Source organism: Pseudomonas sp. FG36, from assembly GCF_057809275.1.
In genome coordinates, this window is record NZ_JBMDJQ010000022.1 from 1 (window position 1) to 55828 (window position 55828).

Annotated in this window: 54 protein-coding genes and 2 pseudogenes (1 of these 56 cut by a window edge); 27 read left to right on the forward strand and 29 right to left on the reverse strand. The window is 66.4% G+C overall.

All coding sequences use genetic code 11. From position 1 onward, the window contains the following. Nucleotides 1–130: 130 nt before the first annotated feature. Together ACODS9_RS17270 and aptA are read right to left on the reverse strand one after the other, a co-directional pair. Nucleotides 131–1624: a CoA-acylating methylmalonate-semialdehyde dehydrogenase gene (locus tag ACODS9_RS17270; RefSeq protein ID WP_401112033.1), complete on the reverse strand. Its 1494-nt coding sequence runs from the start codon at nt 1622–1624 to the stop codon at nt 131–133. A 71-nt stretch (nt 1625–1695) separates the two neighbouring features. Continuing rightward, nucleotides 1696–3042 (reverse strand): omega-aminotransferase AptA, encoded by a 1347-nt coding sequence (gene aptA, locus ACODS9_RS17275; protein ID WP_046854153.1) that lies wholly within the window; start codon nt 3040–3042, stop codon nt 1696–1698. A 119-nt stretch (nt 3043–3161) separates the two neighbouring features. Here aptA and ACODS9_RS17280 point away from each other — a divergent pair, with 119 nt between their 5' ends. The 5 genes from ACODS9_RS17280 (at nt 3162) to ACODS9_RS17300 (ending at nt 7593) form a co-directional block, all read left to right on the forward strand. Further along, nucleotides 3162–4079: a LysR family transcriptional regulator gene (locus ACODS9_RS17280; protein WP_046854152.1), complete on the forward strand. Its 918-nt coding sequence runs from the start codon at nt 3162–3164 to the stop codon at nt 4077–4079. An 85-nt stretch (nt 4080–4164) separates the two neighbouring features. Then, complete coding sequence (locus tag ACODS9_RS17285) at nt 4165–4827, forward strand: TetR/AcrR family transcriptional regulator (protein WP_046854151.1); 663 nt, start codon at nt 4165–4167, stop codon at nt 4825–4827. 9 nt (nt 4828–4836) lie between these two features. Continuing rightward, nucleotides 4837–5421 carry an IMPACT family protein gene (locus tag ACODS9_RS17290; RefSeq protein WP_046854150.1) on the forward strand — a complete coding sequence of 195 codons (585 nt, stop codon included), beginning with the start codon at nt 4837–4839 and terminating at the stop codon, nt 5419–5421. A 447-nt stretch (nt 5422–5868) separates the two neighbouring features. Next, on the forward strand, nt 5869–6555 hold the full coding sequence (locus tag ACODS9_RS17295; RefSeq protein ID WP_401112027.1) for an SDR family oxidoreductase: 687 nt from the start codon (nt 5869–5871) through the stop codon (nt 6553–6555). 87 nt (nt 6556–6642) lie between these two features. Further along, on the forward strand, nt 6643–7593 hold the full coding sequence (locus tag ACODS9_RS17300) for an adenosine deaminase (RefSeq protein WP_401112025.1): 951 nt from the start codon (nt 6643–6645) through the stop codon (nt 7591–7593). On the opposite strand, the gene ACODS9_RS17305 is transcribed toward ACODS9_RS17300, so the two are convergent. After that, nucleotides 7590–8300 (reverse strand): transcriptional regulator, encoded by a 711-nt coding sequence (locus tag ACODS9_RS17305; protein WP_401112023.1) that lies wholly within the window; start codon nt 8298–8300, stop codon nt 7590–7592. The genes ACODS9_RS17300 and ACODS9_RS17305 overlap by 4 nt on opposite strands. 316 nt (nt 8301–8616) lie before the next feature. On the opposite strand from ACODS9_RS17305, the gene ACODS9_RS17310 reads away from it, so the two are divergent. Further along, a complete protein-coding gene (locus tag ACODS9_RS17310) occupies nt 8617–8991 on the forward strand; it encodes a hypothetical protein (RefSeq protein ID WP_401112020.1) in 375 nt (124 codons plus the stop codon). On the opposite strand, the gene ACODS9_RS17315 is transcribed toward ACODS9_RS17310, so the two are convergent. Both ACODS9_RS17315 and ACODS9_RS17320 read right to left on the reverse strand, forming a co-directional pair. Then, complete coding sequence (locus ACODS9_RS17315) at nt 8942–10123, reverse strand: multidrug effflux MFS transporter (RefSeq protein ID WP_046854146.1); 1182 nt, start codon at nt 10121–10123, stop codon at nt 8942–8944. The two genes, ACODS9_RS17310 and ACODS9_RS17315, sit on opposite strands and share 50 nt — an antisense overlap. A 158-nt stretch (nt 10124–10281) precedes the next feature. Then, nucleotides 10282–10479: a heavy-metal-associated domain-containing protein gene (locus ACODS9_RS17320; protein WP_023632213.1), complete on the reverse strand. Its 198-nt coding sequence runs from the start codon at nt 10477–10479 to the stop codon at nt 10282–10284. Nucleotides 10480–10625: 146 nt separating this feature from the next. Here ACODS9_RS17320 and ACODS9_RS17325 point away from each other — a divergent pair, with 146 nt between their 5' ends. The 5 genes and pseudogenes from ACODS9_RS17325 to ACODS9_RS17345 all read left to right on the forward strand — a co-directional run bounded on the left by ACODS9_RS17325 (nt 10626) and on the right by ACODS9_RS17345 (nt 16011). Continuing rightward, nucleotides 10626–11012, forward strand: coding sequence for a hypothetical protein (locus ACODS9_RS17325; protein ID WP_104444888.1), 387 nt, complete (start codon nt 10626–10628; stop codon nt 11010–11012). A 54-nt stretch (nt 11013–11066) separates the two neighbouring features. After that, complete coding sequence (locus ACODS9_RS17330; RefSeq protein ID WP_489094359.1) at nt 11067–13466, forward strand: heavy metal translocating P-type ATPase; 2400 nt, start codon at nt 11067–11069, stop codon at nt 13464–13466. Then, nucleotides 13463–13867 (forward strand): Cu(I)-responsive transcriptional regulator, encoded by a 405-nt coding sequence (gene cueR, locus ACODS9_RS17335; RefSeq protein WP_023631307.1) that lies wholly within the window; start codon nt 13463–13465, stop codon nt 13865–13867. The genes ACODS9_RS17330 and cueR overlap by 4 nt, the downstream gene beginning before the upstream one ends. Nucleotides 13868–14220: 353 nt before the next feature. After that, a pseudogene (locus ACODS9_RS17340) lies at nt 14221–15153 on the forward strand (HAMP domain-containing protein); the annotation flags it as partial. Between the two features lie 129 nt (nt 15154–15282). Beyond that, on the forward strand, nt 15283–16011 hold the full coding sequence (locus ACODS9_RS17345; RefSeq protein ID WP_371918152.1) for a methyl-accepting chemotaxis protein: 729 nt from the start codon (nt 15283–15285) through the stop codon (nt 16009–16011). 66 nt (nt 16012–16077) lie between these two features. Here ACODS9_RS17345 and ACODS9_RS17350 read toward each other — a convergent pair whose 3' ends face one another. Then, complete coding sequence (locus tag ACODS9_RS17350; RefSeq protein WP_489094360.1) at nt 16078–16854, reverse strand: AraC family transcriptional regulator; 777 nt, start codon at nt 16852–16854, stop codon at nt 16078–16080. Between the two features lie 59 nt (nt 16855–16913). After that, a complete protein-coding gene (locus ACODS9_RS17355) occupies nt 16914–18191 on the reverse strand; it encodes an acetyl-CoA C-acetyltransferase (protein ID WP_046854143.1) in 1278 nt (425 codons plus the stop codon). 272 nt (nt 18192–18463) lie between these two features. Between ACODS9_RS17355 and ACODS9_RS17360 the strand changes: the two genes are divergently transcribed. The 7 genes from ACODS9_RS17360 to ACODS9_RS17390 all read left to right on the forward strand — a co-directional run bounded on the left by ACODS9_RS17360 (nt 18464) and on the right by ACODS9_RS17390 (nt 25116). After that, nucleotides 18464–19816 carry a 3-oxoacyl-ACP reductase gene (locus ACODS9_RS17360; RefSeq protein ID WP_401112011.1) on the forward strand — a complete coding sequence of 451 codons (1353 nt, stop codon included), beginning with the start codon at nt 18464–18466 and terminating at the stop codon, nt 19814–19816. Between the two features lie 2 nt (nt 19817–19818). After that, entirely contained in the window at nt 19819–20670 is an 852-nt protein-coding gene (locus ACODS9_RS17365; RefSeq protein WP_489094361.1) for a MaoC family dehydratase, read from the forward strand. A gap of 56 nt (nt 20671–20726) precedes the next feature. Continuing rightward, a complete protein-coding gene (locus ACODS9_RS17370; protein ID WP_046857688.1) occupies nt 20727–21032 on the forward strand; it encodes a MazG-like family protein in 306 nt (101 codons plus the stop codon). Beyond that, nucleotides 21029–21778: a methyltransferase gene (locus ACODS9_RS17375; protein ID WP_046854140.1), complete on the forward strand. Its 750-nt coding sequence runs from the start codon at nt 21029–21031 to the stop codon at nt 21776–21778. The genes ACODS9_RS17370 and ACODS9_RS17375 overlap by 4 nt, the downstream gene beginning before the upstream one ends. A gap of 20 nt (nt 21779–21798) precedes the next feature. Then, complete coding sequence (locus tag ACODS9_RS17380; protein ID WP_038706830.1) at nt 21799–22431, forward strand: DUF4136 domain-containing protein; 633 nt, start codon at nt 21799–21801, stop codon at nt 22429–22431. Nucleotides 22432–22450: 19 nt separating this feature from the next. Continuing rightward, a complete protein-coding gene (locus ACODS9_RS17385; protein ID WP_489094362.1) occupies nt 22451–23011 on the forward strand; it encodes a DUF4136 domain-containing protein in 561 nt (186 codons plus the stop codon). A 149-nt stretch (nt 23012–23160) separates the two neighbouring features. Continuing rightward, the gene (locus ACODS9_RS17390) at nt 23161–25116 is read left to right on the forward strand and encodes a pilus assembly protein TadG-related protein (protein ID WP_489094363.1); all 1956 of its coding nucleotides are present in this window, start codon (nt 23161–23163) and stop codon (nt 25114–25116) included. Here ACODS9_RS17390 and ACODS9_RS17395 read toward each other — a convergent pair. Together ACODS9_RS17395 and ACODS9_RS17400 are read right to left on the reverse strand one after the other, a co-directional pair. After that, nucleotides 25101–27737, reverse strand: a complete 2637-nt coding sequence (locus tag ACODS9_RS17395) for a PAS domain-containing sensor histidine kinase (RefSeq protein WP_489094364.1) — start codon at nt 27735–27737, stop codon at nt 25101–25103. The two genes, ACODS9_RS17390 and ACODS9_RS17395, sit on opposite strands and share 16 nt — an antisense overlap. Then, a complete protein-coding gene (locus ACODS9_RS17400; protein WP_023632045.1) occupies nt 27734–28177 on the reverse strand; it encodes a TadE family protein in 444 nt (147 codons plus the stop codon). The genes ACODS9_RS17395 and ACODS9_RS17400 overlap by 4 nt, the downstream gene beginning before the upstream one ends. A 75-nt stretch (nt 28178–28252) precedes the next feature. On the opposite strand from ACODS9_RS17400, the gene ACODS9_RS17405 reads away from it, so the two are divergent. Further along, nucleotides 28253–28723, forward strand: coding sequence for an A24 family peptidase (locus ACODS9_RS17405; protein ID WP_038706832.1), 471 nt, complete (start codon nt 28253–28255; stop codon nt 28721–28723). Nucleotides 28724–28836: 113 nt separating this feature from the next. After that, nucleotides 28837–29619 carry a response regulator gene (locus ACODS9_RS17410; protein ID WP_489094365.1) on the forward strand — a complete coding sequence of 261 codons (783 nt, stop codon included), beginning with the start codon at nt 28837–28839 and terminating at the stop codon, nt 29617–29619. A gap of 42 nt (nt 29620–29661) precedes the next feature. Here the strand turns inward: ACODS9_RS17410 and ACODS9_RS17415 are convergent, their stop codons facing one another. From ACODS9_RS17415 to cpaB, 8 genes are read right to left on the reverse strand one after another with little or no spacing between them, the layout of a single operon-like run. Next, nucleotides 29662–29922 (reverse strand): DUF3613 domain-containing protein, encoded by a 261-nt coding sequence (locus ACODS9_RS17415; RefSeq protein WP_038706834.1) that lies wholly within the window; start codon nt 29920–29922, stop codon nt 29662–29664. 12 nt (nt 29923–29934) lie between these two features. Beyond that, complete coding sequence (locus tag ACODS9_RS17420; protein WP_038706835.1) at nt 29935–30636, reverse strand: tetratricopeptide repeat protein; 702 nt, start codon at nt 30634–30636, stop codon at nt 29935–29937. Nucleotides 30637–30674: 38 nt separating this feature from the next. Then, nucleotides 30675–31562, reverse strand: a complete 888-nt coding sequence (locus ACODS9_RS17425; protein ID WP_046854137.1) for a type II secretion system F family protein — start codon at nt 31560–31562, stop codon at nt 30675–30677. Between the two features lie 2 nt (nt 31563–31564). Then, nucleotides 31565–32446, reverse strand: a complete 882-nt coding sequence (locus tag ACODS9_RS17430; protein ID WP_489094366.1) for a type II secretion system F family protein — start codon at nt 32444–32446, stop codon at nt 31565–31567. After that, entirely contained in the window at nt 32443–33699 is a 1257-nt protein-coding gene (locus ACODS9_RS17435) for a TadA family conjugal transfer-associated ATPase (protein WP_038706838.1), read from the reverse strand. The genes ACODS9_RS17430 and ACODS9_RS17435 overlap by 4 nt, the downstream gene beginning before the upstream one ends. After that, complete coding sequence (locus tag ACODS9_RS17440) at nt 33696–34886, reverse strand: CpaE/TadZ family protein (protein WP_489094367.1); 1191 nt, start codon at nt 34884–34886, stop codon at nt 33696–33698. Before ACODS9_RS17440 ends, ACODS9_RS17435 begins: the two co-directional genes overlap by 4 nt. Then, entirely contained in the window at nt 34883–36175 is a 1293-nt protein-coding gene (locus ACODS9_RS17445; protein WP_401111982.1) for a type II and III secretion system protein family protein, read from the reverse strand. The genes ACODS9_RS17440 and ACODS9_RS17445 overlap by 4 nt, the downstream gene beginning before the upstream one ends. Nucleotides 36176–36194: 19 nt before the next feature. Continuing rightward, complete coding sequence (cpaB, locus tag ACODS9_RS17450) at nt 36195–37142, reverse strand: Flp pilus assembly protein CpaB (RefSeq protein ID WP_489094368.1); 948 nt, start codon at nt 37140–37142, stop codon at nt 36195–36197. Between the two features lie 289 nt (nt 37143–37431). On the opposite strand from cpaB, the gene ACODS9_RS17455 reads away from it, so the two are divergent. After that, entirely contained in the window at nt 37432–37614 is a 183-nt protein-coding gene (locus tag ACODS9_RS17455; protein WP_367857904.1) for a Flp family type IVb pilin, read from the forward strand. Between the two features lie 47 nt (nt 37615–37661). Then, complete coding sequence (locus ACODS9_RS17460) at nt 37662–38069, forward strand: response regulator (protein WP_046854132.1); 408 nt, start codon at nt 37662–37664, stop codon at nt 38067–38069. Between the two features lie 39 nt (nt 38070–38108). Here ACODS9_RS17460 and ACODS9_RS17465 read toward each other — a convergent pair whose 3' ends face one another. The 4 genes from ACODS9_RS17465 to pcaH form a co-directional block, all read right to left on the reverse strand. Then, nucleotides 38109–39779: a ShlB/FhaC/HecB family hemolysin secretion/activation protein gene (locus ACODS9_RS17465; protein WP_489094369.1), complete on the reverse strand. Its 1671-nt coding sequence runs from the start codon at nt 39777–39779 to the stop codon at nt 38109–38111. Nucleotides 39780–39870: 91 nt separating this feature from the next. Beyond that, nucleotides 39871–41421, reverse strand: coding sequence for a collagen-like triple helix repeat-containing protein (locus ACODS9_RS17470; protein ID WP_489094370.1), 1551 nt, complete (start codon nt 41419–41421; stop codon nt 39871–39873). A 242-nt stretch (nt 41422–41663) separates the two neighbouring features. Further along, a complete protein-coding gene (pcaG, locus tag ACODS9_RS17475) occupies nt 41664–42269 on the reverse strand; it encodes a protocatechuate 3,4-dioxygenase subunit alpha (RefSeq protein ID WP_401111971.1) in 606 nt (201 codons plus the stop codon). A gap of 11 nt (nt 42270–42280) precedes the next feature. Further along, nucleotides 42281–43000, reverse strand: coding sequence for a protocatechuate 3,4-dioxygenase subunit beta (gene pcaH / locus ACODS9_RS17480; protein ID WP_094012489.1), 720 nt, complete (start codon nt 42998–43000; stop codon nt 42281–42283). A gap of 199 nt (nt 43001–43199) precedes the next feature. On the opposite strand from pcaH, the gene ypfJ reads away from it, so the two are divergent. The 3 genes and pseudogenes from ypfJ to ACODS9_RS17495 all read left to right on the forward strand — a co-directional run bounded on the left by ypfJ (nt 43200) and on the right by ACODS9_RS17495 (nt 46230). Continuing rightward, a complete protein-coding gene (ypfJ, locus tag ACODS9_RS17485) occupies nt 43200–44084 on the forward strand; it encodes a KPN_02809 family neutral zinc metallopeptidase (protein WP_046854128.1) in 885 nt (294 codons plus the stop codon). Nucleotides 44085–44445: 361 nt separating this feature from the next. Beyond that, a pseudogene (locus ACODS9_RS17490) lies at nt 44446–45327 on the forward strand (methyl-accepting chemotaxis protein); the annotation flags it as partial. Between the two features lie 198 nt (nt 45328–45525). Continuing rightward, entirely contained in the window at nt 45526–46230 is a 705-nt protein-coding gene (locus ACODS9_RS17495; protein WP_371918342.1) for a methyl-accepting chemotaxis protein, read from the forward strand. Nucleotides 46231–46310: 80 nt separating this feature from the next. Here ACODS9_RS17495 and ggt read toward each other — a convergent pair whose 3' ends face one another. From ggt to mdaB, 3 genes are all read right to left on the reverse strand, one after another. Beyond that, nucleotides 46311–47978: a gamma-glutamyltransferase gene (ggt, locus tag ACODS9_RS17500; RefSeq protein WP_489094371.1), complete on the reverse strand. Its 1668-nt coding sequence runs from the start codon at nt 47976–47978 to the stop codon at nt 46311–46313. A 118-nt stretch (nt 47979–48096) separates the two neighbouring features. Then, entirely contained in the window at nt 48097–48993 is an 897-nt protein-coding gene (locus tag ACODS9_RS17505; protein WP_046854125.1) for a LysR family transcriptional regulator, read from the reverse strand. Between the two features lie 114 nt (nt 48994–49107). Further along, on the reverse strand, nt 49108–49698 hold the full coding sequence (gene mdaB, locus ACODS9_RS17510; protein ID WP_489094372.1) for an NADPH:quinone oxidoreductase MdaB: 591 nt from the start codon (nt 49696–49698) through the stop codon (nt 49108–49110). Between the two features lie 157 nt (nt 49699–49855). On the opposite strand from mdaB, the gene ACODS9_RS17515 reads away from it, so the two are divergent. Beyond that, nucleotides 49856–50170, forward strand: a complete 315-nt coding sequence (locus ACODS9_RS17515; protein WP_046854123.1) for a putative quinol monooxygenase — start codon at nt 49856–49858, stop codon at nt 50168–50170. Here the strand turns inward: ACODS9_RS17515 and ACODS9_RS17520 are convergent. Next, the gene (locus ACODS9_RS17520; protein WP_401111962.1) at nt 50160–50924 is read right to left on the reverse strand and encodes a sulfite exporter TauE/SafE family protein; all 765 of its coding nucleotides are present in this window, start codon (nt 50922–50924) and stop codon (nt 50160–50162) included. The two genes, ACODS9_RS17515 and ACODS9_RS17520, sit on opposite strands and share 11 nt — an antisense overlap. A gap of 78 nt (nt 50925–51002) precedes the next feature. On the opposite strand from ACODS9_RS17520, the gene ACODS9_RS17525 reads away from it, so the two are divergent. Beyond that, nucleotides 51003–51890: a LysR substrate-binding domain-containing protein gene (locus ACODS9_RS17525; protein ID WP_401111959.1), complete on the forward strand. Its 888-nt coding sequence runs from the start codon at nt 51003–51005 to the stop codon at nt 51888–51890. A gap of 98 nt (nt 51891–51988) precedes the next feature. On the opposite strand, the gene speA is transcribed toward ACODS9_RS17525, so the two are convergent. The 4 genes from speA to ACODS9_RS17545 form a co-directional block, all read right to left on the reverse strand. Beyond that, nucleotides 51989–53902, reverse strand: a complete 1914-nt coding sequence (gene speA, locus ACODS9_RS17530) for an arginine decarboxylase (protein ID WP_023631655.1) — start codon at nt 53900–53902, stop codon at nt 51989–51991. Nucleotides 53903–54054: 152 nt separating this feature from the next. Continuing rightward, complete coding sequence (locus ACODS9_RS17535) at nt 54055–54426, reverse strand: translation initiation factor Sui1 (protein WP_023631654.1); 372 nt, start codon at nt 54424–54426, stop codon at nt 54055–54057. A 184-nt stretch (nt 54427–54610) separates the two neighbouring features. Continuing rightward, the gene (locus tag ACODS9_RS17540; protein WP_489094373.1) at nt 54611–55147 is read right to left on the reverse strand and encodes an NUDIX hydrolase; all 537 of its coding nucleotides are present in this window, start codon (nt 55145–55147) and stop codon (nt 54611–54613) included. A 1-nt stretch (nt 55148) separates the two neighbouring features. Then, nucleotides 55149–55828: the 3' portion of a DUF2333 family protein gene (locus ACODS9_RS17545; protein WP_102684474.1), read on the reverse strand. The gene runs 388 nt beyond the window's last position; only the last 680 of its 1068 coding nucleotides appear in the window; its start codon lies off the right edge, out of view — the gene reads right to left on this strand; its stop codon occupies nt 55149–55151.

A 55828-nucleotide genomic window follows, 5' to 3' on the forward strand; every position in this document is an offset into this window, starting at 1 on the left:
GATGTCGCTGGAAGTGGGGCGCATTATAAGGGGATCTGAAACCCCGTCAACCTTTATTTCAGTTATATAAAGCAAAACCTCAAAACAAAGCGGGGCGGCCTCTCGGCCGCCCCGCTTTCATCCCTGCGCCTTACAAGCTAGGGAAGGCAAACTGCGACGCCTCATGGCTGGCACGCTGCGGCCAACGCTGGGTGATTGCCTTGCGACGGGTATAGAACCGCACACCGTCCGGCCCATAGGCATGCAGGTCACCAAACAGCGAACGCTTCCAGCCACCGAAGCTGTGATACGCCACTGGCACCGGCAGCGGCACGTTGACGCCGACCATGCCCACTTCGATCTCATCGCAGAACAGCCGCGCCGCCTCACCGTCACGGGTGAAGATGCAGGTACCGTTGCCGTACTCATGCTCGTTGATCAAGTGCATGGCCTGCTCCAGGCTGTTCACCCGCACCACGCAAAGCACCGGCCCGAAGATCTCTTCCTTATAGATGCGCATTTCGGGGGTGACCTTGTCGAACAAGGTGCCACCGACGAAGTAGCCATCTTCGTTACCGGCCACGCGCAAGCCACGACCATCGACCACCAGCCTGGCGCCAGCGGCAACGCCGTCATCAATGTAACCCACTACCTTGTCACGAGCGGCCGCAGTCACCAGCGGGCCCATGTCCAGGCCGCAAGACGTACCGGCCCCGATCTTCAGCGCCTTGATCTGCGGTTCCAGCTTGGCGATCAGCGCATCGGCCACCTGATCGCCGACGCACACCGCCACCGAAATGGCCATGCAGCGCTCGCCGCAAGAACCATAGGCAGCGCCCATCAGCGCGCTGACCGCGTTGTCCAGATCGGCGTCGGGCATCAGCACCGCGTGGTTCTTCGCGCCACCCAGGGCCTGGACGCGCTTGCCGCGCTTGGTGCCTTCGGCATAGATGTATTCGGCGATCGGCGTCGAGCCGACAAAGCTCAGGGCCTTGACCTCTGGCGCCTCGATCAGCGCGTCGACCGCTTCCTTGTCGCCGTGCACGACGTTGAGGATGCCCTTCGGCAGGCCGGCTTCCAGCAGCAGCTGGGCGATGTACAGCGTCGAGCTCGGGTCACGCTCGGACGGCTTGAGAATGAATGCGTTGCCGCAGGCGATGGCCAGCGGGTACATCCACAGCGGCACCATGGCCGGGAAGTTGAACGGGGTGATACCGGCGACGATGCCCAGCGGCTGGAAATCGGACCAGGCGTCGATGTTCGGGCCGACGTTGCGGCTGTACTCGCCCTTGAGCAGCTCCGGGGCGGCGCAGGCGAACTCGACGTTCTCGATGCCACGCTTGAGCTCGCCCGCAGCGTCCTCCACGGTCTTGCCGTGTTCCTCGCTGATCATCTGCGAGATTTTCGCTTCGTTCTGCTCAAGCAGTTGCTTGAAGCGGAACATCACCTGGGCGCGCTTGGCCGGCGGGGTATTGCGCCAGGCCGGGAAGGCGGCCTTGGCCGAATCGATGGCCTGCTGGATGGTGGCGCGGCTGGCCAGCTCGACCTTGCGCACGGCCTGGCCGGTCGACGGGTTGAAGACATCGGCGGTGCGCTCGCCCTTGCTGACCAGTTCGCCGTGGATCAGGTGCTGAACAATGCTCATGCATAACTCCAGATAAAGAAGGTAGAGACAGGCGCGTGGTACTCACGCGCCCGACGTCAGAATCGGAAAAATCAGTCGACCTTGTTCAGGGCTTCGCCCACGGCGTCGAACAGACGGTCCAGCTCTTGTGGCTGGGTGTTGAAGGTTGGCCCGAACTGCAGGGTGTCGCCACCGAAGCGTACATAGAAGCCGGCTTGCCACAGCTTCATGGCCGCCTCGTACGGACGAACGATGGCATCGCCATCGCGCGCGGCGATCTGGATCGCGCCGGCCAGGCCATAGTTGCGGATGTCGACGACGTTCTTGGTGCCCTTGACGCCGTGCAGCAGCTTCTCGAAGTGCGGCGCCAGCTCGGCGGCGGACTGCACCAGGTTTTCCTTCTGCAACAGGTCCAGCGCGGCGATGCCGGCGGCGCAGGCGACCGGGTGCGCCGAGTAGGTGTAGCCGTGGGGGAATTCCACCGCGTACTCAGGGGTCGGCTGGTTCATGAAGGTCTGGTAGATCTCGCCGGTGGCGATCACCGCGCCCATCGGAATGGCGCCGTTGGTGACCTGCTTGGCGATGCACATCAGGTCCGGGGTCACGCCGAAGGCTTCGGCACCGGTCATGGCGCCCATGCGACCGAAGCCGGTGATCACTTCATCGAAGATCAGCAGGATGTTGTGCTGGCTGCAGATCTCGCGCAGGCGCTTGAGGTAGCCCTTAGGCGGCGGCAGCACACCGGCGGAACCGGCCAGCGGCTCGACAATGACCGCGGCGATGTTCGAGGCGTCATGCAGCTCGATCAGCTTGAGCATCTCGTCGGCCAGGGCGATACCGCCCTCTTCCGGCATGCCCTTGCTGAACACGTTGGCCGGCAGCACGGTGTGGGGCAGATGGTCGACGTCCAGCAACTGACCGAACAGCTTGCGGTTGCCGTTGACGCCACCCAGGCTGGTGCCGGCGATGTTCACCCCGTGATAGCCACGGGCACGGCCGATGATCTTGGTCTTGGTGGCCTGGCCTTTCAGGCGCCAGTAGGCACGCACCATTTTCAGCGCGGTGTCGGCGCACTCGGAGCCGGAGTTGGTGAAGAACACGTGGTTCAGGTCGCCCGGCACCAGGTTGGCGATCTTTTCGGCCAGCTGGAACGACAGCGGATGGCCGAACTGGAAGGCCGGCGAGTAGTCGAGGGTGGCGACCTGGCGAGCCACTGCCTCGCTGATCTCCTTGCGGGTATGCCCGGCGCCGCAGGTCCACAGGCCCGACAGGGCGTCGAACACCTTGCGGCCCTTGTCGTCGACCAGGTAGTTGCCTTCGGCCGCCACGATCAGCCGCGGGTCGCGCTGGAAGTTGCGGTTGGCGGTGTAGGGCATCCAGTGGGCATCCAGCTTGAGCTGGCTGGCCAGACCGGCTTGAGCGGATTCGGGCATGTTCATCGGGCGGTTCCTCGAAAGACGATTAGGCAACGATGGGTGTTGTTGCAGCTAAGTTGTCACGGCGATAAAGTTCGAAAAACCCAGCATTTCTAACCTTCAGTCAGCGGATAACTAAACTAATGAGCCGACGCCCCGATCCCCTCGCCCAAGTCAGCGATTTCGACATTCGCCTATTGAAGATCTACCGCAGCGTGGTCGAGTGCGGCGGCTTTTCGGCGGCGGAAAACGTCCTGGGCATCGGCCGCTCGGCCATCAGCCAGCAGATGAACGACCTCGAGCAACGCCTGGGCCTGCGCCTGTGCCAGCGCGGCCGGGCGGGGTTTTCGCTGACCGAGGAGGGGCGCGAGGTCTACCACTCGGCGCTGCAACTGCTCAGCGCCCTGGAGTCGTTCCGCACCGAGGTCAATGGCCTGCACCAGCACCTGCGCGGCGAGCTGAACATCGGCCTCACCGACAACCTGGTCACCCTGCCGCACATGCGCATCACCCACGCCCTGGCCGAACTCAAGGACCGCGGCCCCGATGTGCGTATCCAGATCCGCATGATCGCCCCCAGCCAGGTCGAGCAAGGTGTGCTCGACGGCAGCCTGCACGTGGGTGTGGTTCCGCAGACCAGCCCGCTGTCGGGGCTTGAATACCAGCCACTGTACAGCGAGCGCTCGCTGCTCTACTGCGCGGTCGGCCACCCGCTGTTCTACGCCGACGACCAGCAGATCGATGACGATCGCCTCAACGCCCAGGACGCGATCGCCCCGACCTTCCGCCTGCCCGCCGACATCCAGGCGCACTACCAGGCCCTGCACTGCACCGCCAGCGCCTCGGACCGCGAAGGCATGGCCTTCCTGATCCTGACGGGCCGCTACATCGGCTACCTGCCCGACCACTACGCCAGCTTCTGGGTGCAGCAAGGGCGCCTGCGCGCGCTGAAGCCTGCCCAGCGCTTCTATGACCTGGGCCTGAGCTGGGTGACGCGCAAGGGGCGGCGGCCGAACCTGGTGCTGGAAAGCTTCCTCGAGAGCCTGGCTGCGACACGCTGATGCCTGTCCCTGACGCTAATGCTTGTCACTTCGCCACAGGCAGGTAATCTGTCGGACATCCGTAACGACCCGCCCGGAATCGTCCATGACCCTAGAAGTCCCTGCGCATCGCTCCCCCACCTCGGGCAAGCCCGCCGGCCGCATCCGCCAGAAGAACGAACAGGCCATCATCCAGGCCGCCGAGGACGAGTTCGCCCGCCACGGCTACAAGGGCACGAGCATGAACACCATCGCGCTCAAGGCCGGGTTGCCCAAGGCCAACCTGCATTATTACTTCACCAACAAGCTGGGCCTGTACATCGCGGTGCTGAGCAACATCATCGAACTGTGGGACAGCACCTTCAACGCCCTGAGCGTGGAGGACGACCCGGCCGAGGCGCTCAGCCAGTACATCCGCACCAAGATGGAGTTCTCCCGGCGCAACCCGCAGGCCTCGCGGATCTTCGCCATGGAAGTGATCAGCGGTGGCGAGTGCCTGAGCGAGTACTTCAGCGCCGACTACCGGGAATGGTTCCGTGGCCGCGCCGCGGTGTTCCAGGCCTGGATGGACGCCGGCAAGATGGACCGGGTAGATCCGGTGCACCTGATCTTCCTGCTTTGGGGCAGCACCCAGCACTACGCCGACTTCGCCACCCAGATCTGCCAGGTCACCGGCCGCAGCCGCCTGACCAAACAGGATATGGAAGACGCCAGCAACAATCTTATCCACATCATTCTCAAAGGCTGCGGCATCAGCACGCCCGCCTGACCCGGACTTATGCCTTCTACCCTGCTCGAGCTCTGCGAATTGCGCGAAGAAATCCGCAAGAGCCGCTTCATCACCCTCGCCGGCCCGATCGGCAGCCCCGCCGAGGCCATGGCCTTCATCGAACGCCACAGCGACCTGGCGGCCACCCACAACTGCTGGGCCTGGAAGCTCGGCGCCCAGTACCGCAGCAGCGATGACGGCGAACCGGGCGGCACGGCCGGGCGACCGATCCTCGCCGCCATCGAAGCCCAGGACTGCGACCAGGTGGTGGTGTTGGTGATCCGCTGGTACGGCGGCATCCAGCTGGGCACCGGTGGCCTGGCCCGGGCCTACGGTGGCGGCGCCAACAAATGCCTGCAGCAGGCACCCAAGCGTGTGTTGGTGCAGCGCAGCGCGTTCAGTTGCAGTTGCACCTTCAGCGAATTGGCGCTGCTCAAGCTGCGCCTGGCTGAGGTGGACGGCGTGGTGCTGGACGAGCAGTTCACCGCCAACGGCGTCGACCTGCGCATCGCCCTGGGTGAAAGCCACCTCGACGTACTGCAGCAGCAACTCGCCGATCTGAGCCGCGGTCGCATCCTGTTGGAACGAGAGTGAGCGTTGCCCACAACTACTGTGGGCCTGCCTGTGGATAAGCTTGGGGCAAGCTGATACAGGCCTTGTGCGACAAGGCCTGCGAAGCATTGAGCATATTTTGATCACATTTGTATGACACCGACACAAGTGACTGAAAGACTGTGAGTTATCCCCAGCTTTCAATGTAATCCCACCCCCAAACCGCCATTTTCAGGCCCGCTGCGCTTGCACACAATTACTGTGGAGCGGCTTGTGGATAACCCGTGAACTACAGCGCCAGACCCAACTCCCACAGGCTTTCCAGGCAATCGATCGTTTTTTGATCAGTCTCCACAAGGCGAGCGCCAGGTACCTGGTTTATGCTCGTCACCCAGGCCTTTCCCGGTGGAGGGCAATCACCCCGTTGTCGCGCGACGAGCGAAACCATGCACAACAGCGCTCGCCCCGCCTTTGATATGGAGTATCGCAATGACCACAAACAAGAACGCCCTGATCATCGGCGCCTCCCGAGGCCTTGGCCTCGGGCTGGTGCAACGCCTGCAGGAAGACGGCTGGAATGTCGTCGCCACCGTGCGCGACCCGCAACAGCCAGGCGCTCTGCGCAAGGTTTCCGGTGTGCGTATCGAGCGCCTGGAGATGAACGACACCGCCCAGCTCGACGGGCTCAAGCAGCGCCTGCAAGGTGAAGTGTTCGACCTGGTGTTCGTCAACGCCGGCGTCATGGGCCCCCTGCCACAGGACCTGGAAAGCGTGCAGGTGCAGCAGATCGGCGAGCTGTTCATGACCAACGCCGTGGCGCCGATCCGCGTGGCCCGACGTCTGGCCAGCCAAGTGCGTGAAGGCAGCGGCGTGCTGGCCTTCATGAGCTCGATCCTGGGTAGCGTGACGATCCCCGACGGCGGCGAGATCTGCCTGTACAAGGCCAGCAAGGCCGCCCTCAACTCGATGATCAACAGCTTCGTGGTCGAGCTGCAGCGCCCCGACCTTGCCGTGCTGGCCATGCACCCGGGCTGGGTGAAGACCGACATGGGCGGCGAGAATGCCGAGATCGACGTGCTCACCAGCACCCGTGGCATGCTCGAGCAGATCAAGGCGCAGAGCGGCAACGGCGGCCTGCGCTTCATCAACTACAAAGGCGAGCCGCTCACCTGGTGATTCACGGCGTGACAGGCCTGGATGGGCGCATTGCCCGGCCAGGCCCTGTAGAATGGCGGCCAACCGTACCTGATCGAGATTGCACACATGTATGACTGGCTGAACGCCTTGCCCAAGGCGGAACTGCACATGCACCTGGAGGGCTCGCTGGAGCCCGAACTGCTGTTCGCCCTGGCCGAGCGCAACAAGGTCGCGCTGCCCTGGGCCGATGTCGAAACCCTGCGCGGCGCCTATGCCTTCAACAACCTGCAGGAATTCCTCGACCTCTATTACCAGGGCGCCGGCGTCCTGCGTACCGAGCAGGATTTCTACGACCTGACCTGGGCCTACCTGCAACGCTGCAAGGCGCAGAACGTTATCCACACAGAGCCGTTCTTCGACCCCCAGACCCACACCGACCGGGGCATCCCGTTCGAGGTGGTGCTCAGTGGCATCACCGGCGCACTCAAGGATGGCCGTGAACAGCTTGGCATCTCCAGTGGCTTGATCCTCAGCTTCCTGCGCCACCTGAGCGAGGACGAGGCGCAGCAGACCCTCGACCAGGCCCTGCCCTTCCGCGACGCATTCGTCGCCGTAGGCCTGGACAGTTCGGAAAAAGGCCATCCGCCCAGCAAGTTCCAGCGCGTCTTCGACCGCGCCCGCAGCGAAGGCTTCCTGACCGTCGCCCATGCCGGCGAGGAAGGCCCGCCCGAATACATCTGGGAGGCGCTCGACCTGCTGAAGATCCAGCGTATCGACCACGGCGTGCGCGCCATCGAAGACGAACGCCTGATGCAGCGCATCATTGACGAGCAGATCCCGTTGACCGTCTGCCCGTTGTCCAACACCAAGCTGTGCGTGTTCGACCACATGAGCCAGCACAACATCCTCGACATGCTCGAGCGTGGTGTGAAGGTCACGGTCAACTCCGATGACCCGGCCTACTTCGGCGGCTACGTCACCGAAAACTTCCATGCCCTGCACGAGCATCTGGGCATGACCCAGGACCAGGCACGCCGCCTGGCGCAGAACAGCCTGGACGCACGCTTGGTGCGCTAACCGGCCTGGCGCGAGGGCAGGCAGGCGATCGCGTTGATCTGCTGCTGGCCGAGCGGTGTAAGGTGTACCGCCCGGCTGCCCTCCTGCTCACGCACCCAGCCCGACTGGGTGAACAACCTTAGCAACGCCTTGCCCAGGTAACCGCCCAGGTGCGGGCCCTGATCGTCCCACTTGCTGCAGTGGCAGATCACGCAGCCACGCCGGTCGGCGGCGGCCAGTGCGTCGATGAATACCCCCAGCGCCTCCAGTTGCCCCTTGCCCTCCTGGCTCACGGCCAGTTGCTGTTCGCTGCCCTCCAACCAACCGGCTGCATGCAGCCGATGCAGAAGCGCGGCAGCCACCTCGCCGCCCAGATGGTCGCCGCACAGGCGCGCCTTGCGCATCGACAGGGGGATTTGCAGCGAGGTGCCCGGCCCCCCGGCTGAGCGGCTGGCCAACCGGACGCTGGCCAGGGCCTCCACTGCGGTGCCGACCTCCGGCGTTGCCAGGCGGAAGAAGCGTTTGCGCCCACGCGCCTCGTGCCTGAGCAAGCCGGCACTGGACAGCAGCGACAGGTGCGCGCAGGCCGAGGAAGTGCTCAGGCCGGTGATCACGGCAAGCTCGTCCGCCGCACGCGGGGTGCCATCGATCAACGCCCACAACATGGCGCTGCGCTTGGGTTCGGCCATCAGGCTGGCAACCTGACTGATGCTGCGGACTACGGTCATGAAACTGAAGCTCCCTGATGTGAACCGTCTGGCGGCGATAAGCGCAGACGCCCTGCCGCCTGTGCGGGCAAGCACGGGATTGTTCGTGTGCCGGATGGTCAGCGCCAGGCCAGGAAGGATCTCACGCTGGCATTGGGCGCCTGCGGCAGTATAAGCCGCTGGAGGGGGCTCGCCTTGAGGGCGGCAGGCCCGGAATGGGTCGTCGCTGGTCCCCCCGAGCACCGTTCTGGAAGATGCGTCTGTCAGTGCACTACGCCGCAGACAGGGCTCATGCCCCCGTTCTACTGTGGCTGCGCCAGCAACGTGGCTGGTGGCAATGATCAAGACGCTGGAAAAATCCGATAGGCGCGGTGAAAACTTCTGGCCTGCAAAACAGAAGGTCTCCCTACTTCAGGCCGCCATGACCGTCAGTCAGGGGACTGATCCTGGTCATGGCGAGCACCGGGGGCGGCGCTACACTAGATCCGCTCCCGCTCACTGGAGGTGGATCGCGATGAAGATTGTCGTCAGTGCGTCGAACCGAAATCCCGCTTGCCCCTGGCAAGTCCAGCTCGATCAGCATGTGGTGAGTTTCCGCAACGAGGCCGAGGCGCGGTCATTCGTCGCCCTGCTCGAGGCGCGCCTGAACGCGCCCCACCCGCTCACGCAGGCCGGTTGGCCTGCAGCCGGCGGGTCAGCATTGCGACACTGACCACCAGCGCGCCGCACAGGCTGATCACCAGCGCCATGGGCACCGCGCTGCCATCGTGCAGCACCCCGACCAGCGCTGCCGCGCCCGCGGCGACGCTGAACTGCAGGCAGCCCATCAGCGCCGAGGCGCTGCCGGCCCGCGCGCCCTGCCCGCTCATGGCGCAGGCCGAGGCGTTGGGGATGATGCAGCCGAGGCTGGCGATGCATACGAACAACGGCACCAGCAATGGCCACAACTGCGCTGGGCGCAGCGCCGCGACCAGCAGCAGCGCCAGCGCCGCCACCAGGTACAGCCACACTGCCCGCGCCAGCAGGAACGCCGGGCCGCGCTTGGCCAGCAGGCGCGCATTGACCTGGGCCATCAGGATGAAGCCTGCTGCGTTGGTGCCGAACAACCAGCCATAGTGCTCGGCGGGCACCCCGTACAACTTGATGAACACGAACGGTGAACCGGCGATGTAGGCAAACATCCCGGCAATGGCGATGCCGCCGGTCAACGCATGGCCGACAAACACCCGGTCACCGAACAGCCGCAGGTACTGGCGCAGCGCGCCCGACAAGGGCTGGCGCGGCACATGGGCCGGCAGGCTCTCCGGCAGCCCCAGGCCGACGGCCACCAGGCAGGCCGCGCTGAACAGGCTCAGGGCGAGGAAGATCGACTGCCAACCGGACACATTGACCAGCACGCCACCGAGCATCGGCGCGAGGATCGGTGCCAGGCCCATCACCAGCATCAATTGCGAGAACACCTTGGCCGAGGCCACCGCGTCACACTTGTCACTGACGATTGCCCGCGACAGCACCATGCCGGCGCAACCGCCCAGGGCCTGGACGAAGCGCGCCACGATCAGGCTGTCGAGGTTTGGGGCATAGGCGCAGGCCAGGGAGGCCACGGTAAAAAGGCCGACCCCGAACAACAGCGGGATGCGCCGGCCGAATCGGTCGGCCACTGGCCCATAGGCAAGCTGGCCCAGGGACAGGCCGAGGAAGTAGGCGGCCAGGGTCGCCTGCACATGCTTTTCGTCGGTGGCGAAGGCATGGGCCATGGCCGGGAAGGCGGGCAGATAGAAGTCGATCGCCAAAGGCCCGAACGCACTGAGGGCGCCGAGAATCAGCAAGGTTCGCAGGTTCATGGAGAATCCATAGCAGGCTAAGCAAGTCGGTTAGTCTACCTGCACTGGATCATTGGGCGTTGAAAACCTTTGTAATAATTGGCCTGTAGTTCTGTAGACGCGGGCTTGCCCGGGCAGCCCGCTTCTACAGAAATGCTTTAGCTGGACAATCCAGCCGTTCAGGCCACCTCGGCCTGATACCCCTCTTCACGAATCGCCGCCAGGATCTGATCCGCCGCCAGCGCACTGTCCACACGCACCTGCTTCGCCGCCAGGTCCACTTCCACCCGCGCCGCGGCGTCCTGCTCCTGCACCGCACGGGTCACGCCTTTCACGCAATGGCCACAGGTCATGCCTTGTACATTGAACACTTGCATAGGGGTTGCCTCCTTGTGGGTTTTGTCTACTTTCAGCCTTGCCATCGGGGCAAGGTCAAGTTCCGCGTCAAACGGCCGGGCTGGAAATCCTTGCGCGGCTCGGCCAAGCTGCGCCTTTGACGATTTTGGCAAGCAGGAGATTCTTCATGATCAGGGCAGCAATGAGCCTAGTCGGACTGCTGGGCGCGCTGGCCGTGGTGCCACCGGCCAGCGCCGAAGGCAACTCGGACTACAGCGTGCTGATGATTTCCCGGGAACGCCTGGAAGTGGCCAGCAGTTGCGAGATCGGTATCTACCTCAACGATCAGTTGGCCGGCCGGCTGTTCCAGGAGCAATCGACCTCGTTCAACCTGCCACCGGGCCCTGTCGATGTACGCTTGCGCCTGCTCCCCGGGCAGATGCCCGGTTGCGCCCCGGGTATCGAGGACCAGCGCAGCACGCGCCTGACGTTGCAGGCAGGGCAGATCAGGAAGTACCGCATCGCCACAGGGCACAAGGGCCTGGAATTGAGGCAAGCCAACCTGGGCTATTGACCTTGCCCGCATGGCAAGGTTGATGCTGAAGGCCTATCCACGGAGGAGAGAGCCATGCCCGCATCCACCACCTTCGACCTGCCGATCAGCGGCATGACCTGCGCCAGTTGCGCAGGTCGGGTCGAACGCGCCCTGCGCAAGGTCACCGGCACCGAACATGTCAGCGTCAACCTAGCTACCGAGCAGGCCCGGGTCCAGGCGCCGGCCGACAGCCTGCCGGCATTGGTCGGCGCGGTGCGCGACGCCGGTTACAGCGTCCCCACCCGCACCCTCGAACTGCAGATCGGCGGCATGACCTGCGCCAGCTGCGCCGGCCGTGTCGAACGCGCCCTCGGCAAGCTGCCGGGGGTCGAGCAGGTCAGCGTCAACCTGGCCAGCGAACGCGCCCACCTCGAAGTTTTGCAGGCCGTCGATGACGGCGTGTTGATCGCCGCGGTGGAAAAGGCCGGCTACAGCGCCAGCCTGCCGCGCACCGCCGACGATGACCAGGCCCAAGCCCAACGCCGCCTGCGCAACGAACGCCTGGCGGTCGGCGCCGCCCTGCTGCTGGCCCTGCCATTGGTATTGCCGATGCTGGCGCAACCCTTCGGTGTGCACTGGATGCTGCCGGCCTGGGCGCAGTTCCTGCTCGCCACGCCGGTGCAGTTCATCCTCGGCGCACGCTTCTACGTCGCCGCCTGGAAGGCCGTGCGCGCCGGTGCCGGCAACATGGACCTGCTGGTTGCCCTGGGCACCAGCGCCGGCTACGGCCTGAGCCTGTACCAATGGGCCAACGCCCACGACGGCATGGAGCCGCACCTGTATTTCGAAGCTTCGGCGGTGGTCATCGCCCTGGTGCTGCTGGGCAAGTACCTGGAAAGCCGCGCCAAGCGCCAGACCGCCAGCGCCATCCGGGCGCTGGAGGCGCTGCGCCCGGAACGGGCGGTGCGAGTCATCGAAGGGCGCGAGGATGAGGTGGCGATCAGTCAGCTGCGCCTGGGCGACCTGGTATTGGTCAAACCCGGCGAGCGCTTCCCGGTCGATGGTGAAGTACTCGAAGGCAGCAGCCATGCCGATGAGGCGTTGATCAGCGGTGAAAGCCTGCCTGTGCCCAAGGCGCCTGGCGACTCGGTAACCGGTGGGGCCATCAACGGCGAAGGCCGGCTGCTGGTAAAAACCCTGGCCCTGGGCACCGAGACCGTGCTCGCGCGCATCATCCGCCTGGTCGAGGACGCCCAGGCGGCCAAGGCGCCCATCCAGAAGCTGGTCGACCGGGTCAGCCAGGTGTTCGTGCCAGCAGTACTGGTGCTGGCGCTGATCACCCTGGTCGGCTGGTGGCTGGCCGGCGCGCCACTGGAAACCGCCCTGATCAATGCCGTCGCCGTGCTGGTGATCGCCTGCCCATGCGCCCTCGGCCTGGCCACGCCCGCCGCGATCATGGCCGGCACCGGCGTCGCCGCCCGTCACGGCATCCTGATCAAGGACGCCGAAGCACTGGAGCGTGCCCATGCGGTGAACAGCGTGGTGTTCGACAAGACCGGCACCCTCACCTCGGGCAGCCCGCGCATCGTCCACAGCCGGGCCAGCAGCGGCGACAACGGCGAGTTGCTACGCCTGGCCGGCGCCCTGCAACGCGGCAGCGAGCACCCATTGGCCAAGGCGGTACTCGACGCCTGCGCCGAACAAGGCCTGCACGTGCCACAGGTTGCTGACAGCCAGTCCCTCACCGGTCGCGGCATCGCCGGCCAGGTGGATGGCCGTGAACTGGCCCTGGGCAACCGTCGCCTGCTCGACGAAAACGATCTGCCGCCGGGCGACCTGGCCGACAGTGCGCAGGCCTGGGAAGCCGAGGGCCGCACGCTGTCCTGGTTGATCGAATGCGGCCAGCACCCTCGCGTGCTCGGCCTGTTCGCCTTCGGCGACAGCCTCAAGCCCGGCGCCGGCGCGGCCATCGACGCGCTGCATGCGCGTGGCATCAGCAGCCACCTGCTGACGGGCGACAACCGTGGCAGCGCCAAGGTGGTGGCCGACGCCCTGGGCATCGATGACGTGCATGCCGAAGTGCTGCCGGCGGACAAGGCGGCTACAGTCGCCGCGCTCAAGCAGCAAGGCGTGGTGGCCATGGTGGGCGACGGCATCAACGACGCCCCGGCACTGGCCGCAGCCGATATCGGCATCGCCATGGGCGGCGGCACCGACGTGGCCATGCAGGCCGCCGGCATCACCCTGATGCGCGGAGATCCGCGCCTGGTGCCTGCGGCATTGGACATCAGCCGCAAGACCTATGCGAAGATCCGCCAGAACCTGTTCTGGGCCTTCATCTACAACCTGGTCGGCATCCCCCTGGCCGCCCTCGGCTACCTCAACCCGGTACTGGCCGGCGCCGCCATGGCCCTGTCCAGTGTCAGCGTGGTCAGCAACGCCCTGTGGCTGAAAACCTGGAAACCCACCGCCATCGACAAGGAGGCGCCATGAACATCGGCCAGGCCGCCCGCCGCAGCGGGCTCAGCGCCAAGATGATCCGCTACTACGAGTCCATCGGCCTGTTGCGCCCCGCCACGCGCAGCGAAAGCGGCTATCGCCTGTACCAGCAGGAAGACCTGCACAGCCTTGCGTTCATCAAGCGCTCGCGGGACCTGGGCTTCTCCCTGGACGAAGTCGCCAAGCTGCTGACCCTGTGGCAGGACCGCCAGCGCGCCAGCGCCGACGTGAAGGCCCTGGCCATGCAGCATATCGACGCGCTGAACCAGCGCATCGAAGAGTTGGTGAGCCTGCGCGACACCCTCGGCGAGCTGGTGGCCCACTGCCAGGGCGATGACCGCCCGGACTGCCCGATCCTCAAGGACCTGGCCAATGGCAGCGGCTGCTGTCACTGAGGGCATCGTCTGCGGGAGCGGCAGTATGCCGTTCCTGCGGACAGCTTTTGGTATGCCATATTAGCCAGCCTCGACCGATATCCCCTTGAATAGCCTTTTCACCCAATAAATACGGGAGTTCGCCTACATAAAACCCAGGCTTTGCCGATGCACTGTTACAGCCTCGTGCAACGACAAGAACAACTCTGGGAGCGTGGATGAACATCAAGCAGAAACTCACCTGGGCCTTCGCCATCATCGCCGGCCTGCCCATCGTCCTGGTCGCCACCCTGGTGGTGCTCAACCTGCGCGGCGAAGCCCGCGACGATTTCCTCGACAACAGCAGCCGGGAGATTCGCCAGGTCGGCAACGCCATGGACATCTTCTTCCAGGGCATCACCCAGAACGTCGACTACCTGGCCGCGCAACCCCTGGTGTCGGCCACGGCTGACAACGTCAAGAAGCACATCAGCGCCGATGCCGCCAGCATCGCTCCCGGCGAGCAGGACAAGGCGCTGTTCGACCTGTTCAGCCGCCTGGCCCAGAGCCACCCGGACTACGCCTATGTGTCTTACGGCCTGAAGGACGGCGGCTACGCGTTCTGGCCGGGCGATCCAAAAATGGCCAACTACGACCCACGCACCCGCCCCTGGTACCAGGCGGCCATGGCCAACCCCGGCAAGACCCTGCGCACCGCGCCCTACTACTGGGCCGGCGACGACGCCGTGCTGGTCAGCACCGTGCGCGCCGTGGCCAACACGCTGGGCAACCCGGGCGGCGTGGTCAACATCGATGTGTCGCTCAAGGGCCTGACCGAGATCGTCAAGCAGATCAAGCTGGGCGAGAGCGGCTACCTGATCCTCATGGAAAACAACGGCAACGTGATGGTCGACCCGCGCGACGCCAGCCACAACTTCAAGCAGCTCGCCAGCCTGGGTGACGGCTACGCCGAGCTGGCCAAGGCCGGCAAGGGCCTGGCCGAAGTGCAGTTGAACGGCGAGCGCTACATGGCCAACGTCTACCCCGACGAGAAACTCGGCTGGACCTTCATCGGCCTGATCCAGCAAGACGAAGTGATGCAGACCACCACCCGCCTTACCTGGCTGATCGGCGTCGTCGCGTTGATCCTGGCCGCCGTGTTCGCCGTGGTGGGCGCGACGTTCGCCAAGCTCATCGTGCGCCCGATCAACAGCGTCACCAGCGGCCTGGAGGACATCGCCCAGGGCGAAGGCGACCTGACCCGCAACCTGGAGATCCGCGGCCGCGACGAAACCGCCCAGCTGGCCAGCTGGTTCAACCAGTTCCTCGGCGCCATCCGCAGCCTGATCCAGCACATCGGCGGTGCGGCGAGCAAGATCCTCAGCACCTCCAACAGCTCGACCCGCGTCTCCGGCGACATGGCCGAAGCCGCCGGGCGCCAGCGCGAGGCGGTGGACATGGTTTCCACCGCCTTCCATGAGATGGTCGCCACCGCCAACGAAGTGGCCCGCTCCTGCAGCCAGGCCGCGCAATCGGCCGACAGCGGCCAGCAGCAGGCCCGCGAAGGGCAGCAGCAGATCGACGCGGCGGTACAGAGCGTTGATCGCCTGAGCCAGGAAATCGAGCAGTCGGCGCAGTCGATCCAGCAACTGGAACGCGACAGCAATGCCATCCAGTCGATCCTCGGCACCATCCGCTCGATTGCCGAGCAGACCAACCTGCTGGCGCTCAACGCCGCCATCGAGGCCGCCCGCGCCGGCGAGCAGGGCCGCGGTTTTGCCGTGGTCGCCGACGAAGTCCGCGCCCTGGCCAAGCGCACCGCCGACTCCACCGCCGAGATCGACGGCCTGCTGGGCAACCTGGCCAGCCGCACGGCCCAGGTGGCCGAACAGATGCACGCCAGCATCGAGGTGTCACAGCAGTCGGTCAGCCGTATCGGCCTGGCCCGCGACAGCTTCGGCCAGATCCGCGAATCGGTGGACGTCATCCGCGACATGAATACCCAGATCGCCACCGCCGCCGAGGAGCAGCACCAGGTGGCCGAAGACATCAACCGCCACATCAGCCAGATCCATGGCGATGCCCAACTGGTGGCGGAACTGGCCCAGGCGGCGCGCCAGGACTCCGAGAGCCTGGCCGGGCTGTCCAACGAGCTGGATGCGCTGGTGCGCAGGTTCAGGACCTGAGTCGCCGTCGGTGGGCACGTGCGCTCTTGAAGATGCGCGGTTGCCCACCGACCGGCCTTTTACTTGCTACAGGCGAAGCTCTCCCGGCGTCGCCCCGAACAACTGCTTGAACGCGGCGATGTAGGCCGAAGTCGAGTCATAACCGCAGCCCAGCGCCGCCTGGGTGACGCTCTCCCCCGCCTCCAGCAGCGCCAGCGACGTCAACAGGCGCATGCGCTGGCGCCAGTTGCGAAAGCTCAGCCCCGTCTCGCGCTGGAACAGGCGCATCAGGGTCTTTTCCGACACCCCCAGTTGCACGGCCCACTGCTGCAAGGTCTGCACCTGGTCGGGCGCGGCGATCAGCCCGTTGCACAACCCCAGCAAACCCGGATGGCGCGGCAACGGCAGCGAGAAGCCCACCTGCGGCAGGGTGCGCAGTTGGTCCAGCAACACCGCCACCAGCCGCGCCTCGGCACTGTCGCCTTCCGGATAGGCCACCGCGAAGGTGCAGAACTGCTTGATCAGTTCGCGCGCCAGCGGCGTGACCTCCAGCACCCGGCATTCGCTGGGCGACCATGGGCAGACATCGCTGCGCACATACAGGCTGCGCATCTCGGCCTGCATCGAGGTCACCACATCGTGCTCGGTGCCGGCCGGGATCCACACGCCCCATTGCGGCGGGGCGAAGTAGCTACCGTCGCTGGTGTACACGCCAAGCACCCCGCTGATGGCGTAGGAGAACTGCACCCAGTCGTGGCGGTGGCGGGTGGTCCAGGAGCCGGCGCCGAGGCTCTCGGCACGGGCGTAGAGCGGCCTGGGCAAGTGGTCCAGCGTGGGGATGGGGCGCGGGCCGATAGTCGACATGTTAGGGCCTGGTGTCTCGGGGCGGACAAGGGTATCAGCCATCGCAGTCAACGCCGAACCTATCGCTCGATGATCGCCGTCACCCCCTGCCCGCCCGCCGCGCAGATGGAGATCAGGCCGCGCCCCTTGCCCCGCTCGCTGAGCAGCTTGGCCATGTTCGCCAGAATCCGCCCGCCCGTCGCGGCGAACGGGTGCCCTGCGGCCAGCGAACTGCCCTTCACGTTCAGCCTGGTACGGTCAATCGCACCGAGCGGCGCATCGAGCCCCAGCCGCGTGCGGCAGTAGTCGGCATCTTCCCAGGCCTTGAGAGTGCACAGCACCTGGGCGGCAAAGGCTTCGTGGATTTCGTAGAAATCGAAGTCCTGCAAGGTCAGGCCGTTGCGTGCCAGCAGCCGCGGCACCGCGTACACCGGCGCCATCAGCAGGCCCTCCTGGCCATGGACGAAATCCACCGCCGCCGCCTCGCCGTCGACCAAGTAGGCCTGCACCTTGAGGCCATGCTCCTCGGCCCAGGCCTCGCTGCCGAGCAGCACCAGCGAGGCGCCATCGGTCAGCGGCGTGGAGTTGCCCGGGGTGAGCGTGCCGAGGCCGCTGCGCTCGAACACCGGCTTGAGCTTGGCCAGCTGTTCCAGGGTGAGGTCGGCGCGCAGGTTGTTGTCGCGGGTCAGGCCCAGGTAAGGCGTGAGCAGGTCGTCGTGCCATCCCTCGCGATAGGACGCCGCCAGGTGCTGATGGCTGAGCAGCGCCAGCGCATCCTGGTCGCCGCGCTCGATCTGCCAGGTCTGCGCCATGCGCTCGCAATGCTCGCCCATCGACAGCCCCGTGCGCGGCTCGCCGTTGCGCGGCAGCTCGGGCTTGAGCAGGCCAGGACGCAACTTGAGGAAAGGCTTGAGGCGCTCGCCAAGGCTCTTGCCACGGTTGGCCTGCAGCAGGATCTGGCGCAACCCTTCGCTCACCGCGATGGGGGCATCCGAGGTGGTGTCGACGCCGCCGGCGATGCCACTGTCGATCTGCCCCAGGGCGATCTTGTTGGCCACCAGCAACGCCGCCTCCAGCCCAGTGCCGCAGGCCTGCTGGATATCGTAGGCCGGCGTCTGCGGCGACAAGCGCGAGCCGAGCACGCACTCGCGGGTCAGGTTCATGTCACGCGAATGCTTGAGCACCGCCCCCGCCGCGACCTCGCCCAGGCGCAGCCCATGCAGGCGGTAGCGCTCCACCAGGCCTTCGAGGGCGGCGGTGAGCATCGCCTGGTTGCTGGCCTTGGCGTAGGCGCCATTGGAGCGGGCGAAGGGAATCCGGTTGCCCCCCAGGATCGCGACCCGGCGAATTGACTGCATGCCTGTTCCTCCTGAAACAATTTGAGCCTTAAGACTAGGGTTTGTACGAAAAGTCGCCGAGCGGCGATCAGGCAAGGCGAAAACAGGCGAGGAACGGCCGGGGTCGCGCCCGACTTGACGAGTGTCAATGAGCATTCCGAGCCTGTTTTCAACGCAGCATGATCGTCGCGCAGGCACTTTTCGTACAAAGCCTAGGTTCTTTTCGGCTATTCGAACGATCCTGCCACAAAGTTGGTCCACACTTGCATGCTTGCCTTCAGGGAGAACCGTACATGAGCGACCGCTATCTGGGCTTTGCCAACTCCACCCTTGGCCGCAAACTGGTCGATGCCCTCGGCCTGCCGCGCCCGGTGCCGCTGGAGCGCTGGCAGGCCGGGCGCCTGCGCCCCATCGAGGGCGCGCTGGTGCTCGGTGGCGGCCCACTGGCCAGCCAGGTCGCGGCAATCGCCCCACGCCTGACCGCCGATTGCTACGGCTTCGACGCCGAAGCGCTCGACGCCCCCGCCTGGGTCGCGGGCCTGGGGCCGAAAATCAAGGCCGTGGTGTTCGATGCCAGTCACTTGTCCGACAGCGATGCGCTCAAGCAGTTGCGCGAATTCTTCCAGCCCTTGCTGCGCAGCCTGGCCCCCAGCGCCCATGTGGTGATCCTGGGGCGCGCCCCGGAAAGCCTGGACGATGCGCAAGCCAGTGTCGCCCAACGCGCCCTGGAGGGTTTCAGCCGTTCGCTGGCCAAGGAGTTGCGCAACGGCGCCACGGCCAACCTCTTGTATGTCGGTGACGGCGCCGAAGACCAGCTCGAAGGCGCGCTGCGCTTCTTCCTCTCGCCCAAGAGCGCCTTCGTTTCCGGGCAGGTCCTGCGCCTGTCGGCATGCGCCGCCCAGGTCGAAGACTGGACCCGCCCGCTGGCCGGCCGTCACGCCCTGGTCACCGGTGCCGCGCGGGGTATCGGCGCGGCCATCGCCGAAACGCTGGCCCGCGATGGCGCCGAGGTGACCTTGCTCGACGTGCCCCAGGCGCAGCGCGACCTCGACGCCCTCGCCGCGCGCCTGGGCGGCCGTGCCCTGGCCCTGGACATCTGCGCTGCCGATGCCGCCGCGCAGTTACTCGAAGCCTTGCCGCAAGGCCTGGACATCGTGGTGCACAACGCCGGCATCACCCGCGACAAGACCCTTGCCAACATGACCCCGGAATACTGGGACGCGGTGCTGGCCGTCAACCTCAAGGCCCCGCAGGTGCTGACCCAGGCGCTGTTCGAAGGTGGCAAGCTGCAGCGCGACGCCCGTATCACCCTGCTCGCCTCGGTCAGCGGCATCGCCGGCAACCGCGGCCAGTCCAACTACGCGGCCAGCAAGGCCGGGCTGATCGGTTTCGCCCAGGCCTGGGCGCCGCGCCTGGCCGAACAGGGCGCCAGCATCAACGCGGTGGCGCCGGGCTTTATCGAGACGCACATGACCGCGGCCATGCCCATGGGCCTGCGCGAGGCCGGCCGGCGCCTGAGCTCACTCGGCCAGGGCGGCTTGCCGCAGGATGTCGCCGAGGCCATCGCCTGGCTCAGCCAGCCAGGTTCCGGCGCGGTCAACGGCCAGGCCCTGCGGGTCTGCGGCCAGGCCTTGATGGGAGCCTGACCATGACCCGACCCTGGCACGACCTGCACAGCCCCGACTCACGCCTGAACCTCTACCTGCGCGCCCTCGGCAGACGCAAGATCCGTGGCAGCCAGTTGCCGGAGCCGGGCCTGCGCTGCTACCTGCGGGTCGATGGCGCCAACCTGGCGGCCTATCGCCGGCTCTGCCACTTCGCCGATGACGGCCGCCTGCCGGGCACCTATCCGCACGTCATGGCCTTCAGCCTGCAATTGCAGTTGCTCACCGGCGACGACTTCCCCTTCCCCCTGCTCGGGCTGGTGCACCTGCACAACAGCCTGCAGGTGCTGCGCCCGCTGGGCGGCATCGATGGGCTGCGCTTCGCGGTGTACGCCGACAACCTGCAGCCCCACGAAAAGGGCGGCACCTTCGACCTGGTGACCGAGGCCGAAGACGGGCTCGGGCTGCTCTGGCGCGAGACCAGCCGCATGCTGGTGCGCGGCCTCAAGCTCGAGCAACAGGCCGCCAGCGCCACCGCGCAGGCACCCGCCGCATTGCCCGAGGCCACCCGCTGGTACGCCGACAGCGACATCGGCAGGCGCTATGCCAGGGTCTGCGGCGACTACAACCCGATCCACTTGAGCCGCCTCAGCGCACGGCTGTTCGGTTTCCCCAGGGCCATCGCCCACGGCATGTGGAGCAAGGCCATGGCGCTGGCGGCGCTGCAGGGGCACCTGCCGAAAGCCGGTTATGAATTCGCGGTGGATTTCCACAAGCCGGTGCGCTTGCCATCGGAGGTGGTGCTGAGCGCCAGCGAGGCGGGGCCGGCCGGCGAGCTGCGCCTGGATGGCCACGGCGGGCTGGTGCACATGCTCGGCAGCTGGCGCGCGCTCTGATCGGGCTTGCTTTGCAAGGAACCTCGCCGGAAGCTATGCGCCACGAGGAGATCCCGATGAACCTGCAAGAACTGACCGAACGCCTGCACCGCATCCGCGACACCAACGACTGGCGGGGTTTCCACAGCCCGAAGAACCTGGCCATGGCCGCCAGCGTCGAAATGGCCGAGCTGGTGGAGATCTTCCAGTGGCTGAGCGAAGACCAGTCGCGCCAGCTGCCCGCCGACCAGCTTGCCCACGCCGGCCAGGAAGTGGGCGATATCGTTCTATACCTGCTGCTGTTGTGCAGCGAGCTTGGCCTGGACATGAACGAGGTGGTGCGGGCCAAGCTCGCCGACAGCGAGAGGCGCTTCGCCAAATGAACGACCGTCATTTCGATGAGCTGGCCAGCCGCTTCGCCGAGAAGATCTATGGCGGCGCCAAGGGGGCGATCCGCCTGGCGGTGCTCCAGGCCGACCTGGCCGAAACCTTGCCCGACCGGCCCTTGCGGGTACTCGATATCGGCGCCGGCTTGGGCCACATGGCCCTGTGGCTGGCCCAGCGTGGCCACCAACTGACCCTCGCCGAGCCCGCCGCGCCGATGCTCGACGGTGCCCGTGCGCGCTTCGCCGAGGCAGGCCAGCAGGCCACGTTCATCCAGGCGCCCTGGCAGGACCTGCTTGGCCAGCTCACCGAGCCCTACGACCTGGTGCTGTGCCACGCGGTGCTCGAATGGCTGGCCGAACCCGAAAGCATCCTGCCGGTGCTGCATCAGCTGACCGCGCCGGGCGGCTGGCTGTCGCTGGCCTTCTACAACCGCGACGCGCTGGTCTACCGCAACCTGCTCAAGGGGCATTTCCGCAAGCTGCGGCACAACCGCCTGGCCGGCGAGAAGCAGAGCCTGACGCCACAGAAACCACTTGATCCACGCGAGCTCAAGGCGCAACTTGATCCCATGTGGCAGGTCGAAAGCGAAAGCGGCGTGCGGGTGTTCCACGACTACATGCCCAAGGAGTTCCAGGCCAAGGCCGAGCTGCTCGACCTGCTGGAGATGGAGCTGGCGCACCGGCGCCACCCCAGCTTCGCCGGCCTGGGTCGTTACCTGCACTGGATCTGCCGGCCCCACTGACCCGCCCGCCAGGAGGATACATGCCGTACCGTCTGCTCTGCCTGGCCCTGCTCCCCCTCGCCCTGGCCGCCTGCCAGGGCAGCAACCCCTATGTCGCCAGCGGCAAGCCGCTGCCACCGGCACCGCCGCAAGCCGCCGGTACCTTCGACGCCAGCGCCTACCCCACGCCACCGCGCGACTATGGCCGTTACCGCAGCTGGAGCTGGCGCAACAGCCAGCCCCCCGGCGGCCTGGCGAACGCCACGCCGGGCCAGCTGGCCGACGCGGTAAGCAGCGCTCTCGACCAGCACGGCCTGCGCCCGGCCCACAATGCTCCTGCCGACCTGCTGGTCAGCGCCGACGTGCGCCTGGAGCGGCGCCTGCGCCAGGTGCGCGACTACGACTACGATCCCTATTACGGCCCCTACCCCTATGGCAGCGTCGGCTACGGCGGCTACCGCAACGGCTATGGCGCCTATGGCAGCGTGCCCATCGTGCGCACCTACCAGGTCGAAGTGATGGTTGTGCGCATTGACCTGTTCGACGCCCGCAACGGCCAGCCAGTGTGGAGCGCCAGCGCCGAAAGCGGCAGCGACAAGGACTCGCCGCGTGAACGCGAAAGCGCCCTGCGCGAGTCGGTGAGCAAGGCGATGAGCGGCTATCCTCCCAGCTGACCCTTTACGGAGAACCATCATGTTGCGCCGTCTCGTACTTCTGTCCTTCGCCCTGCTGCTGGCGGCCTGTTCGAGTAACAACGTGCAGCAGGACTTCGATGCCAGCCGCGACTTCGCTGCCTACCGCAGTTGGGCCTGGCAGGAGCCGGCCCTGCAGTACCGCCCGGACGATCCACGGATCAAGAGCGACCTGACCGAGCAGCGCATCCGCCAGGCGGTCGCCGGCCAGCTCGACCAGCGTGGTCTGCGCCCGGTCCAGGGCAGTGCCCGGGCCGATGTGAAGGTGCGCGCCTACCTGATCGTCGAAGACCGCCAGCAGCAGATCACCACCAACTATGGCGGCGCCTGGGGCGGTTATTGGGGCGGCTACTGGGGCGGGCCGATGTACAACGAGACCCGCAGCGTCGACTACAAGGTGGCGACCATTCAGGTCGACCTGTTCGATGGGCGTGACGGCAAGCTGGTGTGGCGTGGCAGCGCCGAACAGATCATGAACAACTACCCACCCAGCCCGCAGGAGCGCAACGCGGCGATCCTGAAGACCGTGACCCAGGTGCTGAGCAACTATCCGCCACATTGAGCCCCTGATCTCGGGGCAAACCCGCTGCCCCGCCCCCGCGATGCGCCGCTGGGGCGGGGCACTTCGATCAAGGCAACTTGCCATCACCTTGACTACACTCCTTGCACCGCCGCCGCGCTGCCGGGCCCCAGGCCGGCAAAGGAGTGCCCGTGGTTCCCCGTTCCGTTGTGCGCCAACGCGGCGCGATCGGCCTAATGGCCGCGCTGACCATGGGCCTGGCCCTGGTGTTCATGCTCCTGACCGTCGACAGCGGCCGCCTCTACCTCGAACAACGCAAGCTGCAACGCATCGCCGACATGGCTGCGCTGGAAGCCGCCGAGCATGACGGCGCCTGCACCGGCAGCGGCCCGCAGGCATCCACCCTGGCCCGCACCGCCGCCACCCGCAACGGCCATTCGCCGCTCAACCCGCTGATCGCCAGCTGCGGCTATCTGCGCACCGGCAATGACAACCTGCGCACCTTCACTGCCGACAACCAGCGCAACGAGGCGATCAAGGTCGAGGTCAGCAATGTGGTGGTCACCAGCTTCGCCGGTGGCATCTACGCGCTGGTGCAGGGCGGTGCCATCGCCCGCACCACCACCCTGCGCGCCAGCGCGGTGGCCGCCAACCCCGGGCCGCCCCAGGCAATGCTGAGCATTCGCAGCACACTGCTGCAGGTCAGTTCGATGCAGTCGGCCATTCTCAACGCCCTGTTGAAGGCCATCGGCGCCAGCACGCAACTCACCGTCCTGGGCTGGCAAGGCATCGCCGATACCCAGCTCAACCTGCTCGATTACCTCGACGCACTGTCCACCGACCTGCACCTGAACCTGGGCGACTACCAGCAACTGCTGAACCTCCAGACCACCGCCGACAAGCTGCTGGACGTTGCCGTCAAGGTTCTGCAGCAAAGCGGCGCCGCCGTGGAGGTGACCGGCAATCTGCTCAAACTCGCCGCGGACCTCAAAGGGCCAATCACCGTTGGACAATTACTCAACCTGCAGACCGGCACCGTCCAGGCCGGCCTGGACGCGAACGTGCAAGTGCTGCAACTGGTCCAGGCCATGATCCAACTGGCGGCTAATCAACAAGCGGTGAATGCCGAGATCCCCATCACCGTGCTGGGCCTGATCAACGGCCGCGTGTACCTGAAGGTGATCCAGCCCCCGCAGAACTCCGCCGTGGGCGACCCGCGCAGCGATGAATTGCGCGTCCATACCGCGCAGATCCGCGCGCTGGTATCACTGGACCTGCCCCTGCTGAGCGGCATCGCTGGGTTGCTCAATGCCGTGCTGGACCTGGCGGCGCCGTTGACCAACGTGCTCAACAACCTGCTCAGCCTGAACCTGTTGGGCACCGTGCAGTCGCTGACCTGCGCCCTGGGCATCCCGTGCAAGGTCAGCGACATCAAGCTGCTGGACAGCCAGGTGCACATCGATATCGGCATCGAAGTGGCCGAAGGCACCAGCCGCCTGCGCCCAGCCCCGCCCGACAACTACAGCTGCGCACCCAAGAGCCTGACCACCCTCACCCAGCGCTCGGCGGCGAGGATCGCGATCGGCAAGTTCGACTCACCGGCCGAATTCCTCAGCAAGGGGCCTGACTTCGTCAAGGTACAGGCCCTGCCGGTCATCGATATCGGCACCAATGTCTGCAGCCGCCTGCTGATCCTGCCGCCGTCCTGCGGTACACGCGTGCCCTATGCCGGCGGCGGTATCGGCCTGCGGGTGGATACCAAGCTGCTCGGCAGCGGCCCGACGGAAAAACCACTGGTCTTCGCCGGCGACCATGCTCCGCGCAATATCGGCCAGGATCCGATGTTCCAGCCCATGGATAGCGACCAGGCCCAGGTGGTGGGCAGCCTGTCCGGCACGCTTGCCGGTGTACATCTGGAAGCCTACAGGCCCACTGCCAACAGTGGCCTCGGCCAGGTGCTGGTGCTCACCGCCGGCCTGCTGGATGGGGTGAAGAACATCCTTGAGCCGATCATCAGGAACCTGCTCAGCCCCCTGCTCGATCCACTGGTCAACGGCTTGCTCAAGGTGCTGGGCATCGACCTGGCCAGCGCCGAGGTCGGCGCCAACCTCAGTTGCTCCAGCGGCCACGCTCAGCTGGTGCAGTGAACCGGCAGCTCGATGCAGAAGCACGCGCCCCCGGGCGTGTTGCTCACCCTCAGCTCGCCGCCCATCTGGCTGACGATGCCATGGCTGACCGATAGCCCCAGGCCGGTGCCGACACCAGCCGGCTTGGTGGTGAAGAAGGGTTCGAAGATCCGCTCGTGCAGCCGCGCATCGATGCCGCCAGCATTGTCCTCCACCAGCAGCCACAGGCGCTCGCCATGCAGCGCCTGGCGCACGCGGATCCAGGGCTGCGCCACCTGCTGCTCCAGCAAGGCATCGCGGGCGTTGACCATCAGGTTGATCAGCACCTGCTCCAGCTGGTCCTGATGCCCGAGCACCTGTGGCATCGCCTCGGGCGATTCCAGCTGCAGCGCCACGCCCTTGCCGCGCAGGCCCTCCTCCAGCAATGCATGGGCGCCCTGTACCGCGCCCCAGGCGGCGAAGCGCTCGCGCTCGACCGTCGAACGCCGGCCATACACGCGCATGTGCTCGACCAGCCGGGCAGCTCGCTCTACCTGCGCCTCGATGCGACGCAACTTGTCCTCCAGGTAGGCCGGATCGGCGGCGCCGTTCTCCAGGCGTTTAAGTGCATTGACCACCGCCATGCGCATCACGTTGAGCGGCTGGTTGATCTCGTGCAGCAGACCGGTGGCCAACTCGCCGAGGGTAGCCATCTTGGCCCCCTGCAACAGCTGCTGCTGACTGCGCCGCACCTCGGTGTTGTCACGGCCCACGGCCTGGACCTCGAGCAGGCGGCCTTCGCCATCGAACAGACCGCGGTCGGCCCAGACCCACCAGGCATGCTCACGGCCAGGCAACTGCAGGCAGATCTCCGCGCTGCTCACCGGTTGCTCGGGCGTCAGTGCCCGCAGGCGCTGGATGAACCCCTCGCGCTGGTCGGCGGACAACCATTGCCCCAGGTCCGCGCCCTGCAACTGCTCGGGCGTGCAGCCCAGGTAATCGGCCAGCGGACGATTGCCAAACAGCACGGTGAGGTCCGGGCGATAGCGGCAGATCATTGCCGGCGAGTCCTCCACCAGCACCCGGTAGCGTTCCTCGCTCTGGCGCATGCGCTCGGCGGCCTCGGTGGCCTCGGTGACGTCCAGCCACAGGCCGACCACTTCCAGCGGCTGGCCGAGGTCGTCACGCAGCAGACGGGCCTCGTCGAGCATCCAGTGGTAACCACCGAGGTGGTCGCGCAGGCGATAGCGGCAACGCACCAGGCCATCGCGCAGCAGGCTGCGGGTGCGCTCCAGCCACAGCGGACGGTCGTCGGGGTGCACCGCCAGGCCCGGCTGGCGGGCGAGTTCGCCGTCGGCCTCCCAACCCAGCAACGGCGCCAGGCTGGCACTGTAGAAATCGCTGTGCAGCGCGCCCTCGGCATAACGTTGTACATAGATCACCGCGGGTGAGCGGGCAATCAGGTTCTCCAGCCGCGCACGGGCCGCACCGGCCTGTTGCTCCTGGGCCTTGAGGGCACTGATATCGAGCAGGAAACCGCGCAACTGGCCGCCCCGGCCCTGGCCGGCCCAATGGAACCAGCGCGGCGCCGCGAGCGGGTCACGGTCCAGCAGACGCACGCCCAGGCTCAACGCCTGCCCGGCACGGGCCTGGTCCAGGGCCAGCTGCGCTGGTTCGCGGTCGGCCGGGTGCAGGCGGGCAAGCCATTGCGCCAGGCTGGTACGGCTGGCCAACCCAAGGGTCGCGGCCAGGGCCGGGTCCAACTGCAGGTCGCCGTGCGCTGGCCACTCCCACCACCCTGCGCCCAACTGCTGCTGCAGGTCGTCGAGGTGATGGGCCTGGTGCTGCAGTTGCTGGCGGCGATGCCGTACCAGCAGCGGCTCGGTCAGGCTGCGCACCAGGGCCATGGCCATGTCGACCGCAGGCACCTGGTGCGCCCCGGCGCACAACATCCAGGCCTCGGCCTCCAGCCCTTGCCGATAGGGCACCAGGAACAGCGAGGCGCCGCCGCACAGGGCGAGCAGATCAGGGTCGTCGCGCACCTCGATCAGGGTCTGGGCCGGCCACTGGTCCAGCCTGTCCCGCAACCGACGGTCATCGGGCCAGGGCCAGGCATCATCGCTGCTGGCGAAGTGGCGCCAGCCGCCCGGTTCGCGCAGCACCAGGCGCAGCGCGGCGGCCTGCCAATGTTCAGCCAGGCTGCGCAACTGCTCGCGCACGGTCTGCGCCAGGCGCTCGGCGCCGCATTCGCGCAGGGCATGGCCGATCTCCCCGAGCAGTGGCCGCTGGCGATCCCAGCGCTGCTCGCGGAGCAGGTCACCGATATCGAACAGTTGCAGCATCCAGCCCTGCTCGTGGCGTTGCAGCCAACCGCGGGTGTGCAGGGCGTGGCCCATGACCGTATGGAAATCCAAATCCAGTGGCTGCCCCTGCCAGTCGGCGGGGCGGCCTTCGAGCACCAGCCAACTGTGTCGCTCCAGGTAGTCGTGCACCCGTGCGCCAGCCTGGCCGGGCAATGCCAGCAAGCTGCGCAGCGGGCCGGCCAGGCGCAGCACCCGCGCCTGGTCGTCGAGCCACAGTTGCAGGCCGACGGCGGGTGTCGCCTCGGGCGCCTGGGCGGGGGCCGGCGCGGCGAACCAGCGGTCGAACAGACCGCCACTCACAGTTGCAGGCTCGCCTGGGCCTGCAGCCGCGCGGGCAGCTTGGGCACATCACCGATCACGGGCAGCAGCAGGGTCGGCAAGACCCGATTGAGGCGTTCGCGGGGGTAGTCGATCACCACCGTCAGCACCTTGTCCGTGCCCACGGTGACCCGGGTATCGGTGTTCACATTGAAGCCCAGCGCATTGGGCATCCACGCCAATTGCTGGCCGATCACCTGGCGGGCCAGCCCCTGCACGTCCAGCTCGTAGGTCTGGCTGCTCGGGTCCACGGCCACGCAACGGCGCACCGCTTCGCTGCTGGCCTGGTTGAACGACTGCAGCATGAGCATTGGCAAGGCGTAGCTGACCAGGCCATAGAACACTGCGAAAAACACCATGAATACCGCGACAAACTCGATGGCAGCCGCGCCTTTTTGTTGTCCCGCCGGGCCTGCTTTCATGTTCGCGTCTACCCTGACTGTGAGACCTGTCTGAAAGCATAGAACCGTTCAACGAATAGGGATGGCATTTTGCCAATGCAAAGCATTGTTCTCCTGCTGTGGCTTGCCTTGTGCACCGAACAAGATGTCCGTGAACGACAAATCTCCAACGCCCTGACCCTGGGCGTCGCAGCGTGCGCCCTGGCCTGGCTGTTCGCCACCGGACGCAGCTGGATCGGCGCCGACGCCAGCGAGGCCGGCTGGGGCCTGGCCATCGTCATGCTGCTCACCCTGCCCGGCTACATGCTCGGCCGCTTCGGCGCCGGCGACGTGAAACTGATGGGCGCCCTGGCCCTGGCCACCAGCCCGCAGTACGTGCTCGGCACCTTCATCGGCGCCGGGGTCACCGTCCTGGCCTGGATGTTCGGCCGCCGGCGCCTGTGGACCCTGCTCAACCCCAAGGTGAAGAAGCGCCTGCAGGCGCTGGCCGAACAGGTCGGCGACAAGCAGCCCTTTGCCCCCTACGTGCTCGCTGGCTTCCTGCTGACAGCGGTATGGATCCAATAAACGACCGAAGGGTCGGATTCTGGAGTAGGACCAATGTACATAACGGCAAAGTGCGACTACTTTTCTAACTGCCAGAGCGTCTGGCCCGGGAGCAGGGCCGATACAACAGGGAGTTGATCGTGAACAAACCCGTCAGTGAGGTGAAAGTGCTGGTGGTCGACGACCAGCCAGTGATCGTCGAAGAGTTGTGCGAATTCCTCGAAAGCGAGGGCTACCGTTGTGTCCCCGCCCACTCCACCGGCCAGGGCATCGACTGCTTCAAGGCGGACGAGACCATCGGCCTGATCCTGTGTGACCTGCACATGCCCGAACGCGATGGCATCGAACTGGTGCGCACGTTGAAGCAGATCGCCGGGCCGCAGCGCATGTTCGAGGCGATCATGCTGACCGGCCGCGCCGACAAGCAGGACGTTATCCGCGCCCTGCGCGAGGGCTTTGCGGACTACTACCAGAAACCCATGGACCTGGAAGAGTTGCTCGAAGGCGTGCGCCGGCAGGAAGCCGCGCTGCTGGAGCGGCGGCGCAACTTCCGCGAACTGGGCAGCCTCAACCAACGCCTGCAGGAGCTGGCCGAGTCCATCGACGACCTCTACCAGGACCTGGAGAAAGCCCGGGGCCAAGGCGCCCATCGGCGCGCCGGCGATAGCGAGGAAGGCGAGCCGGAGCTGCCGGCGGCGTTCGAGAAGCTGTCACCGCGGCAACTGGAAGTCGCCCGGCTGGTGAGCAAGGGCAAGACCAACTACCAGATCGCCTGCGAACTGGGCATCACCGAAAACACGGTAAAGCTGTACGTGTCCCAGGTGCTGCGCCTGACCCACATGCACAACCGCACGCAGTTGGCGCTGGCGCTGACTCCACGCTCGTCGCCGGTGCATCAGCGCTTTACCACCCATTGAATGCCTTGATTCTGGTCGCGGGGCCAGGCCGCGATCAGGCACTCAATTGTTCGACGAACTGATCTTGGTCCAGCGGTAGAAATCCGGGATCGGATACTTGTAGCTGTCCAGCCAGCGCTGCATGGCCTGGTCGCGTTCCTTGTCGGTCTGCACCTGGCGCACGCTGGAGGCCTGGCGATTGCTCGCCTGCACCTGCAACAGGGCTTCGGTGGCGGTCTGCGGGCGCGGCTGGCGCGGCGGGTCCTCGGCCAGCGCCGACAGTGGCGCGGCCAGGCAGGCGAGGACGATCCAGGGCTTGAACATGTTCACCTCCGCTCAGTTGATGGCCGCGGCCGGGGATTCGGTGGCGGCCAGCGGGCCACGCCCGTTGGCAAGAATGCGCTGCGCCCGGGCCTGGGCCTCGGCGAACTGCTCAGGCTTCAGGTGCAGCCGATTGACCAGGTCCTCCGCCTGGCGCCAGTTGTCCTGCACCAGCGACAAGGTCACCAGGTTGACGGCCGGCAGCGGGTTGTCGTCCTTGAGCTCGATGGCGGTGAGAAACTCGAAACGCGCCTGTTCGTGATTGCCAAGGTTCATCTGCACCACGCCCAGGTCGTTGCGCACCTTCTCGTCGGTGGGTGCCAACCGCGCCGCCCGTTGCAGGTTGCGCAGGGCCTGGGTGTCGTCGCCACGGGCCGAGGCCAGTTGCCCCAGGCCGTGCTCGCCTTCGGCGGCCAGGCAGCCGCCGAGCAGGCTGCGGTAAAGCGGTTCGGCCTCGGGGCGCCCAAGCAGGCGCAGCACCTTGGCCTTGCGCAGACGCACCTGGTCGAGCTGCTCGGGCAACTGCTCCAGGTGGGCCAGCCCGGCGTGTGGACGGCCTTCGCTGATCATCTGGTCGGCCATGTCCAGGCTCAACTGCTGGTCGGCGTCGGGCTTGCCACAGGTGCCGCCGCCCAGCAGGCGCGCCAGGCCTTCGGGAGGCTGCCCGGCGCAGCCGCCGAGCAGCAGCAGGCTGATGAACGTCAGGATGGCTTTCATTGCGCGTCTCCCCTATCAATGCCCGAATGTTCCGGCGCTCATGAGCCCAAGGCCCGCGCCAGGGCGGAAAACCCCGGCCCGGCCAGGACGATGAGCAGGGCCGGGAACAGAAACACCATCATCACCGCCGACATCTTCGCCGACATTTTCGATACCCGCTCCTGCAGGCCGGTCAGGCGGCGGTCGTCGAGCAGTTCCTTGAGCGCCAGCAACGACTTCATCGAGCCACTGCCCTGCACCAGCAGTTGCTGGAGGATGACGCAGGTGTCGATAAACTCGTCCACCGCCAGCAGGCGCGCGGTCTTTTCCAGCTCCGGGCCCAGGGCCAGGCCGGAATCGACCCGCTGCAACACCAGGCGCAACTCGTCGCTGATGTTCGGCACCAGGCTGCGGCCTTCCTGGGCCAGCACGCGCAGGGCCTGCTCCACCGCCAGCCCGGTTTCGAAAAGGATGCGCAGCAACGGGATGAGCAGGCTCACCTCCTCGGCGATTCGCCGCTGACGGCGGGCCGCCGCCACGACCAGCAGGCGCTTGGGCAACAGATAGCCCGCGCCCAGCGCACAGAGCACCAGCACGCCCCAGTGCCCGCGGTTTTCTCCGGGCAGGCCATGGGCCAACAGCAGCGCCATGCCCACTGCCAGCACCGGCAAGCCCAATTGCACGGCGGCGAACAATGCGCGTTGCCGGCTGCGCCGCCAGCCCAGGCGGTCGAGCAGCGCCTGGGTCTCGCCGTCCAGCCGTTGCAGGCGCCGCCCCCACGGGCTGCTGCCCAGCCACTGCAACCAGTCGCCGAGGCGCTCGTCACGGTCCAACCGCCCCTGCAGGCGCCGCGCCACGCGCTGGCGAGCGCGCCACTGGCCGATGGCCTGCGCGGCCAGCAGGGCGAACGCGGCGAACAGGCACAGAGCGCTGAGCATCAGGGCCATGGTCACAGGCTCCTCATCATGCGCCACAGCACCAGGCAGCCGACCGCCTGCATGACAAAGGCGAACAGCAGCATCATCTGGCCGCTGGCGTCACGCCACATGGCTAGCAGGTAGGTGGGGTTGGCGAACAGGAAGTAGCCGACCATCACCAGCGGCAGCGCGCCGAGGATCCACGCGGTGATGCGGGTCTCGCCGGTCATGGCGCGCAGTTGCCGGTCGCCCTGCTCGTGTTCGCGGATCAGCTTGATCAGGTTCTCCATCAGTTCGCTGGCGTTGCCGCCGTGGCGCTGGTTGATGCGCAGCCCCAGGGCGAACATGCGCAGCTCGGCCTGGCCGTAGAGTTCGGCGAACTCACTGACGGCATCCTCCAGCGGCACACCGAGCTGCACGTTGCGCCGCACTCGCAGCATCGCCGAGCGCAACGGCTCGCGGGTGCTGTCGACGCCGCCAAGCACCGCCTCGTTGAGGGTGCGCCCGGCCTTGAGGCTGCGCACGCTGTAGTCGAGCAGGCCGGGCAATTGCTGGACGATCTGCTGCAGGCGGCGCCGGCAGCGCCAACTCAGGTACAGGTGGCCGAGCAGAGGCAGGCCCGCCAGCACCATCAGCGCCGCCACCCAACCGGCCAGCAGGCCGGCAAGCAGGGTCAGCGCCAGCCAGCCCAGCAGCCAGGGGCGCGGGGAAAAATCGGCATGGGCAAAGCCTGCACGCTGCAGCAACGGGTCGAGCCAGTCACGCCGTGCCGTGCCGCTGCGCACGGCGCGGTAGGCCCGGCCCAGGCGTTCGAGGATGCGCTCTTCGCCGCGCTTGTACAGGCCCAGGCGCCACAGCAGCAAGGCCATGCCCAGGCACAGGGGCGACAGCGCCAGCAGCAGCGGGCCCATCACAGCACCCCTTCGTGGCGCAGCTTTCCGCCGGCGGGGTTCGGCGCCTCGCGCAGAAAGCCTTCGCCACTGCGCCGGTCCAGGCGGAACAAGGTGTTGGTGACATACACATCGTCACGCACCCCGACCACTTCCAGCACCTCGCTGACGCAGCGCCGGCCATCGGCCAGGCGAGTCAGCTGGATCACTACGTCCAGCGCGGCGCAGATCATCTGCCGCAGGGTCTTCTCGGCAATTTGCCGGCCGGTCAAGCCGACCAGGGTCTCCAGGCGCAGCAGGGCGTCCTGGGCGGTGTTGGCGTGCACCGTGCTCATCGAACCGTCGTGGCCGGTGTTCATCGCGGTCATCACGTCGAGCACCTCGGCGCCGCGGATCTCACCGAGGATGATGCGGTCGGGGCGCATGCGCAGGGCATTGCGGATCAGCTCGCTGGCCTTGATCTCGCCGTGGCCCTCGGCATTCGGCGGGCGGGTTTCCAGGCGCACCACGTGCGGGTGGTGCAGCTGCAGTTCGGCCACGTCCTCGATGGTCACCAGGCGCTCCTGGGGCGCGATCATCTGGCTGAGGATATTGAGCAGGGTGGTCTTGCCGGTGCCGGTTCCGCCACTGACCAGGATGTTGCAGCGCCGGCCCACGGCGCGTTCGAGAAAGTCGTAGATGGGCTGGTCGATGGCCCGGGTGGCCAGCAGGTCGGCGCTCTTGAGCATGTCCTGGCGGAACTTGCGGATCGACAGGCACGGCCCGTCCAGGGCCACCGGCGGGATGATCGCGTTGACCCGGCTGCCGTCGGGCATGCGCGCATCGACCATCGGCGACGACTCGTCCAGGCGCCGGCCCAGGGGCGCGAGGATACGCTGCATGACCCGCTCGACATGGTGCGCGTCGATGAAGCGCAGGTCGGTCTGCTGCAGCAGGCCGGAGCGCTCGACGAACACCCGGTACGGGCCGTTGACCAGGATCTCGGTGACGCTCGGGTCGCGCAGCAGCACCTCCAGCGGACCATAACCGGTGAGCTCGTCGACGATCTCTTCGGCCAGGCGCTCCATCTCGTAGCGCGACAGGGCCAGGCGCAGGCGCGCCACATAGTCGCCCACCTGCTCGAGGACGAACTGCGCCAGCACCGGCCGCGCGCCCTCCAGCAGGTTGCGGCCGCTGTCCTCGATGGCATCGATCACGTGCCGGTGCAGGGCGCGCTTGAGCGCCTGAGGGTCACTGGCCGCGTGACGGGGCCCGCCAAAGGGTTCTTCGCTGATCATCGCTTGCCCCACAGCCGGCGCAACCAGGTCTGGCCCGGCGGCGCGAGGTTTTCCGAGCGCCGCGCCAGGCGCTCGCCGAGACCGCGCAGGGCCTGGGTAAGGCTTTCACGCGGGGCCAGTTCGAACAGGCTCAGGCCCTGGTTCTTGGCGTTCAGGCGCACTTCCGGGCTGTACGGCATGACCTTGAGCAAGGGCAGCCCGTAGCGCTTGGCCAGGGCCTCGGCATCCGGCGCCACCTGGCGCAGGTAGCGGTCCACCAGCAGGCTGGCGTGTTCGAGCTTGATGCCACGGTCGCGCCACTGCTCGAGCACGTCCAGGTTGCGCCGGCAGTCGAGGATGTTCTGGTCGGTGTAGACGATCAACTTGTCGCAGTGGCTGACCAGGGTCCGCAGCGCCTCGCTGTCGGCCTGCCCGGTGAGGTTCACGACGATGTGCTGGAAGTGTTGGCGCAGGGCGCCGAGGAGCATGTGCAGCTCGGCGGCGCTGGACTGTTGCAGGGCCTCGTCGCTGTCGGCATAGGCGAGGATGCGCAGGCCACCCTTGTCGCGGGTGAAGGCGCTGTCGATCAGGGTGGCGTCGAGCCGGCGCAGGTGACGCAGGGCGTCGCCGAAATGGAACGACGCCTCAAGGCCCAGCAACGCCAGGCTGTCGCCGCGGGGCAGGCCAAGGTCGAGCAGCAGGGTCTGCTGCCCGCTCTCCTGTACCACCCGCGCCAGGTGGGTAGTGAGCAGCGCGCCGTCGGCGCCGCGCTGGGCGCCGTAGAGCACGGTGAGGCCGCCCAGGCTGGGGTTGCTGGTGGCCGTCGGCAAGCGCTTGCCCAGGCGCCGCACCAACCCCGCCACCTCGCTGGCGCGCGAGCCGTAGGCGACGAAGTCGCGGGCGCCGGCGCGCATGGCGTGCAGCACCAGCTGGTTGTCCATGCCGTCGCCGAGGGCGACGATGGCCAGCATCGGCTTGGCTTCCAGCAGGCCTTCGATCAGCGCGCACTGGCCGATCAGCTGTTCGCGGTCCAGGCCGATGAACACCAGGTTGCTGAAGGTCATGTCGACCAGCGCCAGCAACTCGTCGAGGTTCGCACTGCTGGCGCCGATCACCTGCCCCAGCGGCGCCAACGCGCCCTGCAGCCAGTGCAGGTCTTCGTCGTTGCGGGTCAGGGCCAGGTAGGTCTGGTTCAGGCTTTCGCTCATTGGGACAACCCGCCACGGCCTTCGAAATTGCCGTTTTCCATGAAGAACAGGCGGCCCCAGCTGGGGTCGTAGGTGCGCAGCGCCTCGCCCGGCAGCTCCGGCAGGCGCGCATTGGCGGCCAACGGCTGGACCAGGTGCGGGGTGACGATCATCAGCAGCTCGGTCTCTTCGCGGTTGAGCGCCGACTGGCGGAAGAACGCGCCGATGATCGGCAGGTTGCCCAGGCCCGGCATCTTGTCCACGGCCGAGCGCACGTTGCTGCTGATCAGCCCGCTGATGATGAAGCTCTCGCCATCGGCCAGCGAAATGCTGGTGTCGGTGCGGCGCACGCTCAGGCCCGGCACCTGGGTACCAGCGATGACCACCGCATTGTTGTAGTCGAGTTCGCTGACCTCGGGCGCCACCTTGAGGGTGATGCGGTTGCGACTGACCACGGTCGGGGTCAGCGCCAGGCGCACGCCGAACTCCTTGTACTCGATCGACACGTTGTCGCTGCCACTGCTGGGCACCGGTATGGGGATCTCGCCACCGGCCAGGAAGCTCGCGGTCAGGCCGCTGAGCACGGTCAGGCTGGGGCGGGCCAGGGTGTAGGCGAAGCCGCTGTTCTCCAGGGCGTTGATCATCGCCAGGAAGCGGCTGCTGCCGCCGCCCCAGACAATGTTGAAGACGTCGTTGTCGAGCGGGATGCCGGGCCGCACATCGGCGTAGGTCACCGGGTTGGTGCCGGTGGCGATGCCCGGCACGTAGCCGGGGCGCACCACGGTGTTGGGCACGGTATTGGGCGAGCCGATCAGGCTGTTGTTCGAGCCCTTGAAGAACAACCTAGCGCCGGCCTCCTTGTACTTCAGACGGCGCACCTCGACGAAGCGGATATCGGCCTGCACCTGCACGGGCAGGTCCTCCTGGGCCGTGGGCAGTTGCGCGGCCTCTGCCATGTCGGCGCTGGCCCGGCCCTTGACGAACAGCATGGCGCGGTGCGGCTGGGCGGCGCAGTCGGTCCACAGCATCAGGCTGGTGGTGCCCTGCCCCACTCCCGTGAGCAGCACGGCCCGCTCGCCACTGGGCTGGACATCGGCCACCTTGGGCTCGCCGACCGCCGCCCGGGTGATGGCCACCGGCAGGCGCAGTTCCTGCTGCAGACCCTGGTCCATCTCGATGACCGAGGGCAGTTGGCCGAAGGCCGCGCAACCCTTCGCGGCCGCCTGCGCCGTCGGTGCGAGCAAGGTCAGGGCCAGCAGCGTCGGGGCCAGCCAGTTGCCTCGTGGAGTAACACGCAAAGAACTACGCATGGATCGCATCCTTGCCGGTTCAGGGAGTCTTGTTGTTGTCGCCGTTCTGCGCGCCGCGGATGATCTGCATGGTCGGCACGCCAGCCGCCGCGGCCGCCGCCTGGCTGGCCAGGGGCACCTGGGACAGCTGGCTGAAGCGGTAGAGGTTGCGGTTGGCCGTTTCCAGCTGCGGGCTGGCATCCTGGCCGGACCAGTACCCGGCCAGCAGCGGCTCGTCGGCACTGCGCACCGCCAGGCGCAGGGTCCCGGCCTGGGCCGCCAGCATCAGCCGGCTAGCCAAGGCCTCGGGCACGGCCAGGCCCACGGTGCGCACTGGATTGCTGGCAATGGACTGCTGGTCGCGGCGGGCCTTCTGCTCTTCGGCGCTCTGGGCCGGGCGCCCATCGTTGGCCAGGCCCGTCTGCTGGTCGACACTGAGCACACGCAAGGCCGGCAACACCACCTGGGCGGAGGATTGCGGGTTGTTGTTTTCTTCACGCAGGAACAGCAGCACGTCGACATAATCGCCTGGGCGCAGCTGCCCGGCGGCACCGATCACATCGTCGATGGCCACCGCGACCGCCCGTTCGTGGGCGCGAATCATCCGCGCCAGGGGGCCGCCGGCCTGGAAGCTCGACTCGTCCAGCCAACTGCCCGCCGCAAGGGGGCGGGTACTGCTGCGCCCGAGCACCTGGTCAAGTTGCTGGAAGGCACCGGCCGGCACCACCTGCAGGCGCTCCAGGAGCACATCCTCCTCGCTCAAGGGGGTGTTGGCCGCGACCGCCCTGCGCAGGACCACGATGGGCGAGCGTGGGGGTTCCGGGGGCGCGGCGGGTACGGCTGCGGCCGGGATGGCGGCCTCGCTGGGTGGGGTGAGAGGTGCCGGCGCAGGCTCGGGCGGACGGCTGAGGCGCAAGCCCCAGTACCCTGCGAGCAAGGCCGCGAGCAGGAACAGGCCGGCGAGGATCATGGTCAGGCGACTGCTCATCTGCGCTCTCCCTTACGCCCGGGACCAATGATGGCAAAAAGTAACTATTTCGCTATTGGACGGTAGCTGAGGCGCAATCTTTCGCCATTACCTGTACTGGTTTTTTCGAGCCACGAAATTGACGCACCGACAAAACAAAAACTTAGCGCCGCCAATTCCAACCAATACTTTTGGATTAATGCTTTTTTACATTTGCAGGCCGCCACGGCTTGGCGATGCTCTGATGGCAAAGGGGTATCACTTATCAAGCCCCTCCGACCGGCGCCCATCGAGCGCAAGGAGACGTGCCATGCTGCTGCAACAGATCCTCCTCCACGTGAAGACCTTCCTCCAGCGCAAGGACGGCGCCTCCGGTATCGAATACGCGGTGATCGCGGCCATGGTCGCGGTGGTGCTGGCTGGCTTCGTCACCCCCATTTCGGGCGAAGTGTCGGAGATCATGACCAAGATCCAGACCGCGATCACCCAGTGACCGCACCGCGCCAGCGAGACGTGTAGTCCAACCGCCCGGAGCCAAGCATGCCGACCTCTTCCTTGCGTCAACAGATCCTGCTGGTGGACGACGAGGAGGAGGCCTTGCTGGAGCTGGCCGAGCTGCTGGAAAACGAAGGTTTCTGTTGTCACACCGCCACTTCGGTCAGGTCAGCCCTGCAACAGCTGACCCGCCACCCCGATGTCGCCCTGGTGATCACCGACCTGCGCATGCCCGAGGAAAGCGGCCTGGGCCTGGTCCAGCGCCTGCGCGAACATACCGCGCGCCAGCATTTGCCGGTGATCGTCATGTCCGGGCATGCCGACATGGACGATGTCAGCGACCTGCTGCGGCTGCAGGTGCTCGACCTGTTCCGCAAGCCGATCTACCACGCCCGCCTGCTCGAGACGCTGGAGAACCTGTTTCCCAAGCCGTTGATGCAGGCGGTGAAATAAAGGGCCTCCCGCAACGAGTCCTGCCAGCAACGTGATCACCTACAACTGATAACTGAAACTCAGGTTCAGCCGTGGCCGCCGGTTGAAGCTGTCCAGCGCCATGTCCGACATCGGCTTGGCCACCTCCACCGCGATGTTGTAGTAGCGCATATCGCCAAAGCGCAGCCCCAGCGCCGCCGACGACATCTTCGAATCGCGCACGTCCAGCGCGTTGAACCAGGCTCGCGCGGTGTCGAGCGCCACGTAGGGCTGCACGACCTTGAGCCAGCCAGCGTCGCGCCGGAAGCTGTAGTTGAGCTCGTAGGCCAGCCCCCAGCCCTTGTCACCGGAGCCCTGGTCGCTGGGGTAGCCGCGCCCGAAGTTCTGCCCGCCGAACACCGCCCGCTCGCTGTCGGGCAGGCTGTCGTTGCTCCAGTAGGCCGCCGCCGATGCCACGCCCTGCCAGTTGTCGCTGAAGTTGTCGCTCTGCACGCCCGCGACCCGCAGGCGCAGGAAGTCCAGGTCGTAGTCGGCATTGGTGTTGGCGCCAAGGCGATCCAGCCCCTGGTAGACACCGGCACTGATAATCCGCAGGCGGCGCGCCTCGGCCTTGCGCCAGTCGCCTTCGAAGGACAGCGCGCGGATATCGGTCTCGCTGTCCAGACGCAGGGGGAATCCCACCACCTGGTAATCGATGCGGTCGTTGACCACGTAGAAGCGCCCGACCACCTCCAGCCATTCACTGGGCGAGGCGATCAGCGATTGGCTGATGCCCACCGAGTAGCGTTCGTTCTCGCGGTGCTGAGTCAGGTCGATGCCGTTGTCCAGGCGAATGCGCGCCTTGGGGTCGCTGCGGTAGCGCGAAGCCGACAGCAACAGCTTCGAGCCTTCGGCATCGAGGAACTGGCTGTAGTCGAGGCGGTAGTAGTGCTCCTTGTCCTCGCCAGGCGGTACCAGCACGCTGGCGCTCAATTGTTCGGCGAAGCGGGTCTGGGCGTTGCTGCTGGCGCCCAGCAGCGCCTGCAGGTCGTCGCGGCTGCCGTCGTTGAGGCTCAAGGTGGTGGTGACCGGCTTGCGCGACACCTGAGCGAGCAGTCGGGTCGCGCCATCGGTGGTCGCCGGTGGCGGCACCTGGGCCTGGAACGTCACCCCGGGGATGCGCCCGGCCAGGCTGGTATAGCGCTCGAAGCTTTCGCGGGTCAGCGGACGCTCGGCCTTGAGCCGGTCCAGTAGTTGCACCAGGTAGGCCCTCGCCGCGCCAATGTCGCCCTCGACCTGATAGTCGTGGATATAGCCTTCCATCAGCACCACCCGCACCCGGCCATCGGCGAAGTCCTGGGGCGGCAGGTAGGCGTATGACAGCAGGTAACCGTCCTGCTGGTAGCGTTGGGTCAGGCGGCGGGTGATCTCGATCAGCTCGGCGAGCGTGACCTCGCGCCCGATCACCGGCTGGTAATGCTCGCGCAGATCGCTCAGGGGGTAGACGGTGCCGCCTTCGAAACGCACCTTGCGCACCGCCACCCGGGTGTTCATCAGCAACGGTGGTTGCCGCGTGGTGTCCACGCTGGGCACGCGCAAGCCGGGCTGGTCAGGCCGGTAGGCATCCACCGGCAGGTTGGGCGTGGGCAGGCGGCGTTCGGTCTCGTTGCTGTTGAGGAAACTCGGCAGGGGTTCGCCCCGGGCCAGGCAGGCTGCGGACAGCCCCAGCATCGTCAGCAGCAATCGGCGCATTCGGACACTCCATGATCCACGGATGGCGGGGTGACCGACCGGCGAACGGCGCGCCGGTCGGTCTCACTCACCTTGAGCGTAGCCCGTGGCGTCAGCGCTGCCCGCCTGCCAGAGCCCCAGACACACCATTGAGCGCACCACCAAGACCACCGGCCGGCGCTCCGCCGTTGACCAAGGTGCCCGCCTGGCCGAGCGTTGTACCGACCGCGTTCACCGTCGCGCCAACCTGGCTGACAACCGGGTTGCCGGTGGTACCGGCCAGTTGCGCGCCGGCAGAGCCCACCGCGCCACCGACCTGGTTCAGCAACCCCGCCACGGGGGCGCCGACGCCGGTGCTGGCGCCAACTTGCTGGGTCACACTGGAGACACCGGCGACCACCGGGTTGAGGCCGCTGCCCACCTGCTGGGTCAGCGCCGCCACCGGCGCCCCGGCAGCGTTGTTGGCCACGCCGTTGCCACCGAGCACAGTGCCCAGGCTGGCGACGGTATTGCCCGTCTGCACCGAAGTGCCGCCGATACCGCTGACGGTCAGGCTAGCGGTGCTTGCCGTCAGCCCACTGCCGGCGCCGGCCACCACGCCGCCGACGGTTTCCAGCAGGCCGCTGCGTGGGCCGCCGGTAACAGGTGCCAGCCCGCTCGCCGTGCTGATTGTGGTGCCGGTATTGGCCACCGCCTGCCCGAGCGTGTTGCTCAAGGGATTGCCGTTGCCCGCCCCCGCCAGTTGCTGGCCGGCCTGGTTCAGGGCACCACCGGTCTGGTTCAGCGCCTGGTTCAGCGGGCCGGCGAGCCCGGTCTGCCGCGTGGCATTGGCCGCCGTGTTTTCCACCAGCGAGACCACCGGCACCAAGGCATCGCTCACGCCTTGGGTCGCCCCGGCGAGCGGGCCGCTGGTGCCGACCGGCGACAGGGTGTCGCCGAGCATGGTCACGGCCTGGCCGACCCGGTCGACGCCTTGACCGGCCCCGGCAACCAGCTGGTTGACCACCGGCACCTGCTCGACCGGCCCGCTGCTGGCCAGCCCGGCCACGCCCTGGCCAAGGCCGGAGACGCCGCCGCCCAGGTCGGCAGTGGCCGCACCGACCACGCCGACCGTGGTGCCCACGGCATTGTTGCCGGTACCCAGTTGCCCCAGGCCCTCGCTCAGGCCACCACCGACGCTGTTCACGGCGTTGCCGGTGGAGGACACCAGCGTGCCCACGCCACCGCTCAACGAGGTATTGCCGACAATGGGCAGCGCACCGATCACCTGGCCGAGATTGCTCACGCCGTCACCGACCCCGGACACGGTGTTGCCCAACTGGTCGACCACCTGGCCGGTGACCAGCGCAGTGGGTGTGGTGCCACCACCCGTGCCGCCGTCACCGCCACCAGGCGTGCTGCCGCCGCCAGTGCCACCACCGCCGCCGCCACCGGTACCGGCGCTGCCATCACCCGGGGACGTGGTGCCACCGCTACCGCCGGCACCACTGCCGCCCGTGCCATCGCCCCCGCCGCCACCGGCTCCGGCACCCGCGCCGACATCGGACGACGAACCATCGACCTCGCTGTGATGCCCACCGCCGCCGCTGCTGCAACCGGCAAGGCCCAGACTCACGGCCATCGTCAGCGCCGTTGCCGCCTTGATCCACGCTTGAGTGTTCATGGAAGGACTCCCGCTGCTGCTGATTGTTTTGCTCACAACAGCAGTGAAAGCGCATGGCGCCGAATCGGGTAGCTCACAACTTGGTGTTAGTACCTGTGGCAGGGGCAATGAGGGCGGGAAAACAAGCAGAATTTCAGTGGCTTGACGACGTGCGCAGGGATGCGCCACGAAAGGATTAGTCGTAACTCATTAGTACAAGCGGCAAGCCCTGCCAGTGTTGCCGGGCTTGCCGACCGGGGGCGTCAGAAATCGAAGAACACCGTCTCCCCGTCGCCCTGGATACGAATGTCGAAGCGGTACGCGGTCTTGCCGTCCACTTCGCAACGCCGGGCAATCAAGGTCTCGCGCCGCTGCGGCTGCTCGATCAGGTTCAGCACCGGACACCTGGCGTTCGCCTCGGCTTCGTCATCGAAATACAGCCGGGTATGCAGGTGGATGTTGATGCCCCGGGCAAACAGGCTGAGGTTGATGTGCGGGGCCATCGGCACGCCCGCGGCATTGTTCACCACCCCCGGCTTGACCGTGTGCAGGGTCCACTCGCCGGCATCGAAGGTGGTCGCGGTGCGGCCAAAGCTGTTGAAGGCGTTCTCGGGGTGGTACTCGTCCTGATAGCGGCCCTCGGCGTCGGCCTGCCACACCTCCAGGAACGAGTCGCGCACCAGGTGGCCATTGCCGTCGTACACCTGGCCGATCAACAGGATGTGTTCGCCCGGTGCATCGGGCCGGGCCAGGCGGTTCCAGATTTCCTGGTCACGGGTCGGGTTGCCGGCCGCTTCCAGGGCAAGGCCGATGTGCACATAGGGGCCGGCAGTCTGCGAAGGGGTTTCCGGCAGCAGTTCGATAGGCATGACGGGCCTCCTCAGCGGTTTTCGAAGTGGGTCTGGCGCTGGCCGCGCAGGACGATGTCGAAGCGGTAGGCCAGGCAATCCATGGGGTTGGCGTGGCTCATGTCGAGCCTGGCGATCAACCGCTCGACGGCATCCGGGTTGGCGATCGACTTGACGATCGGACACAGCGGAATCAGCGGGTCGCCCTCGAAGTACAACTGGGTGATCAGCTTGGTGGCGATCGACGGGCCGCTGATGGAGAAGTGAATATGCGCCGGGCGCCAGTCATTGGGGCCGTTGCGCCAGGGGTACGGGCCGGGCTTGATGGTGCGGAAGCTGTAGTAGCCGTCGCGGTCGGTCAGGCAGCGGCCGACACCGCCGAAGTTCGGGTCCAGCGGTGCCAGGTAGCGGTCGTTCTTGTGCCGGTAACGGCCACCGGCATTGGCCTGCCACATTTCCACCAGGGTGTTGGGCACGGGCTTGCCGTACTGGTCGACCACCCGCCCAGCAACGATGATGCGCTCGCCGATGGGCAGGCCGCCCTGGTTGAAGTTGAGCAGCAGGTCATGGTCGTGCTCGCCGAAGCGCAGGTGGGAAAAGTCCGGGCCGGTGCTTTCGCTGATCGACTGCGGGATGCTGACCAGCGCCTGGCGCGGGGAGCGCGCCACCGAGGTCTTGTAGTCGGGGGTGAAGGCCTTGGGGTGCCAGTTGCGATCACGGATCACGAAGCGGCTGGTGTCCTGGGCGGGCATGCCGGTTTCCTCTCTTGGAATTATCGAACGCCTGGGCGTGGCAGGCGGACTTGCAGTTTCCGGCAGGTGCGACGGGATGAATATTGAATTCAGCGGTCCCAGGCATAACCATTTGGTTATGTGTCAGCGACGGGGGATACACCTCGGTCAGCACTGAACTAACCTTTGACTTCATGTTTCAGCAACCGGAGAGCTCTACATGGAATGGCGAAAAGGCCGACGCAGCGACAACGTGGTCGATGCCCGCGGCGAAGGGGGTGGCGGCGGCATGCGCTTCGGCGGCGGCAAGGGCCTTGGGCTCGGCGCCATCCTGCTGATCGTCGGCATCGGCTGGCTTACCGGGCAGGACCCGCTGCAGATCCTCGGCCAGCTGGCCGGGCAGATGGAGCAGCAACAGACCGCCCCGGCCAACGTCGACGGCAAGGCACCGCCGGCCAACGACGAGCAGGCCGAATTCGTCGCCTCGATCCTCGGCGACACCGAGGACACCTGGAAGGCACTGTTCGCCCAGGCCGGCAAACAGTACCGCGACCCCAAGCTGGTGCTGTTCAGCGGCCAGGTCAACTCCGCCTGCGGCTTTGCCTCCTCGGCGGTCGGGCCGTTCTATTGCCCCGGCGACCAGCGCGTGTACCTGGACATGACCTTCTTCCGCGAAATGGAAACCCGCTTCAAGGCCGCCGGCGACTTCGCCCAGGCCTATGTGATCGCCCACGAGATCGGCCACCACGTGCAGACCCTGCTCGGCGTTTCGGCCAAGGTCGACGCCGCACGGCGCAATGGCCAGCGCATGGAAGGCGACAATGGCCTGCTGGTGCGCCAGGAGCTGCAGGCCGATTGCCTGGCCGGGGTCTGGGCCTACCAGGCGCAGAAACGCCTGAACTGGCTGGAGCCGGGGGACGTCGAGGAGGCATTGAATGCCGCCAACGCCATCGGTGACGATCGGCTGCAACAGCAGGGCCAGGGCCGCGTGGTGCCCGACTCGTTCACCCATGGCACCTCGCAGCAGCGCGTGCGCTGGTTCAAGGCCGGGTTTTCCAGCGGCGACCTGAACCAGTGCGACACGTTCAGCGCGCGTAGCCTCTGAGAATCGCCATCGCCGGCGGGCCGGTTCCTGCTGCGGAGCCGGCTTACCCGCAAATGGCAACATCAAAAACATAAACGTATTCAACAAGTTACAAATTTGCTGAAAAAGCGTTTCAGCTTCTCCCTCCGTTGCCGATAAGTCCTACACAAATCTGCGGGCTATCTGACAACAACAACGCCCAGCTTTTGAGATCAAGTGAGCGAAATCATTCTCTGGGAGAGCGTGCATGAACAGTTGGTTCGCCAATATCAGCGTCAACCTCAAACTCGGCCTGGGCTTCGGCCTGGTCCTGGTCCTGACCGGCCTGCTGGCCCTGACCGGCTGGAACAGCCTGGGCAGCCTTATCGACCGCAGCAACTGGATGAGCGACATCACCCAGCTCAACAGTGACCTGACCAACCTGCGCGTGGCCCGCCTGCAGTGGATGCTGACCAACGGCGACGACGCCTCGGCAGCCAACGTCCAGGCCAAGCTCGACGCCTTCGGCAGCCAGCAGCAGCACCTGGTCAATACTTTCAAGAGCCCCGAGAACCTCAAGCTGCTGCGCGAGCAGGGCCAGAGCATCAGCGAGTACCGGGTTTCGCTGGAGAAGATGCGCCAGGGCTACAAGACCACCCTCGCCGCCCGCGACTCGATGAACCAGGCCGCAGCCCGCGCCAATGACGCCATCGAAGCGATCAGCGGCGCCGTGCTGTCCAGCAGCGAAAGCGATGCCAGCCGCCTGGCCCAATACCTGCTGATCAGCAAGGCCAAGCAGCAGCTGGTGCAGGTCCGCCTGGACGTGCGCAGCTACATCGCCGACCTCACCAGCGAAGCCGAGCAGGCCGCCGTGCGCCAGCTGGAAAACGCCCTCAACGAAATCGACAGCCTCAAGCGCCAGCTGCCAGCCGAAGCCTCGCGCATCCAGCAGTTCGAAAGTGCCGTGCTGGCCTACCGTGATGCCGTGCGTCAGTTCCGCGACGCCACTGCCGCGATTGGCGTGGCCCGTGCCGAAATGACCGTGCAGGGCGCCGACATCGTCAAGCGCAGCGACGAGCTGTACAAGATCCAGATCGAGCGCCGTGACGACGAAAGCGTCCAGGCCCGCAGCCTGCAGACTTCCGCTACCCTGCTGGCGCTGCTGGTCGGCGTGCTCGCCGCGTTCATCATCACCCGCCAGATCACCCGTCCGCTGCGCGAGACCATGGACGTGGTCAACCGCATCGCCAGCGGCGACCTCACCCAGCAACTGCGCGTCACCCGCCGCGACGAACTGGGTGCCCTGCAGCAAGGCATCGCACGCATGGGCACCACCCTGCGTGACCTGATCACCGGCATCCGCGACGGCGTGACCCAGATCGCCAGCGCCGCCGAAGAGCTGTCGGCGGTGACCGAGCAGACCAGCGCCGGCGCCAACAGCCAGAAGGTCGAGACCGACCAGGTGGCCACCGCCATGCACGAGATGGCCGCCACCGTGCAGGAAGTCGCGCGCAACGCAGAGCAAGCCTCCCACGCCGCGACCAACGCCGACGACGAAGCCCGTGTCGGCGACAAGGTAGTGGGTGAAGCGATCAGCCAGATCGAGCGCCTGGCCCACGAAGTTCACCGCTCCACCGAGGCCATGACCCTGCTGCAGCAGGAAAGCCAGAAGATCGGCAGCGTCATGGACGTGATCAAGTCGGTGGCCGAGCAGACCAACCTGCTGGCGCTCAACGCCGCCATCGAAGCCGCGCGTGCCGGTGAGGCCGGGCGTGGTTTCGCCGTGGTCGCCGACGAGGTGCGTGGCCTGGCCCAGCGCACCCAGCAGTCCACCGAGGAAATCGAAGGCCTGATCGCCAGCCTGCAGCACGGCACTCAGCAGGTTGCCGAAGTGATGAACGGCAGCCGCAACCTGACCGACAGCAGCGTCGAGCTGGCGCGCAAGGCCGGTGGTTCGCTGGAAAGCATCACCCGCACGGTGTCGAACATCCAGTCGATGAACCAGCAGATCGCCGCCGCCGCCGAGCAGCAGAGCGCCGTGGCCGAAGAGATCAGCCGCAGCATCCTCAACGTGCGCGACGTGTCGGAGCAGACCGCCGCGGCCAGCGACGAGACCGCCGCTTCCAGCGTCGAGCTGGCGCGCCTGGGTGGCCACCTGCAGACCCTGGTCAGCCAGTTCCGCGTCTGATCCTGTAAAGCATCGCGGGGCAAGCCTACTCCCACAGACTCGTGGGAGCGGGCTTGCCCCGCGTTCATTTGCGCCTCGGGTTACTTGACGATCATCCCCACCCCGCGCCCACGCGGATCAGACGCCGTCTCCAGCTTCTCGCCGGTCACCCGGATCGCCTGGATGTCGCCCATCTCCCAGCCCTGATCCTCCAGCACGTAGCCCATCTTCTTCAGGTCGTCAGCCACCTGCCCCTTGAGCGGCGCATAGCTGTCGAAGTAGATGGTGTCCTTGGGCAGCAACTGGTGATGCACGCGCTGCGCCGCCACGGCTTTCTCCAGCGGCATGCCGAAGTCGTACAGGTTGTTCATCACCTGGAAGATCGAGGTGAAGATCCGCGAACCGCCCGGGGTGCCCAGCACCAGCACCACCTTGCCGTCACGCGCCACCAGGCTCGGGCTCATCGACGAGAGCATGCGCTTGCCCGGCGCGATGGCATTGGCGTCGCCGCCGACCACGCCAAAGGCGTTGGCCGCGCCCGGCTTGGCGCTGAAGTCGTCCATCTCGTCGTTGAGCAAGAAGCCCGCACCCTTGACCACCACGCCGCTGCCGTAGTCGAGGTTGAGGGTGTAGGTGTTGCTCACCGCGTTGCCCTGCTTGTCGACGATGGAGAAGTGCGTGGTCTGGTGCGGCTCCAGCCCCGGCTTGACCTGGTCGGTTGCGGAAATCGCGTTCGGGTTGACCTGGGCGGCACGCTTGGCCAGGTAATCCTTGGCCACCAGTTGGTCGACCGGGACCTTGGTGAAAGCCGGATCACCGAGATAGTCGGCGCGGTCGGCGAACACGCGCTTCTCGATTTCGGCCAGCAGGTGGATGTACTTGGCGGAGTTGTGCTCGACGCCCTTGAAGTCCGCCGCGCGGTCTTCCTTGATGCCCAGCAGCTGGGCCAGGGCGACGCCGCCGGAGCTTGGCGGCGGCGCGGTGTAGACCACGTTGCCGCGCCAGTTGATGGCGATCGGGTCGCGCCACACGGCCTTGTAGTCCTTGAGGTCGTCCTTGCTGATCAGGCCCTTGTCGGCCTGCATCTGCGCCACCAGCAAGTCGGCGGTCTTGCCCTGGTAGAACTCGCTGACGCCCTTGTCGGCAATACGCTCGAGGGTTTGCGCCAGCTCCGGCTGCTTGAACAGCTCGCCGACCTTCATGCTGCCGAAATAGTCGTTGAAGTTGGTCGCGGTCTTGAACAGGCCCTGGGCGTCATCACGGTATTGGTACTGCTTCTGGGCAATCTTGAAACCGTTCTGCGCGTAGCCGATGGCCGGGGTCAGCAGCTCGCTCCACTTGAGCTTGCCGAACTTCTGGTGCGCCTCCCACAGCCCCATCACCGTGCCCGGCACACCGGCCGCGCGCACGCCGACCAGGCTGAGGTTCTCGATCACCTCGCCCTTGTCGTCCAGGTACATGGTCTTGGTCGCGGCCTTGGGCGCCACTTCGCGGTAGTCGAGGAAGTAGGGTTTGCCGTCGACGAACAGGGTCATGAAGCCACCGCCGCCGATGTTGCCGGCCTCGGGGTAGGTCACGGCCAGGGTGAAGGCGGTGGCGACGGCGGCGTCCACCGCGTTGCCGCCCTTCTTGAGGATGTCGGCGGCCACCTGTGCGCCATATTGATCAGGCGCGGCCACCGCGCCACCTTCCAGCGTCACGGCAAAGGCGGAGGAGCAGCTCAGGATCGCGGCCCAGAGGGCCAGGGGCTGGAACATGACAATACGCATGCGCACTTCCTTGGTGTTGTTTTTGTTGATCAGTCATTAAGGCCGAAGCCCTGTAACTAAGCAAACACCCCGGTCGTTTCGCGCCGCCGACGGGCAGCCCCTGTCGCGTTCAGGCAACTCAGCAGGCGTAGACCGCCAGCTTTTTCTGGATGAAATCGAGAAAGCACTGGATGCGCAGGGCCAGCTGGGTGTTGCGGTAGTAGACCGCGTGGATCGGCTGGCGATAGCCATTGTTGTGCTCGGCGAGGATCACGTTCAGGCGGCCGGCGCGGATGTCCTCGTGGGTCATGAAGTGCGACAGGCTGACGATGCCCTCGCCGGCGATGGCCAGCTGGCGCAGGGTCTCGCCGCTCGAGGCGACCAGCTGCGGGCGGATCGCCCAGCGGTCGCCCTGGGCATGGCGCAGTGGCCACTGGTTGAGCGACTCGAGGGAGCTGAAGCCGAGCAGGCAATGGGCCTCGAGGTCCTCGACCCGCTGCGGCGTGCCATGCCGGGCCAGGTAGTCGGGGCTGGCAAGCACCTGTACCGGGCTGCAGCCGAGCGAACGGGCATGCAGGCTGGAGTCGGCCAGTTCGCCGATGCGGATGGCCACGTCGGTGCTCTGCTCCAGCAGGTCGATGATCAGGTCGTCGGTGTTCAGCTCCAGCTCGATGCCGGGGTACTGCTGGCGGAACTCGCCGATCCACGGCAGGATCGCGTGCAGCATGAACGGCGCGGCGGCGTTGATGCGCAGGCGCCCGGTCGGGGTCTGGCGGTTCAGCGACAGGCGCTCTTCCATGTCGTCCATCTGCTCGAGAATCGCCCGGGCGCGCTCCAGGAAGAAGCGCCCTTCCTCGGTCAGGTCCATGCGCCGCGTGGTGCGGTTGACCAGCGTGGTGCCGAGCTTGCCCTCCAGGCGCGACAGGGTGCGGCTGACTGCGGAGGGCGTCTGGCCGATCTGCTCCGCGGCGGCGGAGATCGAGCCGCTGTCGATGACGGCGACAAATACCTGGAGTTCTTCGGATCGGGTTTTCACGCGGATGGCCTTGGCAGGTGGATGCCGTGATTCATAGCGGGCGAGCGAGCGGTATGCAAGCAGCTGCGGTGATCGCGGGGCAAGCCCGCTGCCACGGGCCGCGCGCTCGGGGAGTCAATTGGCCTTGCCAAACACCGCGTCCAGGTGTTTTTCATAAGCCGCCAGCGCCGCCGGCACATCCGGGCGCTTCATCACATCGACGGCGAGGAAGGTCGGCAACCCGCTCATGCCGAGGAACTGGTTGGCCTTGTGGAACGGGAAGTACACCGCGTCCACGCCCTTGCCCTCGAAGAAATCGCTGGGGTCATCGAACGCCTGCTGCGGCGCGTTCCAGGTCAGCGACAGCATGTATTGCTTGCCCTGCACCAGGCCGCCGCTGCCGTACTTCTGCGAAGCGTCGGAGCGGGTACGGCCATCGTTGGCGTACAGGCTGCCGTGGCCGGCGGTGAACACATCGTCGATGTACTTCTTCACGGTCCATGGCGCACCCATCCACCAACCGGGCATCTGGTAGATCACCACATCCGCCCAGAGGAATTTCTCCACCTCGGCCTGGACGTCGTAGCCGCCGTCGATGAAGGTTTCCCGCACATCGAAACCGGCGCGGTCCAGGTGGGCCAGTGCGGCATCGTGCAGGGTCTGGCTGAGACGGCCGTCGGAATGGGCGAAGCGTTTACCGCCGTTGAGCAGGAGAATCTTTTTCATGGGAGGGTCAGCCCTGTAAGTGGAGTTGCCGGCAGGTTAGGCAACCGGGCGCCGGGGAAACAGCCAGGGCTGGGCAAAATTCTTTTGCCTGCAAATCACGAATGGTAAACATATTGTTGATTTAGAATTTGCTCACTCCCCTTACAGAGCGTTTCCCATGACCGAGCAATACGCCTTCATCCTCAAAGCCAAGACCCGCCCGGAGCAGGCCGAGGCCTTCGAACAGCTGTTCCGTCCTTACGTGGAGCCAAGCCGCCAGGAGCCGGGCTGCATCGAGTACCACATGCTGCGCGACAAGGCTGACCCGAGCCTGTTCGTATTTTTCGAGGTGTGGGCCAGCAAGGACGCGCTGGACGTGCATTCGGCACTGCCGCATATGCGCGCCTTCTTCGAAAAACGCATGGATTACCTGGAGCGCGACTTCGATATCCAGATGATCGACATGCTCAGCGCTTCGTCCGCTAGCCGTTGACCAGCAGGTGCCCGCCCAGCAGCGCAAGGCCGATGAAGAAGCAGCGCTTGAACAGCGCAGCGCTGATCCGTCCGCGCAGCCACTGGCCGGCGAACATGCCCAGCAACGCCGGGGCCAGCACCAGCAGCGAAGCCCCCAGCGCCTGGCCACCCAGGGCGTCCTGCCCAGCCAGGCCGACCGCCAGGGCCAGGGTCGAGACGGTGAACGACAGGCCCAGCGCCTGGACCAGTTCGTCGCGGCTCAGGCCCAGGCCCTGCAGGTAAGGCACCGCGGGCATGACGAACACGCCGGTGGCGGCCGTCACCACGCCCGTCAGCAACCCGCAGAGCGGCCCCAGCCAGGGCTCCCAGGCGGGTGCCACGCGCAGCCCCGGGCCGACCAGCCCATAGAGGGCATAGACCAGCAACGCGGCGCCCAGGCCATGGGCCGCCCACGGACCGCTATCGATCCCCAGCCAGACGCTGCCCAGCAGGGTGCCGATGAAGATCATCGCCAACATCCCGCCCAGGCGGCGCAGCAGCGCGAGCAGGTGGCCGCCGGCCGCCAGCTGCCAGAGGTTGGTCAAGGTCGATGGCACGATCAGCAGCGCCGCTGCCTGCGCCGGTGCCATAGCCAGGCCAAGTAGGCCCATGGCGACGGTCGGCAACCCGAGGCCGATGACCCCCTTCACCGCGCCGGCCAGGAAGAAGGTCAGGATCACCAGCAATGACAGCGCCGGGCCGATGTTCTGATAAAACGCCAGGAAGGTATTCATGGCCACCATCCTGCCGTGCGGCAAGCGCGCTGAAAATCTGCCATATACTCAGGCAGACTCTTGCCAGGACAGAGGCAGATGCATTTCGACCTGATCGACCTCAAGCTGTTCCAGCACACCCTTGAAAGCGGCAACATCACCGCCGGCGCCCGACGCAGCCACCTATCGCTGCCGGCCGCCAGTGCGCGCATTCGCGCCATGGAAGCCTCGCTGGGTATTCCCCTGCTCGAACGCAACCGCCGCGGCGTGCTGCCCACGCCCGCCGGCCAGGCCCTGCTGCAGCATGCGCGGCTGATCGCGCAGCAGGTCGAGCGCCTGCAGTTCGACCTCGGGCAATACGCCCACGGCCTGCAAGGCCAGGTGCGCCTGCTGTGCAACACCGCAGCGCTGACCGAGTACCTGCCGGAGCTGCTGGCGAGCTACCTGGCCGAGCATCCGGGGGTGAGCGTGGATATCCAGGAACTGCCCAGCCTGCATATCGTCCAGGCGATCAGCCAGGGCATGGCAGACCTGGGCATCGTCTCGAATGCTGCGCCCTGCGCAACCCTGCAGACCCGACCGTTTCGCGACGATCCGCTGGTGCTGGTGATGCCGCGTGAGCACCCGCTGGCGGCCAGCGATCGGGCAGACTTCAACGCCAGCCTTGGCCATGGGTATGTGGGGCTGGGTGCCGACAGCGCCCTGGCGCTGCATCTGGAGGAACAGGCCCTGCGTCTCGGCAAACGGATGCAGGTGCGCGTTCGCGCCGAAGGATTCGATGGGGTGATCAGGATGGTCGGAGGTGGCGCGGGGGTGGCCGTGGTCCCGTTGACCTCGGTGCGACGCTGGGAGCACAGCTTGCCGCTACGCTGGGTCGCCTTGCAGGAGGCCTGGGCGAAACGCAGCTTGCTGCTGTGCTCGCGGGATTTCAGTGCGTTGCCTGGCTACGCCGCCCTGCTTGTCGAGCGCTTGGGCAGCAGCGCCTGAAGGCTGCCGCCACAGGTGATCACCCGTGGCGGCAGCCGTGTACCAAAGGGCCGCGCAGCGGCACCTATGCCAAAGGGCCGCGCGGCGGCCCAGTACGATCAGGACGACAGGTACGAGGAGCGGGTCAGCCCCAGGCGCAGGGCGTCGAGGTACTGGGTACGCTCGCGGGCGGTGATCCTGGCGCTGGCGACCTTGTCGCGGTAGTGGGTCATCAACTCCTCCGGCGACAGGTGCACGTAGCGCAGCATGTCCTCGATGGTGTCGTGGGTCTCGATACCGGCGTGGTACACGCTGCCATCGGCGTTCTGGTAGATGTTCACCGAGTCGGTGTCACCGAACAGGTTGTGCATGTCGCCGAGGATTTCCTGGTAGGCGCCGACCAGGAACACGCCGAGCAGGTAGTCCTCGCCTTCCTTGACCGCATGCACCGGCATGCTGGTCTCGATGCTCTGCTCGTCGACGTACTGGTTGATCTTGCCGTCGGAGTCGCAGGTCAGGTCCTGCAGCACAGCGCGGCGCAGCGGCTCTTCGTCCAGGCGGTGCAGCGGGATGATCGGCAGTACCTGGCCGATGGCCCAGGTGTCGGGCAGGCTCTGGAACACCGAGAAGTTGCAGATGTACTTGTCGGCCAGCTTGTCGTTGAGTTCGTCCAGCACCTGGCGGTGCGAGCGCTGACGCGCCTTGAGCGAGTTGTGCAGGCGACGGCACACGGCGAAGTAGCACTGCTCGGCCAGGGCTTTCTCGGCCAGGGTCAGCTTGCCGTCGGCGTACTGCGCGGCCACGTCGCCCATGTAGTGGGTGGCGCGCCAGTAGGTCTCGGTGACCATCTCGATGTCGGTCGGGCCGAGCAGGTCGGCCAGCCACTGCACGGTCTCGGGCAGGCTTTCCTTGTTTTCGATGGTCGGCACTTCGTCGTTGTGGCTCTCAACGTCGGTCACCTGGATCACCAGCATGGCGTGGTGCGCGGTGAGCGAGCGGCCGCTCTCGGAGAAGATGTGCGGGTGCGGCAGGCCCTGCGCGTCGCAGAACTCCTTGAGCATCCCAACCACCACGCCGGCGTAGTCGTCCATGTCGTAGTTGATCGAGCTGGCGTTGCGCGAGTGGGTACCGTCGTAGTCGACGCCCAGGCCACCACCGACGTCGATGTGATCGACCGGCAGGCCCAGGGCACGCAATTCGCCGTAGTAGCGGATGGCTTCCTTGAAGCCGTGCTGGTAGTCGGCCAGGTTGGCGATCTGCGAACCCATGTGGAAGTGCAGCAGGCGGATGCCCTGGTCGAGCCCGGCGTCACGGAAACGCTGCACCACCGAGATCAGCTGCGCGGCGGACAGGCCGAACTTGGATTTCTCGCCGCCGGTGTCGGCCCACTTGCTCGACGCCAGCGACGACAGGCGCACGCGCAGGCCGACCTGTGGCTTGACCTTGAGCTCGGCGGCCTCCTCGATCACCAGGGCGACCTCGGACTCTTTCTCGATCACGATGAACACGTTGTGGCCGAGCTTCTGGCCCATCAACGCCAGGCGGATGAACTCGCGGTCCTTGTAGCCGTTGCAGACGATGGTGCCACCCTTCGGCGCCAGCGCCAGCACCGCCAGCAGCTCGGGCTTGGAGCCGGCTTCCAGGCCGATGGAGACGTTCTGGGTGGCGATGATGTTCTCGACCACCGCTTCCTGCTGGTTGACCTTGATCGGGTACAGGGCGGTGTACTGGCTCTGGTACTCGAGGCGCGCGATGTTGGCGTCGAAGGCGCCGGTCAGCTGGCGCACGCGGTCCTGCAGGATGTCGGGGAAACGTACCAGCAGCGGCAGCGACAGGCCGCTCTGGCGCAGTTCCTGGACCTGTTCGAAGAGGTCGATCGGCGCGCTATCCGGGCCGTTGGGGCGCACTTCGACGCGCCCGGCGTCATTGATGGCGAAATAACCTGCGCCCCAATGGCGGATGCCATAAACACTGCGGCTGTCGGCCACGGTCCACTGGCTACCATCGTCTTTGCGTGTGCGTCGTACGGACATTCAAGTCCCCTGTATGAAAAGTCGAAACACTGCCCCACCTCGGGGCGCTGGCAGTGTAAATACTGAAAATGACGATTCTTCCGTGTCAGGCATAGACCCTGCCCACGGGAACGAGTTTAGAAAGCGCTGGGCAAAAAATCGCGCGGCTGTACTCAGCCGCCGGATTTCTTCGCCTTGAAACCCTGCTTGATCAGTTCGGCGAGCAACAGCTCGACGTGATCGCCCTGGATTTCAATGACCCCGTCCTTGAGCGCGCCGCCGGTGCCGCAGCGGCGCTTGAGCGTGCTGGCCAGCTCCTTGAGCGGTTCCAGGGCCAGGGGGACGCCCGTGATGGTGGTCACGGTCTTGCCGCCACGGCCTTTGCTTTCACGGCGCACGCGGGCAATGCCATCCCCCTCGGGGATGACCTGCTGCTTGCAGATACAGTCGTCCACCGGTTTGCTGCAGTCGGGACAGTGCCGACCGGCATCGGTGGAAAAGACGAGACCGCCCAGGGCGGAAAAGGAAGAAGCTTTCTTGGCCACTTTTGTTCCTCTGTGCCGAGGACAAAAAACTGGTCGGCGGGAGCCGACCGCGATGCCCCACTCTGGCAGGGGCGGCGCTACTGCCGCAAGGTTGTGCGGCAGCCCGAAAAGGGCGCGCAGTGTAACGATAAATCCGCCTGTTGCTAAGTACAGGATTGCGCCATTTTACGAAAGTTTTGCGACTTCATTGCGGGGCAGCCTGATAGCGCTGCAACGCCACCAGCGAGTCCGGGCAATACGGCAGTGTTGCACTTTCCGCCAGGGCCTGCTCGACACTGATGAACCGCGCCTCGCTGACTTCCTCGGGCTGCAGGCGCAACGCCCCGTCCCACACCGCGGAAAACACCGCGCCCCACAGGCGGTTGCCCGGCTGCTCGAAGTAGAACGTCTCGTGGAAGCGCAGCTCGACGCCGCTCACCCCCAGTTCCTCCGCCAGTTCCCGGGCCGCCGATTCGGCATAGGACTCCTGCACCCCGACCATCCCCCCCGCCGCCACATCCCAGTAACCGGGATACAGCGCCTTGCTCAAGGTGCGCCGGTGCACGCACAAGTTGCCTGCGCTGTTGAACAGCAGGATAAAGGTGCAGCGCCCGATCAGGCCGCACTCGCGCAATTCGGCCCGTGGCAGGGCGCCGAGCAGTTGGTCATGCTCGTCGACCCAGGCCACCAGCTCGGCGTCGGAGGCCGCGCGGTGCGCGACCTCGGCAGGATTGACCGGCATCTCAGCCCTGGGACAGCAGTTGGCGCAGGTCGATGACCGCGGCGTTGGCCCGGGAGATGTAGTTGGCCATCACCAGCGAGTGGTTGGCCCACATGCCGAAACCGCTGCCGTTGAGCACCATCGGGCTCCACAGCGCTTCCTGCGAGGCTTCCAGCTCGCGGATGATCTGCCGCACGCTGACCGTGGCGTTCTTCTTCGCCAGCACGTCAGCGAAGTCGACCTCGATGGCGCGCAGCAGGTGCGACAGCGCCCAGGCCTGGCCACGAGCTTCGTAGAACACGTTGTCGATCTGCAGCCATGGGGTCTCGACCACTTCCTCGTCGACCTGTGGCGCCTGGCCCGGGGCCACGGACTCGGTCTTCAGGGTGTTGTTGAGCTTGACCCGGCCAACGCTGGCCGACAGGCGCTGCGACAGCGAGCCCAGGCGGGTGGCGACGTCGCCCAGCCAGTTGTTCAGGTTGTCGGCGCGGGTGTAGAAGATCGCGCCCTGGTCGCCCTTGGCCAGGCGCACCTGGTAGCGGTTCAGCGACTTGATGCCCTCTTCGAACTCCGACTCGCTCGACGGCAGGATCCAGCTCTTGTTGTCGAAGTTGAAGCGCGGCTCGGCCTTGGCCAGGTCGGCGTCCTCGGTCGATTGCGACTGCGAACGGGCGAAGTCCTTGCGCAGGGCGCGGGACAGGT

Coding starts and splice junctions, on each gene's coding strand:
- ACODS9_RS17270 (WP_401112033.1), bottom strand. CDS start 1,624: ATGAGCATTGTTCAGCACCTGATCCACGGCGAACTGGTCAGCAAGGGC.
- aptA (WP_046854153.1), bottom strand. CDS start 3,042: ATGAACATGCCCGAATCCGCTCAAGCCGGTCTGGCCAGCCAGCTCAAG.
- ACODS9_RS17280 (WP_046854152.1), top strand. CDS start 3,162: ATGAGCCGACGCCCCGATCCCCTCGCCCAAGTCAGCGATTTCGACATT.
- ACODS9_RS17285 (WP_046854151.1), top strand. CDS start 4,165: ATGACCCTAGAAGTCCCTGCGCATCGCTCCCCCACCTCGGGCAAGCCC.
- ACODS9_RS17290 (WP_046854150.1), top strand. CDS start 4,837: ATGCCTTCTACCCTGCTCGAGCTCTGCGAATTGCGCGAAGAAATCCGC.
- ACODS9_RS17295 (WP_401112027.1), top strand. CDS start 5,869: ATGACCACAAACAAGAACGCCCTGATCATCGGCGCCTCCCGAGGCCTT.
- ACODS9_RS17300 (WP_401112025.1), top strand. CDS start 6,643: ATGTATGACTGGCTGAACGCCTTGCCCAAGGCGGAACTGCACATGCAC.
- ACODS9_RS17305 (WP_401112023.1), bottom strand. CDS start 8,300: ATGACCGTAGTCCGCAGCATCAGTCAGGTTGCCAGCCTGATGGCCGAA.
- ACODS9_RS17310 (WP_401112020.1), top strand. CDS start 8,617: ATGATCAAGACGCTGGAAAAATCCGATAGGCGCGGTGAAAACTTCTGG.
- ACODS9_RS17315 (WP_046854146.1), bottom strand. CDS start 10,123: ATGAACCTGCGAACCTTGCTGATTCTCGGCGCCCTCAGTGCGTTCGGG.
- ACODS9_RS17320 (WP_023632213.1), bottom strand. CDS start 10,479: ATGCAAGTGTTCAATGTACAAGGCATGACCTGTGGCCATTGCGTGAAA.
- ACODS9_RS17325 (WP_104444888.1), top strand. CDS start 10,626: ATGATCAGGGCAGCAATGAGCCTAGTCGGACTGCTGGGCGCGCTGGCC.
- ACODS9_RS17330 (WP_489094359.1), top strand. CDS start 11,067: ATGCCCGCATCCACCACCTTCGACCTGCCGATCAGCGGCATGACCTGC.
- cueR (WP_023631307.1), top strand. CDS start 13,463: ATGAACATCGGCCAGGCCGCCCGCCGCAGCGGGCTCAGCGCCAAGATG.
- ACODS9_RS17345 (WP_371918152.1), top strand. CDS start 15,283: ATGGTTTCCACCGCCTTCCATGAGATGGTCGCCACCGCCAACGAAGTG.
- ACODS9_RS17350 (WP_489094360.1), bottom strand. CDS start 16,854: ATGTCGACTATCGGCCCGCGCCCCATCCCCACGCTGGACCACTTGCCC.
- ACODS9_RS17355 (WP_046854143.1), bottom strand. CDS start 18,191: ATGCAGTCAATTCGCCGGGTCGCGATCCTGGGGGGCAACCGGATTCCC.
- ACODS9_RS17360 (WP_401112011.1), top strand. CDS start 18,464: ATGAGCGACCGCTATCTGGGCTTTGCCAACTCCACCCTTGGCCGCAAA.
- ACODS9_RS17365 (WP_489094361.1), top strand. CDS start 19,819: ATGACCCGACCCTGGCACGACCTGCACAGCCCCGACTCACGCCTGAAC.
- ACODS9_RS17370 (WP_046857688.1), top strand. CDS start 20,727: ATGAACCTGCAAGAACTGACCGAACGCCTGCACCGCATCCGCGACACC.
- ACODS9_RS17375 (WP_046854140.1), top strand. CDS start 21,029: ATGAACGACCGTCATTTCGATGAGCTGGCCAGCCGCTTCGCCGAGAAG.
- ACODS9_RS17380 (WP_038706830.1), top strand. CDS start 21,799: ATGCCGTACCGTCTGCTCTGCCTGGCCCTGCTCCCCCTCGCCCTGGCC.
- ACODS9_RS17385 (WP_489094362.1), top strand. CDS start 22,451: ATGTTGCGCCGTCTCGTACTTCTGTCCTTCGCCCTGCTGCTGGCGGCC.
- ACODS9_RS17400 (WP_023632045.1), bottom strand. CDS start 28,177: ATGAAAGCAGGCCCGGCGGGACAACAAAAAGGCGCGGCTGCCATCGAG.
- ACODS9_RS17405 (WP_038706832.1), top strand. CDS start 28,253: ATGCAAAGCATTGTTCTCCTGCTGTGGCTTGCCTTGTGCACCGAACAA.
- ACODS9_RS17415 (WP_038706834.1), bottom strand. CDS start 29,922: ATGTTCAAGCCCTGGATCGTCCTCGCCTGCCTGGCCGCGCCACTGTCG.
- ACODS9_RS17420 (WP_038706835.1), bottom strand. CDS start 30,636: ATGAAAGCCATCCTGACGTTCATCAGCCTGCTGCTGCTCGGCGGCTGC.
- ACODS9_RS17425 (WP_046854137.1), bottom strand. CDS start 31,562: ATGGCCCTGATGCTCAGCGCTCTGTGCCTGTTCGCCGCGTTCGCCCTG.
- ACODS9_RS17435 (WP_038706838.1), bottom strand. CDS start 33,699: ATGATCAGCGAAGAACCCTTTGGCGGGCCCCGTCACGCGGCCAGTGAC.
- ACODS9_RS17440 (WP_489094367.1), bottom strand. CDS start 34,886: ATGAGCGAAAGCCTGAACCAGACCTACCTGGCCCTGACCCGCAACGAC.
- ACODS9_RS17445 (WP_401111982.1), bottom strand. CDS start 36,175: ATGCGTAGTTCTTTGCGTGTTACTCCACGAGGCAACTGGCTGGCCCCG.
- cpaB (WP_489094368.1), bottom strand. CDS start 37,142: ATGAGCAGTCGCCTGACCATGATCCTCGCCGGCCTGTTCCTGCTCGCG.
- ACODS9_RS17455 (WP_367857904.1), top strand. CDS start 37,432: ATGCTGCTGCAACAGATCCTCCTCCACGTGAAGACCTTCCTCCAGCGC.
- ACODS9_RS17460 (WP_046854132.1), top strand. CDS start 37,662: ATGCCGACCTCTTCCTTGCGTCAACAGATCCTGCTGGTGGACGACGAG.
- ACODS9_RS17465 (WP_489094369.1), bottom strand. CDS start 39,779: ATGCGCCGATTGCTGCTGACGATGCTGGGGCTGTCCGCAGCCTGCCTG.
- ACODS9_RS17470 (WP_489094370.1), bottom strand. CDS start 41,421: ATGAACACTCAAGCGTGGATCAAGGCGGCAACGGCGCTGACGATGGCC.
- pcaG (WP_401111971.1), bottom strand. CDS start 42,269: ATGCCTATCGAACTGCTGCCGGAAACCCCTTCGCAGACTGCCGGCCCC.
- pcaH (WP_094012489.1), bottom strand. CDS start 43,000: ATGCCCGCCCAGGACACCAGCCGCTTCGTGATCCGTGATCGCAACTGG.
- ypfJ (WP_046854128.1), top strand. CDS start 43,200: ATGGAATGGCGAAAAGGCCGACGCAGCGACAACGTGGTCGATGCCCGC.
- ACODS9_RS17495 (WP_371918342.1), top strand. CDS start 45,526: ATGGCCGCCACCGTGCAGGAAGTCGCGCGCAACGCAGAGCAAGCCTCC.
- ggt (WP_489094371.1), bottom strand. CDS start 47,978: ATGCGTATTGTCATGTTCCAGCCCCTGGCCCTCTGGGCCGCGATCCTG.
- mdaB (WP_489094372.1), bottom strand. CDS start 49,698: ATGAAAAAGATTCTCCTGCTCAACGGCGGTAAACGCTTCGCCCATTCC.
- ACODS9_RS17515 (WP_046854123.1), top strand. CDS start 49,856: ATGACCGAGCAATACGCCTTCATCCTCAAAGCCAAGACCCGCCCGGAG.
- ACODS9_RS17520 (WP_401111962.1), bottom strand. CDS start 50,924: ATGAATACCTTCCTGGCGTTTTATCAGAACATCGGCCCGGCGCTGTCA.
- ACODS9_RS17525 (WP_401111959.1), top strand. CDS start 51,003: ATGCATTTCGACCTGATCGACCTCAAGCTGTTCCAGCACACCCTTGAA.
- speA (WP_023631655.1), bottom strand. CDS start 53,902: ATGTCCGTACGACGCACACGCAAAGACGATGGTAGCCAGTGGACCGTG.
- ACODS9_RS17540 (WP_489094373.1), bottom strand. CDS start 55,147: ATGCCGGTCAATCCTGCCGAGGTCGCGCACCGCGCGGCCTCCGACGCC.